This is a genomic window from Streptomyces sp. BE20 (genome assembly GCF_036322525.1).
In the GTDB taxonomy this organism is placed as follows: Bacteria; Actinomycetota; Actinomycetes; order Streptomycetales; family Streptomycetaceae; genus Kitasatospora.
Window position 1 is genome coordinate 1 of the sequence record NZ_JAQYWW010000939.1, and the last position, 57053, is coordinate 57053.

The window sequence follows — 57053 nt, forward strand, 5'->3', positions numbered from 1 at the left end:
GGAGGTGGGGGCGGCCGGTGCCGAGGTAGAGCATGGCGCCGGGGTCGAGGCGGACGCCGTCGACCTCGGTGTGGCCGGACATGGTGAGGACGGCGTACTCGAAGTCGGGTTCGAGGGGGAGGCGGTGGTGGGCGCCCCGGGCGAGGGTGAGGTCGGCGCCGACGAGGGGGGTGTGGGTGGTGCCGGGGGAGGTGGCGGTGTCGAGGGTGCCGAGGATGACGGTGGCGTCGAGGCCGGGGGCGGTGACGTGGGGGAGGTCGGGGTGGTGTTCGAAGGCGGGGTCGGTGTGGCGGTGGGTGTCGGGGAGGGCGACCCAGAGTTGGGCGCCGTGCAGGAGGCGGGCGTGCGGGCGGGGGGATTCCTCGGAGTGGGAGATGGCGCGGCCGGAGGTCATCAGGCCGAGTTCGCGGGGGCGGACGGTGGCCAGGCTGCCGAGGCTGTCGCGGTGCAGGACCTCGCCCTGGTGGAGCCAGCTGACGGTCTGCAGGCCCATGTGCGGGTGCGGCGGCACCTGCATGCCGGGCTCCTCCGCGATGTCGTCCGGCCCGTAGTGGTCGACGAAGCACCACGCACCGACCATCCGGCGCCCGAGGCTGGGCAGCAGCCGGCGCACCACGGTGCTGCCGCCGAGCGCGGTCTCGCGCGGGGCCAGCAGTTCGTGGACCGGGCCGCCGGGGGTGGACTCGCGCCCGCCCCGGACCGCGGGCGCGGGCGCGGACGATGGGGCGGCGGGGTCGCGGACGGGTTCAGCCATGGTGGGCCGTACTCCCTGGGTCGGGGCGCGGGAGGCGCCGGGGGTCGGACGGTGCCGAGGGCTCGGCGCTCGGTCAGTGCCGGGCGGCGGGCACGATGGGGGTGCCGGCGGAGACCGCGCGGGTGACGGGCGTCCGGTCGGCGATGTCGAGCAGCCGGGCACGCTGGGCGTCGTCGAGGTCGCCGACGAGGTCGATGCGCCGGGTGATGCGGACCGCCTTCTCGGGGCCCTTCTCGTAGCCGAGGTGCACGCGGACGGTCTTCAGCGGCCAGTCCTTGCGCTGGGCGTACATCCGCAGGGTGATCGCGGTGCAGGAGCCGAGGGCGGAGAGGAGCAGGCCGACGGGGGTGGTGGCGGTGTCGGCGCCGCCGGCCGACTCCGGTTCGTCGGCGGACAGGCGGTGGCGGCCGGAGCGGATGTCGACCCGGTAGTCGTCGCCGGTGCTGGTGGCCACGGCGGCGGCGGACCGGACGAACTCACCCGCGGTGGCGTCCGGGGTGCCGGCGGCCGGTGCGGCGGTCACAGGCCGAACCGCTCGTGCTGGGCGGACGGCACCAGGTCGGTGTACTCCGGGTGCTTGCCCAGCCAGCCGCGGATGAAGGGGCAGTACGGGAGCACGGCCAGCTCCCGGGCCCGGGCGTCGTCGAGGGCCGCGCGGGCGAGGGCACCGGCGAGGCCACGGCCGCCGAACCGCTCGTCGATCTCCGTGTGGATGAAGGCGATCTCGCCCTCGTAGCGGTGGTACTCGGCGAAGCCGGCGAGTTCGCCGTCGGCGGTGATTTCGTAGCGGGACTTCTCGGGGTTGTCGGCGACACTGGTGGTCGACATCGTTCCTCCTGGGCTCGCTCAGTGGTCGATGCATCTAATTTATCATTCAACTAATAGTGGATCAACACCCTTGGGTAGCGGCAACGGCAACGGCAACGGCCGGCCACCGCGGGGGTCCGGTGGCCGGCCGTCCGCCGGCGCGAGCCGGCGGTTCCGGGAGGCAGATCGGGATCTGCCGTCGTCGGGCGGTCGCCCGGTCAGGTGGGTCGCCCGGTCAGGTGGGTCGCCCGGTCAGGTGGATCGCCCGGTCAGGTGGATCGGGTGGGTCGGGTCAGCAGGACCCGGCCGGGCGGTCGCGGACCACCAGGTCGGTACGGCCCGCCGAGCCGTCCAGCCAGACCACCCGGGTGCCCTGGTCGGCGGCCGGCAGGTACTGGCCGCCCCGGTTGCAGGAGACCCGCTGCGGGGTGCCGCCGGTGATCGGGATCTGCCAGATCTTGGACAGCGCGGCGTTGGACCAGCCACCGGCCGGCCGGTCGCCGTCCCGGTACCCGAAGGTGACGGCGCGGTCGGAGGCGGTGATGGTGGGGCGCAGCTTCGCGTACGTCGAGTCGCCGGGGAGCAGCTCCGTCACGCCGGATCCGTCCGGCGCACCGGACCGGATCGAGCTGCGCCCGGTCCGGTCGGCGGGGGTCTCGACCCAGAGCACCCGCCCGCCCGCGAGCACGGTGGAGGAGACCGACGCCCCGCCGGCGGCGGGGTACCGGGCCACGACCTTGCCCTCGGCGACCGAGTACACGGTGGCCGCCGAGGAGCGGGTCTCACCGGTCGTCCAGTCCTCGCTCCAGCCGAGCAGGCCGTCCTTGAGACTGAGTGCGGTCACGTCGTGGTCGTCCGCCACGGGGAGTTCCACGGCGGGGGCCCCGTCGCGGTGGAGCTGGATCCACGTCCGGCCGGACCCGAAGTCGTTCACCCGGAAGGCGACGGTCCCGCCGGAGACCTGGACCTCGGAGATGTACTGGTTGGCGCCGCGGTGGACGCTGCGGAGCTCGCCGCCGTTCAGCGGGCGGGCGAAGACCTCCATCCCCCAACTGCCCTGCGCGTCGGCCCCCATGGAGGCCCAGGCGGCGGAGGTGCCGTCGGTGGCGGGCCAGCCGTGCGAACGGCCGTCGGCCGGGCTGATCCTGGTCGGCGTACCGCCGCCGGTGACGGCGCCGGTGAAGACCGAGAGGGAGCCCTTGCCGCCCTTCTCGGCGGTGGCCGCCACCCAGCGGCCCTTGGCCGCGGCGGGGGCGATGCTCACAGTGGAGGCGTCGCGGAGCAGCACCCGGCTGTCCAGGCCGATCCGCTGCTGCCAGCCGGCCCGGATCCCGTGTGCGTCGAAGGCGTTGGCCACGGTGCGGAGTTGGACCCGGCTGAGGCCGAGGGCCCGGCCGGCGGCGAGCACCGCGTTGCGGCCGTCCACGAAGTCGTCGACCGGGGTGAGGTACTCGGCGAGCGCGCGGTAGACCAGCCGGTCGGCGGTGAGCGGGTCGAGGGTGCGCCGGATGTCCCACAGCGCGCCGGAGAAGATGGTGGAGTTGAGGTGGACGCCGCCGCTGTCGAGGGACGGCGAGACGCCGAGGTAGTCGTCGACGGTGGTCCGGTGGTCGTCCATCCGGCGGTCCGCGCAGTCCTCGGGCGTGCCGGTCAGGCAGAGGCTCTCGCCGAGGAGCGCGGCGCGCGGGTCGTTCATCGCCGTCCCGCGCGTGGTCACCTCGATGGCGTTGCCGAAGTAGTCGGCGAGCGCCTCGTTCATCGCGCCGGACTGGCCGAGGTAGACGAGGTTCGCGGTGTTCCCGATGACGCCGTGGGTCATCTCGTGGCCGGCCACGTCGAGCGCCACGGAGAACGGGTGGCGCTTGTCGCTGGCAGCGCCGTAGAGCATCTTCGAGCCGTCCCAGTAGGCGTTCACCATGGGCTTGCCGCCGGAGGTCAGATTGACGACGGAGGTGATCGCGCCGCCCTTGCCGTCCAGGCCCTCCCGGCCGAGCCGGTCACGGTAGAAGTCGTACACCGCGCCCGCGTTGAGATGGGCGTCGGTGGCGCCGCTGGTGCCGGTGCCGGCCGGGAAGTCCGGCGTCGGGGAGACCGGCGGGAGGACGCCTGCGGGGATGCCTCCGTTGAAGTCGAACTCGTCGCGCGCGGCCGCGTCGTAGGTGGTGAGCGAGGCGGACCGGGTGACGTCGACGAGCTGGTAACTCCCGTCCGGGAGGCGGACGATGTTGACCTTGGCGGAGCGGCCGAGGACGTCCGGGGCGGTGCCGGTGGCGGCCTCGGGGGAGGTCGCCGGGGCGCCGGGCGTGCTCTCCGCCCGGGCGGCGGCGCCGCCCGCCGGGTACGGGGAGCGGGCGTCGTGGGCGAGGGCGATCACGCCGGCGGTGGCGTCCACGTAGACCTCGCGGGCCGGGCGGCCTGCGGCGTCCGGTCCGGCGCCGCGCACCGTGAAGTGCCGTGCCAGGCGGCCGGTGTCGCCGGGCAGGATCACCAGGCCGCGGTCCTCCGCGGTGGCTCCGGCCCGGGCGCCCGGGTCGTCGACCGAGGTGAGGGCCAGCTCGCGCAGCACCGCGTCCGGGACGGTGGCGGCGGTCGGCGCGGACAGGCCGGTGAAGTACTTCCCGCCGACCGACTCGACCCGCTGCCCGGCTCCGTCGCCGGTGAGGTGCACCAGGTACTGCCCGCCGAGCACCGGGACTCCCCCGTACCGCTGCTCGAACCTGACGGTGCGCCGGCCGTCGGAGGCCCGCTCGGTGCCGAGTTCGGCCAGCTGGGCGGGGTCCACGCGGTAGCGGTCCGGGTGGGCGGCGAGGTGGGCCAGTGCCGCGCCGGCCGGGTCGGCGCCGACGGCGGGCTCGGACAGGCCGGTGACGAGCTGGGGCGCGGCGGTGTCCCGACCGGCGACCAGGCCGGGCACGGGGTCGGGTTCGGCGGCCGGTCCGGCGAACGCCGGTGGGACGCCGAGCCCCAGGCCGAGCACGACGGCGGTGCCGACGCCGAGCACCTTGGGCATGCGGGAACGGTGGAGCACTACGGATCCTCCCCTGGACCACGATTCAGTGGAAACGGCCGGCGGGAGACGGGCCCGCACGCCGGCTCACGCCCGGCCGACAGGCTGCCGGGAGGGCGAAACGGGGCGGGCCGGCGCGATGCAGCACCAGGCGCATCGGATCTTCCAACCCCCGACGGCCCGCCGTGCACTGACCATAGGACATCGGGCGTCATATGTCGACGACTGACCTATCGGGGGTCGTTCGGGCCCGAGACGCGGCACGGCCCGGTGCGCGGTCGTGCCGCGCACCGGGCCGTGTTCCACAGGGGGCCGGAGGTTCGGCCGTACCGGCCGGGAGTCTCGGGACCGGCCGGTACGGCCGGATACCGCCGGGCCGGCCCCGGTCAGGATCGGTCAGAGGTGCTCAGGAGGGGCGGAGGAGTTGCGGAGAAGCTCAGGACCGGCCCGCGGCCGGCCACTGGGCGACCGGACGGAGACCCTCGATCACCGGGGTGACGGTGGTGCCGGCCGGCACGAAGGAGTCGAAGTCGATCCGCGGGTCGCCGACGTCGACCGTCACCAGCAGCAGGTACCGGTTCAACCGGGTGGTCACGTCCGCACCGAGGAGCTCGACCTTCTCGACGTTGCCGGAGTGGCTGATCGGCCGGTCCGGCAGAGCGGCCAGGTAGGGCGAGACCGCGTCCACGAAAGCCTGTCGCGCGCGGATCTCCTCCTCGATCTGCTCGGGGGTGACCTCGGCCCCGTCCTCCCCGGTCTCGATGCCGGTCGGGGGCGCGTCGATACGGAACACTGTGATCATCTTCTGGAACTCCGGATCCTCGGGGCGGCCGCCGCGCGGGAGCCGCCCCACCGGCGGCACCCCGATGCGTGGACGGACGGCTGGGACCGGGAGGCGTCGGACCTGCCGCCGCGGCCTGTCCGGCATGCTGACGCACCGCCCCGGATCCGGCGGGCACGGCGCGCCAGGCGGGCGGAGGAGTCGACCCCAAGGAACCACCGCGGTCCGCCCCGACGGCCCCCGCCCCGAGCCCCGGGCGTCCGGGGGACGGCGGACAGGGGACGGGGGACGGGGGACGGGGGAACCGGGAGCAGCCGGACGAAGCTGCCGGCGGGTTGCCCCGAGCCCCCTGCCCCGAGCCCCCTGCCCCGGCGCCAGGCCGGAACCGAGGCCGGCACCGGGACCGGAGGCGGAGCCACGCCCGGACGCCCACGTCACAAGGCGGACGGGGAGGAGGATCAGCGCTCGGCGAGGGCCTCGCGCAGGGTGGCCACGGCGAGCGCGATCGCCGCCTCGGCGGCGTGCGTCCCGCGCAGCGCGTCGAGCATCACGAAGTCGTGGATGATGCCCTGGAAGCGGACGGCGGTCACCGGCACGCCCGCCGCGCGCAGCTTGTTGGCGTAGGCCTCGCCCTCGTCGCGCAGGACGTCCGCCTCGCCGGTGACGACCAGGGCCGGCGGCAGGTCCGCGAGCTGTTCGAGGGTGGCGCGCAGCGGCGAGGCGGTGATCTCGGCGCGCTGGGCCTCGTCGGTCGTGTACTGGTCCCAGAACCACTGCATGCCGTCGCGCCGCAGGAAGTAGCCCTCGGCGAACTGGTGGTAGGAGGCGGTGTCGAAGGCCGCGTCGGTGACCGGGTAGAAGAGCACCTGGTGGACCAGCGGCAGCCCGCCGCGCTCCTTGGCGAGCAGGGTGAGGGCGGCGCTCATGTTGCCGCCGACCGAGTCGCCGGCGACGGCGATCCGGGTGGCGTCCAGGCCCTTGGCCGCGCCCTCGGTGACGACCCAGCGGGCGACGGTCCAGCTCTGTTCGAGGGCGACGGGGTAACGGTGCTCCGGGGCCCGGTCGTACTCCGGGAAGACCACGGCCGCGCCGGTGCCGACGGCCAGTTCGCGGACCAGCCGGTCGTGGGTGTGGGCGTTGCCGAAGACCCAGCCGGCGCCGTGGACGTAGAGGACGACGGGCAGTTCGCCCACCGCACCGGCCGGGCGGACGATCCGCGCCCGGACCTCGCCGGTCGGGCCGCCCGGTACGGTCACCCACTCGTCGTCCACGTCCGGGCGGGCGCTCCCGCCGGACTGGACCTCGTCGACGGCGGCCCGGCCCTCCTCGGGCGGCAGCTGGAAGAGGAACGGGGGCTTGGCGGTGTCCGCGGCGAACGCCGCGGCGGCGGGTTCCAGGACGGGGGTGACGGGGGCGGAATCGGTCATGGTGCGGCCTCTTCGGTGCGGGGGGATCGGTGCGCCGACCTCGGCGGGAGGCGGCACAACCGACCGTAGGCCAGGGGTCCCCGACCGGCTTCGCCCGGCGCGCACGGCGCTTGACGGTCCGTGCACACCGGCCCCGAACGGAGTCAGGAGCCGCGCCCCGCCCCGGAACAGCGGCCCGCCCGCCGGCCTCACCGACGGACCCGCCGCTCCCCCGGCGCCGCGGCCCGCTGTGCGTCACGGGCGTGCGTCACGCCCGCGGTGACACCGCCGCTCTCACGGTCGCACGAACGGGTGAGCTGCGTTGACACGGGGCCGAAACGGGTTCTCGGGGCACCTCAGGAATGCATGCTTCAGACGCCGTCGCCCGTACAGGGGCCCGGCCGGCGCGCGGGTCGCGCCGCAGGATGCGACGAGGGATCGGCACTGATGGCAACAGGCACTGTGAAGTGGTTCAACGGCGAGAAGGGCTTCGGTTTCATCGCGCAGGACGACGGCGGCCCGGACGTGTTCGTCCACTTCTCCGCGATCCAGACCACGGGCTTCAAGGAGCTGGCCGAGGGGGCCCGGGTCGAATACGACGTCACCCAGGGGCCCAAGGGGCCGCAGGCGGAGCAGGTCGTGCCGATCCCCTAGCGGGTCGCTCGGCATCCGGCCGCGAACGGCCGGTCGACGGCACCACCCGTCCGGGAGCTCCCCCGGACGCCCGCGCGGCCCTCACGCGATCCCGATCCCGATCCCGGCGACAGGGCGGGGGGATCGGTGTGAGGGCCGCCGTGGCACGGGCGGCACATCCCGCCCCTCCCGCCGCCCCTCCCGCCGGCCCTCCCGCCGGCCCGGCCGCGGCGAACGGCCGGCCGACGCGTGGGCCGCCCCCGCCGGCCCGGGCGGCCCGGCTCCGGACCTGACGGGCCGTCGGCGTAGGATCCGACGGTCCGATGATCATCGAATGTCCACGGAGGCGCCGGCCCATGGCGGAACAGCGCGTTGTCATCGTCACCGGCGGCGGGACCGGGATCGGCGCGGCCACCGCCCGGCTGCTGCGCGACGAGGGCCACCAGGTGGTGGTCTCCGGCCGGCGTGGCGAGCCGCTGGAGCGCGTCGCCCGGGAGACCGGCGCGCTCGCCCACGTGTCCGACACCACCGACCCGGACGGCGTCCGGGAGCTCGTGGCGGCGGCCGTCGCCGCCTTCGGGCGGCTCGACGGGCTGGTGCTCAACGCCGGGGTGGGCCGGCCCGGCTCGGTCGGCGACGTGACGCCGGAGGACTGGGAGCTGGTCATGCGGACCAACGTGACCGGCCCGTTCCTCCTCCTCCGGGCGGCGCTGCCGCACCTGCTGGAGTCGCGCGGGGCGGTGGTGGCGGTCGCCTCCGTCTCCGCCCTGCGCAACGGCGCCGCCAACGCCGCCTACGCGACCTCGAAGGCCGCGCTGCTACAGCTCTGCGGTTCGCTGGCCGTCGACTACGGCCGGCTGGGGCTGCGCGCCAACACCGTCTGCCCCAGCTGGGTCCGCACCGAGATGGCCGACCGCCCGATGGTACGCCTCGCGGAGCGGGCGGGGCTGACGGGCGGCGTCGACGAGGCGTACGAGGTGGCGACCCGGCTGAGCCCGGCGGGCCGGCCCGGCGAACCGGAGGAGGTCGCCGCGGCCGTCGGCTGGCTGCTGTCTCCGGCCGCGAGCTACGTGAACGGCGCGGTGCTCACGGTCGACGGCGGGGTCACCGCCCTCGATCCGGGCACCACCGCCTTCGGCTTCCGGGTCGAGCCGCGCCGGGACGCCTGACCCCGCCCGGGGCCGGCCGGGCCCTCCCGGCCCGGGCCACCTCCGCCGTCGCCGGGAGCGGCTCACCAGGGGGCGGCGCGGCGGGGAGCGGCTCACCAGGGGGCGGCTCGGCGGGGAGTGGCTCGGCGGCCGGGTCCACGACCTCACCCGGACGGTTCGCGCCGCAGGTCTCGCTGCGGGTTCCACCTCGGGATCCGCCGCAGCCTTCCTCGTGGGCCGCCGGTCCGGCCGCCGCTGCGCAGCCCCGGTGCCAGCAGCAGGGTCACGGCCAGCGACAGGGCCGCGGTCGCCGCCATGCCGGTGGCCGGGGAGGTCGACTCGGCCAGGGCTCCGGCGACGGCCGCCCCCACCCCCTGCATGGCGAGCATGCCCGAGGTGTGCAGCCCGAGTGCCTGCCCGGCGAGCCGCCCGGGGGTCAGCTCCATCAGCCGGTCCTGGAGCAGCAGGCCCGTCGCGTACCCGAACGTGGCGACCGTGACCAGCGCCACCGCGACCGGCAGGCCCGGTTCCAGGAGGAAGAACAGGTAGGGGGCGGCGAGCAGGACGCAGAGCGGCACGACCCAGCCCTCCCGCCGGCGGGCCGGCAGGAAGCGTCCGACGACCGCGTCCCCGGCCAGCATCCCGAGCGCGCCGCACGCGAAGAGCAGGCCGGACCCGTGCGGGCTGTACGGCACGTAGAGGGCCTCCGCCCCGACGATCAGACCGTTCGGCACCCAGAGCGCGAGGTACACGTACCGGCGCGGCACCGAGGACCAGAGGAGCACGTCGGTCCGCCAGGTCTCGGCCACCGACGGCCGTCCGGACGCCCGGGCCGGCCGCCGCCCCAGCCCGAACCGCGCCACCCCCGCGGACAGCAGATGGAGGGCGGCTGCCACGAGCAGGGTGCCGCGTGGGGAGAGGACCGTCACCAGGACGCCCCCGGCCGCGAATCCGCAGATCTGGAGGACGCCGGCCGACATGCCGAGGACGGACCTCCCGAGCAGGCGGCCGTCGCGCGCCAGGATGTCGTCGAGCAGCCCGTACCGCGCACCGCCGCCGACCGCGCCGGCCACGCCGAGCGCCAGCAGGACCGGGAACAGCGCCCAGAGCGGCATCCCGGGGACGGCCAGCGCGGCCGTGCCCGCACCCAGGAGGAGCGCCACCCCGGTCAGCGCGGCGCGCGGCGGCAGCCGGTCCGCCGCCGAGAGCACGGTGACCGCGCCGACCAGTTGCCCGAGGGCCGGACCGAACATGGCCAGCGAGGAGAGGAACGGGGAGCCCGTCCGCCGGAACACCAGCAGGCCCAGTGCCGGACCGCCCAGCGTCTGGGCCGCGGTCTGCCCGGCCGAGGCCAGCAGGAGCGGGGTGAACTCCCCCGCCCGGAAGAGCTCTCGGTAGGTACGCATGCCGGGGAGTCTCGTCGGCCCGGCGTGCGGGGCGTTAGGTTTTCGCAGGGAGGCGAAAACGCATGGGGTGGTGGCAGGTCGACGCGGACACGCTGGCGCAGAGCCGGTTCGTCGTCTCACCGCTCGCCGAGACCGTCGCCGCCCTCAAGACCCTGCGGCACGGCACCGCCGCGCACCCCGGCGAGCGCCGGTGGCTGGACGCCCACCTGCCCCGGTACCGGGAACGCTCGGCCGCCGACCCGGTCACCGCCGCCCTGGTCGGCGCGGCCCTCGGCCCCCGGTGGAACGCCACCTTCCTCACCCCGACGCCCGCCGCCGAGGGCGAGAGCGGGGGCGGGGACCGGGGCGGGGACCGGGGCGGGGACCGAGGCGGGGACCGAGGCGGGGACCGGGGCGAGGACCGGGGCGAGGACCGGGGCGAGGACCGGGGCGAGGACCGGGGCGAGGACCGGGGCGAGGACCGGGGCGAGGACCGGGGCGAGGCGGCCTTCGCACGGGAGCTGGAGCCGGTCCGGGCCACCCCGCCCGGCGTCGTCCGGGCCGACCTCGCCGAGGCCCTGGGCGGTCCGGTGCCGGAGCTGCTGCGCCGCGACGACCTGGCGGAGCGCGCCGCCGACCTGCTGGCGTGGGTGTGGACGGAGACGGTCCGGCCGTCCTGGCCGCACCGCAGGCGGATCATCGAGGCCGACGCCCTCGCCCGGACCGCCCGACACGGCACCCACGGGTGGGCCGCCGCCCTGGACGGGATGCGCCCCGGCCTGCGCTGGCTCGGCGGGAGCCGCCTGCAGGTCACCCCGTCCGACAGCCCTCCGCTGGAACTCGCCGGTGCGCAGCTGATGTTCGTCCCCGTCACCCCGAGCCGGAGCTGGGTCTGCTGGGACGTCCCGCCGGTCGACGGCCGGCGGGCCCGTCCGGGCCGGCGGTACGCGGTCGTCTACCCCTGCGCGGGCGTCCTCGCCGAGGAGGGGCGGCGCCCGGTGCCGCAGGCGCTGGCCGCACTCCTCGGCCCGGCCCGGGCCGGGCTCCTCACCCAGCTCGACGTACCCAGGACCACCACCCAGCTGGTGGCGCTCACCGGGCTCCCGCTGGGCTCGGTGGGCCGCCACCTCCGGATCCTGCGCGAGGCCGGCCTCGCGCACCGATGCCGGGTCGGCCGCTCGGTGCCGTACGTCCTCACCGCGGCGGGCCGGGTCCTGCTGGACGCCTGCCCGGCCGGGCCGGAACCTCCTGACGGGGGCCCGGGCCCCGGCCGGCCCCGCCCGGGGCGACGGGCCGGTCGGCTCAGGACTCCTCGGCGGCGCGCTGCGCCTGCTTCACCCGCTCGGCCAGTTCGTCCGCCGGGATCCGGCGGACCTGGACGTGGTGGCGCTCGGCGAGCCGGTCGACCGGCTCCGGCGAGGTCTCGACCACGTCGAGGACCAGCAGGCTGTGGCCGTTCTCCACCTGCTCGCTGAGGACGATCAGTCCGGCGCCGCCGTCGGTGTCCCGCCGGTTCTCGGCGGCGCTGCCGAGCGCCGTTCCGGCCGCCCAGCCCAGCAGCCCGCCGATCGGTCCGGCCAGCAGGCCGGCCAGGCCGCCGACCACACCCGCACCGACGGTCGACGCGCCCGCGCCGCGGACCTGGCTGACGGGGAAGTCGAGGGTGCCGTCCGCCAGCCGCTCCACGATCGCGGACTGGCGCAGGCCCGGCAGGTGCTCGGCGTCCTCGAAGGCGGCCCGGCAGGACTCCCGGTCGGTGAAGTCGAGCAACAGGACGTGGTGGTTCTCGCTCATGGCCTCGACGGCTCCTCTCACGGCGGGGTGGGGCCAGTCCAGCTTGGTCCAGCCCCGGGCGGCCCGCCCTGCGGTGGTCCACCGTCCGGGGCCGCCCGCGCTCAGTCCGCCGCGTAGGCGCGGCGGACGTTGCCCTTGCTGTCCGCCAACAGGTAGCCGCCGTTGCTGTACGCGTCGGAGAGGTAGACCCGGATGCTCGCCACACCGTCGCTCGACCAGGCGTCGATGATCAGGTAGCGGCTGGTCGGGTTCTTGACGTTGAGCGACTCGTCGGCCTTCTTCAGCAGCGCCGGAATGACGTCCCAGTCGTACTGGGCGAGGTCGACCGGCTTGTCCTTGCCCATCGATCCGCCGACCCGCCGGGTCGTCGCGCCGTCGCGGTAGTCGATCCAGTCGTAGCCGCGGCCGTCGGCGGTCGGCACCTGGGCGCTGGCGTAGTTGGGGTAGACGGTGAGCTGCTTGACCTTGGTGCTGCCGGACTGGGCCGTCACCGCGGCGACCACCGTACGGACGCCGTCGGGGGTCATCAGGTCCTTGGGGGCCGGGGTGTTCTTGGCCGTCTGCTTCGTGGTCGGCGCGGCGGGGGTGGTCGCCGCGGGCGGCGGGCCCACCGGGGCGGCCGAGCCCGTCGACGTCGGGGACGCGCCCGGGACGCCGGAGGCGCTGGGGGTGGTGTTCGACCCGCCGACGGTGTTGCCGTGCGGCCGGAGCGACCAGGCGAGGACTCCGGCCAGCGCGACGCCCACCACCGCGACGGTCACCGCGGCGCCGGTGCGGCGGCGGGCGGGCCGCTCCGGTGCGGTCGTCGAGAGGCCGGCCCGGGTGGTACCGCCGAGGTAGTGGGTGGACGTCGGGCCGGGGTGGCTGCCGGTGGTGGCGAAGTCCCTCCGGTGGAGCCCGCCGGTACCGAAGCCGTCGGTACCGAAGCCGTTTGTGCCCGAGCCGCCGGTACCGGAGCCGTTTGTGCCCGAGCCGTCGACCCCGAACCCGTTGACGGCGAATCCGGTGGCGTCCGTCCCCGCGACCGCGGGACCGGTGGGGAGGGGCCCGCCCGCCGAGGGGTGCGGGGTGTCCATGTGGGTCGGCGCCCAGCCGGCCGTGGGAGCGGACAGCACCGGTCCCGGACCGTGTCCGACCCCCAGGCCGGCCCCCTGTTCGGCGGCGGCGAAGGCCCGGTCGAGCTGGTCGGCGTCGGGCCGGAGTCCGGGGTCGCGAGCCAGCAGTCCGGCCAGGACCGGGCCGAGCGCGCCGGAGCGGGTGGCCGGGGGCAGCGGTTCGTCGAGGACGGCCGCGAGGGTGGCGAGCGTGGTGGCGCGCCGCAGCGGGTGGTGCCCCTCGACGGCGACGTAGAGCATCATGCCGAGCGACCAGAGGTCGGAGGAGGGGTTGCCCTCCTCACCGCGGATGCGTTCGGGGGCGATGTACTCGGGTGAGCCGATGAGCGCGCCGGTGGCGGTGAGGGCGGTGGAGTCCTGCACCGCGGCGATGCCGAAGTCGGTGAGCACGGGGGTGCCGTCCGGGCGGAGCAGGACGTTGCCGGGTTTGACGTCGCGGTGCTGGATGCCGGCGGCGTGGGCGGCGCGGAGTGCGGCGAGGACGCCCCGGCCGATGCGGGCCGCCTCGGGGACGCTGAGCGGACCCCGGCCGATCCGGTCGGCGAGGCTGCCGCCGCTGACCAGTTCCATGACCAGCCAGGGGTGGGGGTGGCCCGGGGTGTCCACGATGTGGTGGATCACGGCGACGTTGGGGTGCTGGAGGCGGGCGAGCGCGCGGGCCTCGCGCAGGACGCGTTCGCGCAGCTCAAGGGCGCCGGCCGGGTCCGCGGCAGCCATCGCCGGGTCGGGCGGCCGGACTTCCTTGAGCGCGACCTCGCGGTGCAGCATGGTGTCGCGGGCCCGCCAGACCAGGCCCATGCCCCCGCCACCGAGGCGTTCCAGCAGTTCGAAGCGGTCGTCGATGAGCCGTGTCTCCGGCCCCCCAGTGTTCATGGCGCACATGGTAGGGGCCCACGGCCCGACCGTGCCCACCACCCGGTCCCACCTGCTGTCCGACCTGCTCCGGACCGGCCGTCCGCCCCGCTGACGCACCGGCCCACCGACCGGCCGGCTCCCGGCCCGGGGCGCCGCGGGAGCGGCGGCGGTCGTCGTTGTTGCACCCGGGTGGGCGAGCCGCAACCGCCGTCCGGGTGGCACTGGCGCGACACGGTCCGCGCACGCCGGGCGGGCTCGTTCTCCCGGTATGCCTCTACACGTCGGGAAGACCGCCTGGGCCGCGCTCTCCCTGCTGGTCCTCTCCCTCCCGGCGGTGGCCGCCGGAACCGGTCACCACCCGGCGGCGGGACGGACCGACACCCCGCCACCGGGCGGCTCCGGCACCTGGGAGGTGGCCGCGAGCGCCGTCAACGTGCGCCGTGACCACTCGGTCAACGAGACCGTCCTGGGGCTGGCCCGGTGCGGCGACCGGGTCGAGATCGTCGACACCTGGATCTCACCGCTCGGCGCCCGCTGGAGCCGGGTGGTGGTCGGCCGCACCGGCCTGACCGGCTGGGTCCTCTGGTCCTTCCTCAGCCGCCCGCACCCGGCGGGGCCGCGCGTCGGCCACTGCCCGACGCCGCCCGCCGCTCCCCCGGGCCCGCGCTGAGCCCGCACGCACCCCGGCCCGCGCCCCCCGTGAGGCGTTCCCGACCGCCCGGGAACGGGCCGGCACCGGAGCAAGAGGCGGCGGTGCCTGGCCCGTTGATCGGGTAGCGTCACCGCGCGTGGAGGAGATCCGACCACTCGCCGGTCCCCCGGCCGCCCCTCCGGGGCGGGGTGACCCCGGTCGGGTCCGGGGATCGGCCCGCCGGTCGTCGACGGCCGTCCGGAAGCGGAGGCCGGTGGGCGGGGACCCGTCGGCACGGAAGGAGTCCCCGAGGACGGTCTGCGCGGTGGTCTGGCCGATCGGGCAGAGTTCGGTCGCCTGGTTGAACTGCACCGTCCGAGCGGTCCGACCCCGTGAACCGCGCCGGCCCGCACGAACCCGGAGATGACTGCACGTCACCACGGCCGGAAGATCGAACAATTCGGTGGGCAAACGGCCGTTCGATGCCGGATGATCGGCCTGGACACCGGCCCGCGGGGCCGGGGCGCGACCGCCGACCGGGCGGTGGCGGTGAGTGACCGACGGACGAAGGGGCGGTATGGAGGCGATCCGGGTGTTCACCCTGGTGGCGGCGACCATCACCACCGGACTGAGCGCCGGGCTGTTCTACGCCTACGCCTGCTCGGTGATGCCCGGGCTGCGCACGACCGACGACCTGACGTTCATCCAGGTGATGCAGCGGATCAACGTGGCGATCCTCAACGGCTGGTTCCTGCTGGGGTTCCTCGGCGCGCTGGTCTTCACCGCGCTCGCGGTGGCGCTGCACCTGCCGGCCGACGGGCACCGGGTGCTCCCGGCCACCCTGGGCGCACTGGTCTGCTACTCGGGATCGCTGGCCGTGACGAGGATCGTCAACATCCCCCTGAACAACGCACTGGCCGCCGCCGGGGACCCGGAGCGAATCGCGGATCCGGTGCGGGTCCGCGGGCGGTTCGAGGCGCGGTGGGTGCGGTGGAACACCGCGCGGGCGCTGCTCTGCACGGCGGCGCTGGGGTTCCTCTGCTGGGCCCTGGTCCTGCACTGCCACACCACGGCGAACTGAGACCGCCCCCGCTCCGGGGAGGTCGGTCGGCACAAGCCCGGCACGCCGGTGGCGCCGTCCCGCACCGGGGACGGCGCCACCGGCGTGTTCGTGTCAGCCGGCCAGCACGACGGTCGTCACCGCCGGCTGCGGCGGGGCGGAGTCCGATCCGCCGGCCGGCGCCACGGCCCCGGCGAGCCGGCGGTGCTCCTGCGGGGTCAGGCCGCGCACCCGCTTGAACGCGGTGCTGAGCGCGAACGCGTCGCTGTAGCCGACCCGGCGGGCCACCCAGGCGATCGTGTGCCCGGGGTCGCGCAGCAGGTCGGCGGCGGTCGCCAGGCGCCGGTTCGCCAGATAGGCCATCGGCGGCTCGCCGACCAGCGAGGTGAACCGGCGGGCCAGCCCGGCGCGGGAGACCCCGACCTCCGCCGCCAGCCCGGCGACCGTCCACGCCCGGGCGGGGTCGTCGTGCAGCAGGCGCAGCGCCGGTCCGACCACCTCGTCGTGCTCGGCCCGCAGCCAGGCGGGCGCGCCGCCGTCCGGGGAGGAGAGCCAGCCGCGCAGCGCGCCGACCACGAGCAGGTCCAGCAGCCGGTCCAGCATCACCTCCTGGCCGGGCTCGGCGCGGGTGACCTCGGCGGCCAGCAGGCGGACCAGGGTGTCCTCGGTGGTGTTCACCCCGGCGGGGCGGACCAGCAGGGTCGGCAGGTGGGCGAGCAGCCGGCGGCCGATCTCGTGCTCCTCCTGGTACGTCCCGGTGAGCAGGACCGAGGGCTGCTCGTCACCGGGCCGGGTCTCGCCCCAGGTCCGGAGGCCGAGGGCCATCTCGGTGGCGACGCTGACGCCGTCGCGCGAGCAGACCTGGCCGGGGCCGATCACGATCTCGGCCGCCTCCCCCGGGGCCGGCGGGGCGAGCACGGCGCCGGCGGTGGGGACACCGGCGGGGCCGGCGGGGCCGGCGGGGAGGCCGTCGGTGCCGCCGTCGGTGAGGCGGTACGCGTCGGGCCCGCGCAGCAGCGCGAGGTCACCGGGCCGGACCAGCACCGGATCCCCGCCGTCGGGCCGGATCCAGGCCGCGCCCTGCAGCACGGTGATCACCGACAGCGGCGCGCGGTCCTCGATCCGCAGGGACCACGGGGCGCTGAGGACGGAGCGCAGCAGGAACGCGCCACGGGCCTTGGGGCCGTCGAGCAGCCCGGTCAGGGTGTCCATGAGGATCAAGCCTAGACGGAGGGCGCGGGTTGATCACACGTCAGTCCGGTGGACCGGACCGGTCAGCGGGACGCGGGGCGGCGGTGCAGCAGGAGGGCGCGGGAGAGGGCGACGACGGCGGCCGTGCAGAGCAGGGTGCGGCCGATGTTCGCGGTGGTCCAGACGGAGTCGAACGCGGCGCGCGCGGCCGTGGTGTCCATGCCCCCGGCGGGGTCCCCGGCCTGCGCCAGCCGGTCGTTGAGCGGGACGTTGACCACCGCGGTGACCACCACGGCGGCGGTGTAGAGCAGGGTCGCGACGGCCGTCCAGAGCGCGGCGGCGGACTGTCCCGAGCGGCGCAGCAGCCAGGTGCCCACGGCCGGCACCACGAGGGCCCCGAGGAAGACCGCGCCGAACACCGGGTTGGTGATCGCGGTGTTGATGTTCTGCATCGCGGTGACGTAGGTGCGGTCGTCGCCGGCGGCGAGGCCGGGCATGACGGCGACGTCGAAGGCGAAGAGGAGGCCGGAGATCAGGCCCATGGCTGCGGTGGCGGCCACCAGCACCGGGCCGGTGGCGCGGGAGGCGCCGGTGGTCGGCGCAGCGGTGGCCGCGGCGGCGGCGTTCACACGGGTCGGGGCGGCGGCGGGCACGGGGACTCCTCGGGGGGTGTGGTGAGGACTACGGGTGGGGGTGCCATCAGGACTACGGGCGGGAGCGGCGGACCGGCGGGCGGCGGCCCGGGGATCGCGGTGGGATCCCCGGACCGGGCCGGGACCGGGCTGCGGGGGAACCGGGCGGGCCCGGGGCCGGCTCAGGTGTTCCAGACACCCGACGCGGCGGCGGCGCGCGCGTAGTCCACGAAGTCGCGCGGCGGGCGGCCGAGCGCCCGCTGGACCCCGTCCGCCAGGAAGGCGTTGCGGCCGTCCAGGATCATCGTGAACAGGTCCGCGAACTCGCCGGGCAGGCCGATCCCGGCCAGGACCTCGCGGAACTCGTCCGGGGTGACCGCCCTGTGGCGGATCTCCCGCCCGGACGCCGCGGAGAGTTCGGCGGCGACGTCGGCGAAGGAGAGCAGGCGCGGTCCGGTCAGCTCGTAGACCTGGCCGTGGTGGCCGTCCTCGGTGAGCGCCGCCACCGCCACGTCGGCGATGTCGTCCACGTCGACGAACGGCTCGTCCGCGACCCCGGCCGGCAGCGCCAGTTCGCCGGCCAGGACGGCCTCCAGGAGGAAGCTCTCGGAGAAGTTCTGGTTGAACCAGGCGCACCGGACGACGGACCAGCCGGTGCCGGCCCCGGCGACGGCCTCCTCGGCTGCCTGGGCGGCCTCCTCGCCGCGGCCGGACAGCAGGACCAGTCGCTCGACCCCTGCCTTGGCAGCCCGGCGGGAGAAGGCCCCGACCGTCTCGACCGCGCCGGGGAACGCGAGGTCCGGGTAGTAGGCCAGGTAGGCGGCGGTGACGCCGTCGAGTGCCGCGTCCCAGGTCGACTCGTCGCTCCAGTCGAACGGGACCGGAGCGGTGCGCGAGCCGATCCGGGCGGTGTGGCCGAGGGCCGTCAGGCGGTCGGCGACGCGTCGGCCGGTCTTGCCGGTGCCGCCGGTCACCAGCACCGTGGTGCCGGAGGTGGTGGGGGTGGTGGGGGTGATGGTCTGCGTGTTCTTGGTGTCTTCGCTCATGGCCATCAGTCAACTCCGCCCGGAAGCGGCGGAACATGGCCGCCGGTCTCAGTCGCATGTGCGCGCGTCTACGCCCCTCCCGCACCGTGCGCCCCGCCCGCACCGGCCTCCCGTGCCCCGGTGCCCCTGGCTCCTCCGTTCCCCAGGTGCCCCGGGACCGGCCGGCGTCCGGTCCCGGGACACCTGGGGGCGGTGTCAGCCGGCCGCCGGGCGGGTGGCGGTGACCACGGTGGCGTCGAGGTCGTCGTCGAACGCGAGGGCGGCGGTCAGACCGGCGGCGGTGACCACGTCGAGGGCGGTCGCCGCCTGGCGGTCGCTGGTCTCGAACAGCAGCGTGCCGCCCGGGGCCAGCCAGTGCGGGGCGTCCGCCGCCACCCGGCGCAGCACGTCGAGCCCGTCGGTGCCGCCGTCGAGCGCGGGCCGGGCCTCGTGCAACCGGGCCTCGGCCGGGAGGAGTTCGACGTCGGCGGTGGGCACGTACGGGACGTTGGCGAGCAGGACGTCCACCCGGCCGCGCAGGTCGGTCGGCAGCGCCTCGAAGAGATCGCCCTCGTACACCTCGGCCCCGGCCGCGGCGAGGTTGCGGCGGGCGCAGCGGACGGCCGCCGGATCGAGGTCGGCGGCGTGGAGGGTGACGGGGCGGCCCGCCGAGGCGGCCAGCGCCGCCCCGAGGGCGCCGCTGCCGCAGCAGAGGTCGACCACCAGCGCGTCCTCGCCGGTCAGTGCGGGGGCGGTCAGTGCGACGGCGGTGCGGACCAGGAACTCGCTGCGCCGCCGGGGCACGAACACGCCCGGGTCGACGGCGATCCGCAGACCCGCGAACTCGGCCCAGCCGACGACGTGTTCGAGCGGGCGGCCGGCGGCCCGGTCGCTGACCATCACGGCCAGTTCGGCGGCGGACCCGGCGGCGGCGAGCAGGATGCGCGCCTCGTCCTCGGCGAACACGCAGCCGGCGGCCCGGAGTCGGGCGGTCACGGACGAGCGCAGCGAGGCGGAGGAAACGACAGACAAGGAAACCCCTCGGAGAACAGGCGTGAGGACATCCGTCTCGGGGCTACCCGCGCATCCGTCGCCGTACGGCGACCTGCTCCACGTGGTACGGCCTGCGATGGTACTGCTAGGCGTACGACGCGGAGGCGTCGCGGTCACGGCCGGGGAGCACCCGTTCCGGCACAGCGGTCATGGGTCTCACCTCCCGTTCGAGCGCGTTCTTCTGCGGCGCCCGCCACCCTACCCCATGCGGGGGGCCGCCACGGCGGGACCGGATCCGCCGGGAGGACCGGCGGGGCATGCCCGGGAAGGGCACGAACCGTCGCGTGCCGCCCGGGCCGGATCCCCGGGGTGGCGCCGGCCTGTTCGCGCCCCGGTCCGGCACCTGCCGGTGCCTCCCGACGATTCCTGCTGGCTCCCGGTGCCGAGACCGGCCGGCGCTCCGGACCTCCTCGCACGGACCGCACGGAACCGGCCCTCTGGCGGTGGCCGCCCCGGGCTGGTACGCAGAGTCCATGACGATCCCTCGGCAACCCGAAGCCGTCCTGTGCGACGTCGACGGTGTGATCCGCTTCGTCGACCACGGCGAGGTGCGGCGTCTGGAAAAGGAGGCCGGGCTGTCACCCGGCACCACCGCCGCGGTGGCGTTCGCCGACGGCACGGCCCTGCGCCTGGTCCTCGGTGCGCTGACCCGGGACCAGTGGGCCACCGAGGTCGCCCACGGGCTGACGGCCACGGTGCCGGCCGCCCGGGCCCGGGCGCTGGCCGCCGCGCTCACCCGGGCGCCCGCCCGCGTGGACGCGACCGTGGTGGGGCTCCTGCGGAAGGCCCGGAAGCGGGTGCCGGTCCTCCTCGTCAGCAACGCCACGCTCTGGCTGGAGGAGGACCTCGCGGCGGCCGGGCTGGGCGACCTCGCCGAAGGCACCGTCAACAGCGCCCGGGTCGGGGTGGCGAAGCCCGACCCGGAGATCTTCCGCGTCGCGGCCCGCCGGGCCGGGGTCGCGCCGGACCGCTGCCTGTTCGTCGACGACGGCCCCGCGAACGTCGCGGCGGCCGCCCGGCTCGGCATGACGGCGGTGGACTTCCGGGAGCCGGACGATCTGCGGCGAGCCCTCGCACCGCTCCTGGACGAGTGACCGGACCACGCCGCCCACCCCGGACACCCGCCCCGGACGTCGACCGGCGGGTCGGCGGTGTGGAGCGGGCGGCAGGCGGCGGGTCGGCGGCCGGCGGGTCGGGATCAGACGCGTTCCTCGACCTCGACGATCCGGTCGATCCTCCGCTGCAGCGCGTCGGCCTGGGCGCGGGCCTCCCGGGCGGCGGCGTGCTCGCCGAGGAGGTCGAGCGCGACGGCCTTCTGACGGAGGTCCGCCACCTGCTGACGCATCGCCGGGAGATCGTAGGTGACGGCGGCCGAGGACATCCTGGCGGGCGCGCCCTCGGCGGGCGCCTCCTTCTCCGGCTGGACGGCGCAGACCGCCCCGCCGGACTGGCCGCCCAGGCCGAGTGCCCCGCCGAGCAGCGTGCCGAGGACCTGTCGGCAGACGGCGGCCTCCTGCGCGTTGTGCGGCCCCTCGGCGGCGGCGGGCCGGGCGACGACCAGTGGCGCGGCCACCAGCGGTGCGGCGAGGAGCAGGGCGGAACAGACCGCGCGGACGGCGGACTCGACGATCTTCATGACGACCCCTTCGGGTAGGCGATGGACGAGCCATTCCCTACCGGACGGGGAGGCCCGGCGGCCGGACGCTGCGCCGTTCGAGGGCGTGTCCGGAGCGTACGCGGGGCCGGGCGAGGGGAAGCAGACGGACGGACGCGGCGCACCGGGCCCCGGGCGGGGCGCCGACGGGGGCACGACCGGGGCACCGAACGGGCCGGACCGGACCGCCCCGGGGGTGGGCGGTCCGGTCCGGGCGGCGGGCGGCGGGTGCCGTGGAGCCGGCCCCCGGAAGCCAGCCCCGGGAGCCGCTCCGGGGGCGGTCAGTCCGACGCGCAGGAGGCACCCGGCGAGGCCAGGACCCGGGCGGCGCACCGGTGACCGCGGGCGGCGGCCTCACGCAGCCCGCCACCGGTGAGCCGGCCGTCGAGGAAGGCCGCCAGGAAGCCCGCCGCGAAGGCGTCGCCGGCCCCGGTGAGGTCGCGGACCTCGCCGACCGGCGGAACGGGCACCGTGAACGGCGCCTCCCCCGGCACGTCGATCGTGGTCGCCTCGGCACCGGACTTGGTGACCACCGTGGTGGCCGCCAGCCGGGCCCGGTCGGGGCCGGGGCGGCCGTCGACCAGCAGTCCGAGGTACGCGGACTCCTCCCGGTTGGCGAACAGCAGGGTGGGCGCGAGATCGGCGGCGAGCGCGAGGAAGCGCTCGCGGCCGAACCGGTCGAGCATCCCGGTCGAGGACGCGTCCAGCGAGCTGGTGCCGCCGGCCGCGCGCACCCTCCGGAGGGCCTCGACCGCCGTGCTCCCGACCGGCTCGCCGTCGAACGAGTAGGCGGGCACGTGCAGGTGCGTCAGACCGTCCAGCCAGGCGTCCGGAACGCCCTCCAGCAGGGTGGCCGCGCCTCGGTCGGGGAGCATGGTGCGCTCCCCCGCGTCGTCGATGAGCACCACGATGCTGCCCGTCCTGCCCCGGCGCGCCACCCGCACGTCGACGCCGTGGCCGGTCAGTTCGGCGACCAGCCCGTGCCCGGCCGGGTCGTCGCCGACGCAGCCGAGGAAGCGGGTCGGACACTGGCCGGCGGCGAAGGCCGCGACGTTGGCGGCGCTGCCGCCTCGCCGCCGGAACACCTGGGCGTCGGAGTCGGTGCCGTGTCTCAAGGGGCCGTCCACCCAGACGACGACGTCCTCCACGAGGTCACCGAGGACCCCGAGCACCGGTCAGGCCCCGTTCCGGGCGGCGGCCAGCGCGGTGGCGATCTCGCCGCCCAGCCGGACGTTGCCCCGGTACACCTCGACGTTCACCTCCAGGCTGCGGCCCTGGGTGTCGCGCTGGATGAAGTCGAGCAGGAACGGCGTGGAGGCGTTGCCGGTGACGCCCTGGCGCTCGGCCTCGGCCCAGGCGCGGGTGAGCAGCGCCTCCAGCTCCTGCGGCGGGAGCTGCCTGGCCGGGTCGACCGGGTTGGCGATCAGGACGGCCTGCGGCAGGCCGAGTCCGTCACGGGCGTCGATCACCCGGGCGGCCTCCTCGGGGGTGTCGACCCGGTAGGCGATCTCGTGGCCGGAGTCGGTGACGTAGAAGCCGGGGTACTGGCGCGTGCGGTAGCCGATGACCGGGATGTTGAGGGTCTCGAACCGCTCCAGGGTGGCCCGGATGTCGAGGATCGACTTGACCCCGGCGCTGATCACGGTGACCGGGGTGGCGGCCAGGGTGGTCAGGTCGGCGGACTCGTCGAAGCTCTCGGCCGCCCCGAAGTGGACGCCACCGAGGCCGCCGGTGGAGAAGACCCGGATGCCCGCGCGGTGGGCGAGGAAGGCGGTGGCGGCGACGGTGGTGCCGCCGTGCCGGCCGAGCGCGGCGACCACCGGCAGGTCGCGCAGGCTGGCCTTGTCCAGATCGTCGGTCCCGGAGAGTTCCGTGATCTGGTCGGTGGAGAGACCGACCGTCGGCACGCCGGCGTAGACGCCGATGGTCGCGGGGACGACGCCGGTGGCGCGCAGCCGCTCCTCCGCCTCCAGGGCGACCTCCAGGTTGCGGGGCCGGGGCAGCCCGTGCGTGAAGATGGTCGACTCCAGCGCGACGACGGGGGTCCCGGCGGCGACCGCCTCGGTGACCTCGTCGGAGATACGGATGGGCAGTCCGGTCATGGCAGAGGCTCTCTCTCGGGGGCCGTTGCCACCACGGTGTGGCAGCGGTGTCCTCAGCCTAGGGAGGGGTCACATCGGGATCCAGAATGAGTCCTGGGCCATCTCATAGACTCCGGGCTATGAGTCTCACGCTTCGCCAGCTGGAGGTCTTCCTCTCGGTGGCCGACACGCTGCACTTCGGCCGGGCCGCCGAACGCCTGCACATCTCGCAGCCGACGGTCAGCCAGGAGGTCGCCCGGCTGGAGCGGACCGTCGGCGTCCAGCTGTTCGACCGCAGCCGGCGGGCGGTCCGGCTCACCTCCGCCGGGGAGGTGATGGCCGCCGAGTCCGCCCGCCTCCTCGCCCAGGCCGACACCCTGCTCGCCCGGGTCCGGCTGCACGAGGAGACCCGGGCGGGTACGGCCCGGATCGTCGCCTCCCCCACCGTGGTCAACCGGCTGCTGCCCGCCGTGGTCAGCCGGGCCGAGCGCGAGCTGCCCGACCTGCTCCTGGCCGAACTGTCCGTGGACACCGGCCGGGTGTCCCCGACACTGGCCGCCGAACTCGCCGACATCGGCCTCGGCCGGTTCCTCGACGACGTGCCCGGCTACCGGCGCGAACGGATCGCCGACGAGCCGGTGCACATCGCGCTCAGCCGGGACCACCCGCTCGCCGGGCGCGCGTCCGTCCGGCTGGACGAGCTGGGCGACCTGCCGCTGCTGCTCTGGCCCCGCGAGCAGAACCCGCGCTACTACGACCACGTGCTCGCGCTCTGCGCCGAGCGCGGGGTCGAGCCGCCGGTGCTGGTCGGCCCGGCCCGGATCGTCGGCTCCCGGCTCTACCTGCTGGCGCAGAGCCGGGCGTTCTCGCTGTTCCCCGCCTCGATGACCGGCCACCTCACCGAGGACGTGGTCACCGTCCGGCTCACGGACCGGGCCACCCTGCCGCTGGAGCTCCAGTGGCGCCTGGACGACCGCCGGCCCGGACTCGCCGCGCTGCGCGAGCTGATCCGGGAGGAGGCGTCCGCGCTGGAGACCTGCTGACCGCGCGGACGCTCCCCCGCCGTCAGAACCTCAGGTACCAGCCCCTGATCGTGCCGGGGAAGTAGCCCCCGATGTCGGTCACCCGCAGCCGCCAGACACCGTTCGCGGTGTGCCCGGAGGCGTCGACCCCGTAGAGGGCGACGAGGTCCGTGGCGATGTCGTAGTTGCCCGCCGCGTGGAGCAGGAAGGCCGCGCCGTCCGGCGCCACCACCTCGACGTCGAGGTCGCTCCGCCACCAGTAGCCGATGTCCACGCCGACGTCGAGATCGCGCGGCGCCTTCCCGGGCACGCCGGTGACGGTGATCGGGGCCTCGACCGTGCCGATCCCGTCGAACTCCACCGGGGCCGGGGCGGCGAACCTCGGACCGCGCGGCCGGTTCGGCACCGTCCCGGTGTAGAGCAGCCGGTCGGGCGAACCCGGGCCCAGCTCGTAGAGCGAGTCGACGGTGGCCGCGCCGGTCAGCGCGGCGGTGAGCTGCGCGGGCGTGGCGGTGCGGTGCGTCGACAGGTACAGCGCGGCGGCGCCGGCCGCGTGCGGCGCGGCCATCGAGGTGCCGGACATGGTGACGCCGATCCCCTCGAAGTCGATCACGTACCACACCGAGGTGACGTCCACGCCTGGTGCGTAGAGGTCCACCAGCGGGCCGTAGTTGGAGAACGACGCCTGCGCGTCGGCCGAGTCGGTCGCCCCAACCGTGATCGCCGCGGGCACCCGGGCGGGCGAGTGCTCGTTCGCGTCGACGGCCTGGTTGCCCGCCGCGACGGTGTAGGTCAGCCCGGCGGCGATCGAGCGGGCGACGGCCGCGTCCAGCACCGGATCCGGGTCGCTGCCCAGGCTCATGTTGACGACGGCCGGACGGGCGGCGTTCCGCGTCACCCAGTCGATGCCTGCCACGACCTGCTCGGTGGTGCCCTCGCCGTTGTCGTCCAGGACGCGCACCGCGACGACCTTCGCCGCCTTGGCGACGCCGAACGTGGTGCTGGCCACCGTCCCCGCGACGTGGGTGCCGTGGCCGTGGCCGTCGTCCGCCACCGCGTCGCCGTCCACCGCGTCGTAGCCGTGGGAGGCGCGGCCCCCGAACTCCTCCGAGGTGATCCGCACCCCGGTGTCGACGACGTAGACCGTCACGCCCGCCCCGGCCGTGTCCGGGTACGTGTAGCGGTCGTCGTACGGGAGCCGCCGCTGGTCGACCCGGTCCAGGCCCCAGGCCTCCGGGGAGGTCTGCTCCCCGTCGACCCGGACCCGGCGGTTCGCCGAGACCAGCGCCACCGACGGGTCGGCGGCCAGCCGACGTGCCTGCCGCTCGGTCAGGTCCGCGGCGAAACCGTGCAGCGCCGCGTCGTAGGTGCGGCGGACGGTGCCCCCGTACGCCCGGGCCAGGGCGGCCGAGGCGTCCGCCACCGAGCCCGCGACGGCCGCCGAACGGTCGCCCCCGGGAGCCGACTTGAGCATGACGAGGTAGCTCCCGGGCAGGGCGTCCGGCGACCGGGCGCCCTGCACCACCCCCTCCGGCGCCGCCGCCGACGCGGGGAACACCCCTCCGGCACCGATCGCCAGCGCCGCGGCCGTTCCGAGAACCGCGAACACCCTGCGCAGTCGCCCTCCACCGTGCATGCCCGCCCGCCCCTCCGATGTCGAGTTCCCCGGACGACAAGCCTGACTGATCGTCAGGTCACGGGCAATCAGCTCGGGTTGCCGTTCGCCGACGACCCGACGCGGCAGGCCGGGCCCCGGCTCCCGGAGACTGACAGCACCTCGGGCCGTGCGCTATCTTCCGTACGGAATCGCCCCGTTCGGGGCAGGGCCGCCGACCTGTGGGGGCAGGCACCATGGAGAGCGCGTCGCGGAGCGCACCCGAATCCGGCAGAACCCCGGGGGCCCGGCCACCGGGACCCCCGCCCACCCCGTTCCCACGAGGCCCGTTCGCCGGGCTCGACCACACCGACCTGCGGGAACTCGGCCGCCTGGGCACCCGGCGGATCTACTCCCCGGGCGAGGCCCTGATGATCGAGGGCGAGCCGGGCGACCGGGTCGCCCTCCTGCTGACCGGTTGCGTCAAGGTCGTGGCCGCCACCGAGGACGGCAGCGAGGCCCTGCTCGCCGTCCGCCTCCCCGGCGAACTGCTCGGCGAGATGGCGGTGCTGGACGGCGATCCGCGTTCGGCCACGGTGCTCGCCGTCCGCACCAGTACCGCCCGCGAGATCGCGGGCCCGGCCTTCCTCGCCTTCCTGGCCGACCGGCCCGCGGCCGCCCTCGCCGTCCAGCGATCGCTCAGCCACAAGCTCCGCGCCGCCACCCGCTACCGGGTCGACGCCGGCTGCGGTACCGTCCTGGTCCGCCTCGCCCGCACCCTCACCACACTGCTCCGCTCCTACGGCACCCCGACCGATGACGGCCTGCGGATCGACATACCGCTCAGCCACGCCGACCTCGCCGCCCTGTCCCAGCTCTCCCCCGCCAGTGTGGAACGCTCCCTGCGCACCCTGCGCAACCAGGGCGCCGTCCGCACCAGCTACCGCCAACTCGTGGTCAAGGACCGGACGCTGCTCTCGAAGGCGGCCGGCCTCCCGCTCCCCCCGCACGGAGGTGACGGACGATGAGCGCCAGAGGAACACCGGCCCGGCAGCGCCGCATCTGCCTGGTGGTCGACATCGAGGCCTACAGCGGCCGGCTGTACCCGGTGCAGGGGGACATCCAGGACCGCCTCCACCGGGCACTGGACCACGCGTTCGTCCGAGCCCGGGTCGAACGCGGACGGTGCGAGGCGCAGGACCGGGGCGACGGCCAGTTGCTCCTGCTGCCCCCCGGAACGAACGAGGCGGTCGCGCTGCCGGGCCTGGTCCTCGGCCTGCGGGACGCGGTGCACACGCTCAACCGCTCCCCCGGCACCACCGGACGGCTGCGGATCAGGGTGGCGCTCGCCCAGGGCGGGGTGCAACGGGCCGCGCTCGGCTTCACGGCCCGCTCGGTCGAGACGGCCTGCCGGCTGCTGGACTGCGCGCAGGCCCGGGCCGCGCTGAAGGACACCCCGGAGGCCGACCTGGTCCTGGCCGTCACGGACGACCTGTACACCGACGTCTTCGAGGCGGGCGTGGGCGGGCTGGCCGCCGGGGAGTTCACCCGGACCACGGTGAGGATCAAGGACAAGCGCTTCGAGGCACACGCCTGGCTGGCCACGCCCCGGCGGGGCGAACTCGTCGCCCTGCCAGCTCCGCCGACACCCGGGACCCGGCGCCGCGCGGCGACCTCGGCGGTGCTCCAGGGCGCCCTCGACCTCCTCGCGGGCGCCGGACTCGGCGTCACCCCCTCGGTCCACCACGGCGGGGACGGCGGTCCGGGTCACGGACACGGCGGCGGGCAGGAGGCCGGCGGCAACGCGAGCCCGTCCGCACACCACGACGGCGACGACCCGTGGGAGGCTCCGGGCCACCGCGGCGACCCCGACGGCCACGGCGCCGGGCACGACGGAGGACACGGACACGGAGGCGCACACCCGAACGGGGACGGACACGGCCCGAACGGACCGGTGGACAACGCCGTCCACCACGACGACCCGTGGCACCCGAACGGCACCGGGGCGACGTACGGGGACTCGGACCCGCACGATCCGTGGGAGGCGCCGCACCCCCGGCACCAGGACTCCCACGAGTACGGCGCGTTTGGCGGGGACGGCCATCACCCCTACCACGGCGACGCCGTGGAACCGTCCCACGCGGGCGACCCGTTCGACCCGTTCGACCTGCACGAGGGACACGGCGTGCACGACACGACCCACGGCCACGACGTCCCGGAGCCACACCACGAGCACGGCGGGTACGACGCATACTACGGCTACGAAGGGCACGCCCCACCGGACGTCCACTTCGGCCAGGACGCCCACGGGGACGGCTGGCACGGACCGCACCGCTGAGGGCCCGCACCGGCCCTGGTGGCTCCCGGCGGCCCGGGGGTCAGCGACCGACCGGCCGCCCCGGGCCCGGGGGCGCGTCCCGGAGCCGGACGCCCTCCAGGACGACGCCCACCACACCGGCGACCGGCACCGCGCCCCAGACCCGGGAGTCGGTGCTGAGGCCGGGGTTGTCACCGAGGAGGATCAGCCGGCCGCCGGGCACGGCCGGGCCGGGGACGGCGTCGCGGACCTGGTCCGGAACCGGCTCGCCCGGCAGCGCGGCGAGCCGCTTGATCAGCAGCCGTCGCGGGCCGTCGCCGACCGGCGACGCGGTCGGGCGGCCGTCCCCGTCCGAGACGACCACGACGATCCGGCCGGTCCTGAGCCGGGCCAGGCCCCGTCGCACGACCAGCACCCGGCGGCCGGGGCGGAGTGCGGGGCTCATGCTCGGCCCGGACACCACGATCACCGAGAACACGGTGCGGGCCAGCGCGGCGAGCGCGGCCAGGACGAGGACGCCGGCGACGGCGGCGAGCAGCAGCGGCACGGTGGAACCTCCTGGTGCTACGGGGTCGTGACGGAACGGTGCCACCGGGGGCAGTAGGCGCCACGGGCCGGTACGGCCACGGGGCGGTACGGCTACGGGGCGGTACGGCTACGGGGCGGTACGGCCGAGCGGTGCCGGGGTCGGCGGTCCTGCGGGTGGCCCGACCGGTGTGTCCTGGTACCCGGCCGCCTGCAGCGCGAACAGTTCGGCGTACCGGCCACCGCGCGCCAACAGCCTTTCGTGGGTGCCCTGTTCCACCACCTGCCCGGCGCCGAGGACGACGATCCGGTCGGCGTCCCGGACGGCGCTGAGCCGGTGCGAGACGATCACGCTGGTCGCCCCGCGCCGCAGGCCGCGCAGGCTGTCGTGCACCTCCTTCTCCGCCTCGGCGTCAAGACCGGAGCTGGGTTCGTCGAGGATCATCAGGTCGGCGTCGCTCCGCATGAACGCCCTTGCCACCGCAAGGCGTTGCCATTCGCCACCGGAAAGCGCGTGCCCGCGGCCGGCTCCCGGCCCGTCGGCCGCGAAGATCCGGCTGAGCAGCGTGCCGTAGCCGGCGTCGAGCCGGGAGATCCGCTCGTGCACACCGACCGCGCGGGCCGCCGTCGTGATCCGGCCGGCGTCGCCGAGGTGGTCCAGGCGGCCGAGGCCGATGTTCTCGCCGGCGGTGAGGTCGTAGCGCACGTAGTCCTGGAAGACCACGCCGACCCGCTCGCGGTACGCGTCGGGGGTGAACTCCCTGATGTCGGTGCCGTTCCAGAGGATGCGGCCGCGGGTCGGGTCGTACAGCCGGCAGAGCAGCTTGACCAGCGTGCTCTTGCCCGCGCCGTTCAGGCCGACCAGGGCGGTGACCGAGCCCGCCGGGAGGAGGAGGTCGACGCCGCGCAGGGTCCAGGGGGCGTCCTCGTGGTAGCGGAACCAGACGTCCTGGAGCTCGATCGTCCCGGTGAGCCGATCCGGGGAGACCGGCCGTTCGGGCAGGGCGAGGTCGGGCTCGGCCGCGCCGAGCGCGCGGTAGTGGTCGAAGGTGATGGCCGCCTGGTAGGCGGCGGATCCGGTCGCGGCGAGCTGGGCGACCCCGCTCTGGATGCCACCGACGGCGGCGAGACACACCGAGACGTCCCCGAGCGACAGTTCACCGTTGCGGGCGGCGCGCACCGCCCAGACCAGGCCCAGCGCGTACACGCCCACGCCCAGCAGGGACGCGGGCAGCCGCTGGGCGAGGTTGCGCCGGTCGGTGCGCTCCTCCGCGCCGGAGACGGTGAGCAGTTCGGTGCGGGCCCGCTTCCGGAAGAAGTCCTGGAGGCCGAACAGGCGGACCTCCTTCACCGCGTCGACGTCGGCGATCAGGCTGCCGTAGAACATCTGCCGGCGGCTGTGCGCCATCGTGTCGCGCAGCACCGCCGCCCGCCGGCGGCCGGCGACCAGTTGGACGCGCACCAGTGGGAGCGTGAGCAGCAGGGTGACGCCGCCGAGCAGCGGGTTCACCGCGAACAGGGTGCCGAGGAAGCCGAGGACCGTCGCCAGCGCCTGGAGGCTGCTGAACGCCGAGCCGGTCAGCAGGTCCGGGGCGACGCCGCCGGCCTGCTGGGCGAGGCGCAGCTCGTTCTGGAACCGCGGGTCCTCGAAGGGGCGCAGCCCGGGCAGCCGGTTGACCGCCTCGAACAGTTCGTCCTGCACCCGCAGCCGGATGGCCCGGCTGCTGCGGGCCCGGGCGTACTCGCTGGCGGCCGGGGCGAGGGCCAGTCCGAGGCTCGCGGCGACCAGCAGGACGCAGGTGCCGACCGGTACGCCGGAGCCAACGCCGGGCGCCCCGGGCGGGGCCGTCAGCGCGTCGAACAGGTCGCTGACCAGCAGTGCGGTGGCGGCCGGGAGCAGTCCGGCCACCAGGCCGCAGAGCAGGGAGACCAGCAGCGCACCGGGCCCGGACCGCCAGGCGAGCGCGGTCGCGGCGGCGGCCGAGCGCAGGGCCTGGCGGCCTTCGCCGGGCGGACGCGGCGCCGGGGCCGTGCCCGCCGTCGGGGGCGGGACCGCACCCGCCGCTCCGGCGGTGCCGGTGGCTCCGGCGGTGCCCGCCGTCGGGGTCGCCGTCACCGAACGGCGGGCTGGACGTCGAGTTCTCCGGGCAGCAGGCGGTTGGTGATCCGCCCGTCGGCGCCGACCTCGACGTAGCTGGGCCAGCGGACGACGCCGAAGGACTCGGCCACGGAGCCCTCGACCACCCCGGCGGGTTCGACCACGACCTTGGCGACCGGCGCGAGCATGGCGGCCAGTTCCTCGGCGACCGCGCCGGCGCCCTTGACGACGGCCACGACCCGGTCGCGCCCCCCGGGGTGGTCGGTGACGGCCTTGACGAAGTCCGGGGCCTGTTCGAGGCAGGGCCCGCAGCTCGCGGAGAAGAATCCGACGACGGCGCGGCCCCCGGAGAAGTCCGCGCGGGACACCGGTCCGTCCTGCCGGGAGACGGCCCGGAATTCCGGTACGGGAGTTCCGTCCGGAATTCGGTTCTCCGGGATGGAAACGCCCTTGACGATGTCACCGTGGGAACCGTGACCGGAGTTTCCGGTCACCTTTCTGGCGAGTGCCAGGGTAAGCAGCAGATTGAATACGGAAAGACAGCCGATCACGACGGTGAATACCGTTGACATGGCAGTGGGCCTCGTTCCGGACACTGGGGAAGGACGAATTCGAGGGGCGTTCGGGGAGCTTTCGAGGGGCCGGCGGAACGGTGTCGCCGGGGCGCTTCCGCCGGGGCCGGGTGCTCGGCGCGCAGCCGCCCGGGCGGGTGCTCAGCGCGCGGGAGAGAAGAGCTCGACCAGGGTGTCGGTGGCGATGGCCAGCGCGCTCGCGCCGACGGCGACCAGCAGGACCAGGGCGACGGCCGCCGGCTCCAGACCCCCCGGGTCCGGCGCGGTGCTCGCCACCAGACCGGCTGCGGCGACGCCGGCGAGGAGCAGATTGCGCACCACGTGCGCCCGCCCCACGGGCACGCCGGCCGCACCGAAGCAGGGGCAGGAGACGTCGATCCGGCGCCACAGCACCGAGACCAGGACCCCCGCGAACAGCGCGAGCAGTCCGCCCGCAGCCGCGAACGCCCAGGTGGCGACCGGTCCGGGCAGCCAGACCAGCAGGGCGACGGCCGCCTCGACGAGCGGGACGGCGATCACGACCGGGCGGTTCAGCCGGCGCGGGACGACCGCCATCGCGCGCAGCGCCGAGGCGAAGTCCCCGGGCGCGCGCAGCTTGGCCAGCGCGGAGACGGCGAAGACGAGCGCGACGACACAGCGGCCGCCGAGCAGCAGGCAGGCGTGCATGGTTCCTCCCCCGTGCCGGCACCCCGGGCGAGCGGGCATGCCGGCGGACTCTGTCGGCCGGGACTCCCGGCCGGGCACCGGGCGGGCCACGGAGGCCCGCCCGGTCAGACCCGGACGGTCAGCAACCGCCCCGGATGGCGTACGTCTCACAGGTGGGGGCGGAAGCGCAGTTCCAGGAACAGCACGTCTTCACGTAGAGCGTCTCCCCGACACAGGTGTAGAACGTACCCGCCGGGCACGCGCAGGCCGCTTCCGCGGTCTCCGTCCGGAGACCGCGCGAGAACGCCCGGTCGACCAGGTTGAGCATCGCCTGAACCATTGTTCCTCCACACTGGGCAGATGGATACGAGTGGCTGTGCACTTACTGACGAGATCTCGTGCGGGGAAACGTAACTGAAATATTCGGATCTTGTCTAGACCAAATTGGACAGTGATCGACAGGTGAGAACGGAAGCGGAAAGTCCGATTCCTTGGGTCGTGTCACCGGCCCTCCGGGAATGGCCCTCGCGCACTCGTCGGCCGCGCGGGCCGCCGGGGCCGGAGGCCGAGGCACGCCCGGAGGTCTGCGCGGCTGGTGCGCCGGTGGGGGTTCAGCGACAGTTTTCGGCGGGTGGGTCGCAGAGTCCGACACCTTCGACGCCCTGGAGGTCGGCGATCCGCCGCCTGAGATCGGCGAGGGCGGTGGTGGGTGCCCGGGAGTCGAGGATGGCGACGAGGCGCGCTCCGGGCGTTTCGCCGTTCCGGATCACGTCCTGGCAGGCGGCTCGGTGTCGGTGGTCCCGGACTCGGGCGCGACGTCATCGACTTCTACACAGCCGCCCCGGACAGGGCCGTTCGCCCGGAAGCCGGGTTCGCCACCGACGATGCGGCGGCCCCCACGCGTTCGGGAGCACCTCGAAGAGACACGGTCCGGCTACGCCCCGCACCGACGGCCGGTCCGGCACTCAGGCCGCAGGGCCGCCCCGGGCGTCCGGGACGGACAGGACGGACGGCGGGAGCGGGTGGAGCGACGGGTGGCCGTCGGCCGGCAACAGATGGCCCGCGGCGCCGACCTTGATGCCGGTCCGCTCCTCCGCGGTCAGCTCGCGGCGGATCCGGGCCGGGACGCCGGCGACCGGCGAGCCGGGCGGCACTCGCATGCCCGGCGGGCCGAGGGCGCCGTCCTCGGCTTCGGCCTCGGCCGGCGAACCGGCGCCGATCCGGGCGCCGTTCAGTGGGACGAACACCCCCGGTCGACGGCGGGCAGGACGCCTCTTGGACGGCGTCGACCACCTCGGCGGTCAACGGCCCCGGCGTTGCTCGCCCCTCCTCGCGGCGGCTGCCCGGCGGGGGCGGAACGGCACGCCCGCCGCCCGGCCGGTCCGGTGGTCCGGTGTCCGGCGGGACGGCGGGACGGCGGGACGGCGGCGGTCAGCCGGTCGGGGCGGCGGTTGCGGCGGCCGGCTGACGGCCGCAGAAGGCGGTCGCCAGCAGCTTCTGCGAGGTCTTCCACCCCTGGCCGGTGTTGCGGTAGCCGTTGGTCGAGACCGCCACCAGCCGGCGGCCGTCCAGGGTGCCGTAGAGGGCGCTGTTGTGCCCGCGGCCGGTACTGCCGTTGTTTCCCCAGACCTCGCCGCAGGGCGTGGTCAGCCGTCCGATCCCCAGGCCGTACTGGGCGTCGCCGCTCAGCGGGGCGACCGTCAGCATCTCGGCGAGCAGCGGTGCGGGGAGCAGCCGCCCGCCGAGCAGGGCCCGGAGGAAGGTGCCGAGGTCCGCGGTGGTCGAGATGCCGACGCCCGCCGCGTCCATCTCGCTCGGCTCCATCTCGGTGACGTCCACCGGGCCGCCGGGCAGATCGAGGTAGGTGTGCGCGTGCGGGCCGCGGATCCCCGTCGCGTGGGCCGGCATCGACGTCCCGCTCAGCCCCAGCCGGTCGATGATCCGGCGCTCCACCTCCCGGCGCCAGTCGTGGCCGGTGACCCGCTCGACGATCATGCCGGCCAGCAGGTAGTTGGTGTTCGCGTAGCGCCAGCCCGTGCCGGGCGCGAAGTACGGCGGGTGGCTGTTGGCCACCGCGAGGAGTTGCTGCGGCGTCCAGCTCCGCCAGCGCCCCTCGCGGAGCCAGGTCGCGTTGTCGACGTCGACGGCCGGGTCCGCGGTGTAGTCGAACAGCCCGCTGGTGTGGTTGAGCAGCTGGCGCACGGTAATGGAGCCGCCGCCCGGGACGGCGCCCGGCAGCAGGCTCTCCACGCTGTCGTCCAGCCCGAACCGCCCCTCGCCGACCAGTTGGAGGACGACAGTCGCCACGAAGGTCTTGGTCACACTGGCGATCCGGAACCGGCCGCTGGCCGAGGGCTCGGCGCCGGTCGAGAAGTCGCCCACGCCCTCCGCGCCCTTCCACACCGTGCGCCCGTACTCGGTCACCCGGGCGAGGGAGCTGGACGCCCCGCCGACCTCGATCACGCCCTCCAGTGCCTCGTTCAGCGCCCGGGCGTCCACGCCGCCCCGGTGCGGGCCGCGGCCGGCCGCCTCCGGGCCGGTCCCCGGCTGCTCCTCGCCGACGGCCGTCGCTCCGCCCGGCCCGGTGCCGAAGGCACCGGCCGTCGGGGCGGTCACGCCCACCAGGCCCACCCCCGCCAGCGCGAGCGCGACGATCCGCACGCCCCTCGCCGTCCGCGACCCGCCCCGGCGCTCCGCTACCCTCATGAGTCCTCCTGTGTCCGTGCCGACGGCTTTCGCAACACCCGAAAAGTGTGAGGGGTTGACACTGTGTCAGCCGCGCACGAACCGGTCGTCCACCCACAGGGGCACAGCGGCTCCCCCTGCGGAGGGATGCCCCTCCGGCGTGTCGGCCCTCCTCAAGTCGGAGGCCGACCGTGCCGAACTCCGCTACAGGAATCCGACGTGAGGAGAACTCACGTACGTCGACGAGTCGTCCCGGCGGGGCCTTGACGGCGTCACCAGCCGTCGTCCCCCGCATCGTGCACCGCCGCCGGGTCGGGCTCGTGGCCGTTCTGGCCGGAGTAGTAGTCGGACGGGGACTCGTAGGCGGTGTGGTCGGCCGCCTCGATCACGTCGTCGGGGTGCAGGCGGCCGTCGTCCCAGGTCTGCTCGGGGTCGGTCACGGCGGTGTTCCCTTCTCTCCACCGGCCCGGACACCGTCCGGACCGGTTCCCGACCGGGTCGGACCCCCGGTCGGACGTCGGACCCGGCCGGACGTCAGGCGGGCGGCCCGGGCGGTGCGGCGAAGTAGATCGCCTCGCACAGCTCGCGCGCGATCCGCGCGTACCGGCCGGCGTCGCGCAGCGGGCCGTCCTCCAGCCGGCGCCAGTACCCGGCCGCCCGCGCCGCCGCCCGGCGCAGGTCCTCCGGCCCGGCCCCGGCCTCCAGCCCGAGCTGGGCGGCCGGGGTGCGCCCGGTGGCCAGGGCGATCAGCGCGTCGACGGCGTCCGGGGCGAGTTCGAGCCGCCGGGAGGCGACGGCGGCCAGCGCCCGGGCCAACTCGTGTCGGCGCAGCACCGGATGCTGCCGGAGCTCGCCGATCCTGGTGCGCGCCCGGCGGACCAGGTCGGCGGGCAGGCCGTCGCCCGCACCGAGCGCGGCCTCGACCGCGCCGAGGGCGGCGGCGGCGCGCAGGACGTCGGCGGCGTCGACGAACTGCCGTCGCAGGTGGTCGACGACGGCACCGATGCCGGAGGTCCTCCGGAACTCCTCCAGCAGGACGGCGGCGCCGACGTGACCGCCCGTCGCCCTGGCCCGGTCGGCGGTCCGGAGCGCGACGTCGATGCCGTAGACGCCGAGCAGGCCGTGGAGCCGTTCGCGATCGGGCCGGGTGAGCGGGGCGTCGTCCCAGCCCAGGAAGCGGCTGCCGGTGTACAGGGCCCGGCGGAGTTCGGCCGCGGGGGTCTCGGCGAGCCGGCGGACCAGGGCGGCGTCCGACTCGGTGAAGTCGTCGCCGAGGGCGGTCTGCGCGAGCAGGCCGACCACCGGGAGCACGGAGTCCACCAGCCCGGCGAGCCGTTCGGCGTTGCGGTCGGCGACCTGCCGGGCCCGGGGCCAGGGGTCGCCGTGGCCGTCGCCGAGCAGGTCGATCCGGCTGAGCACGCCCACGGCGTTGAGCGCGGTCATCCGGCTGTCGGCCTGCGCGCGCAGGGCGCCGAGCGCCTCCGCGTCCCCGGCGCCCGGGTGCGGCATGACGTAGATCACGGCGTCGGCGCGGGCGAGCGCGGCCAGCGCGGGCGCGTCGAGACCGCTGAGCGAGTCGAGACCGGGGGTGTCGACCAGCACGCAGTCCCCGGCCGGCCGGAGTCCGGCGGCCTCGACCACCACCTCGGCGATCTCCCCGGTCGGCGTCCCGAGGCCGCGGGGATCGCGCGGCAGGCCGCCGGCCAGCCAGTGGGAGGTCCCGTCGAGCCGCCGGACCTGGACGCGGTTGAGCGGGCCGGGCCGGAACCAGGCCACCACGGTGGTGCACTCGGTCGCGGCCGAGGCGGCGAGCCGGCGCCCGAGCAGGGCGTTCACCAGGGTGGACTTGCCCGCGTTCATCCGGCCGCCGACGGCGATCCGCAGGGTCCGCTCGTCGAGGCGCTCCCGTACGGCGCGCACCGCCCCGACGGCCGGACCCGGCGGCAGCCCGGCCGCCAGGTCCGCGCAGAACTCGCCCACGAGGGGGGCGAGTTCCACGGGCCTCGGTCCGCCCGTCGACGCGGGCCCGGGCGGGGGGACTCCGGTCACCGCGCCTCCGCCGGGAGGAGGTCGCCGACCGGCGGTACGGTCCCTCGCTGCACGCGGGCCAGCACCCTGGCCAGCCGTTGGGCGGGCCGGCGGAGCCGTCCGAGCTCCTCCTTCTCGATCCGCGCGCACTCCTCGTACCGCTTGAGCTTGGCCGTGGCGCTCTCGACGCCCTTGAGCCAGGACACCATGCTGTTCACCGCGTGCGCGTCCGTGCGGGTCTCCTTGATCAGACGCCGGGAGTCGGCGAGTTCGGACTCCACCACCTGCACCCGGTGGGTGAGCAGGCCCGAGAGGCACCAGAGCACCGGGACGAGGACTCCGGCCGGCCTGGACCCGCAGGAGACCGCCACCGACAGGTCGAGGATCCGTTCCTCACCGGCGATCAGGTCCGCCAGCGGGGCCGTCGCCTCCCTGGCCAGGGCCCACGCGGCAGGGTCGGTGACCAGGTCGGCCTTGGTGAAGGCGAGCACGATCGGGAGCGGCGCCGACTGCGGCTGCACCGCCCGCTGGAGCAGGACGACGGTGCGACGGAGCTCCTCGTGGCTGCCGACGTCGTCCGCGAGGCGCCGGGCGTCAGCGAAGACGATCAGCCCGTCGGCCCGGGTGAGCCGGGCCAGCAGTCCGGTGGTCTCGGGATCGTCCGCGGCGGTGCTGGTGAGCGAACCGCCGCGGTAGTCGGTCCAGTCGAAGGCCGCAACGTCACGGCGGCCGTGGGTGAGCAGGAAACGGTGGTCCGTGCGGCGGGAGGAGATCGGCGGGTAGACGCCGCGGCGCACCGCCCGGCCCGTCCGGAGCAGATCGTGCCCGTCCTCCTCGCTGACGTCGCGCAGGGTGAACCCTTTGTACCCGGTGGCGAGTTGGGCGTACATGGAGGAGAGGTAGGTGGTCTTGCCCGCGTTGCTGTGACCAAGGGCGACCAGCCGCAGGTTCATCAGGTCCACGAGATCAGCTCCGTCCCGGGCCCGGGGAGCCGGACGCCCCGTCGGCGCCGGACGCGCCGGGGTCGCTGGGCGCGCCCAGCGACCGGGCCAGGGCGGCGCCCTCGTCCCGCAGGACGGCGAGCGAGGCGATCCGCCGCCGGGTGCGGTCCCGGGCGGCGGCGAGGTCAGCCGCGGAGGCGGCCAGGTTGCGGCGGTGGTCGGCGAGCTGCTTCTCCAGCCGGACCCGCTCGTCGGCGATGGCCTGGTCGAGGACGGCACCGAGCCGGTCGGTGAGTTCGTCGACGTGGCTGGTGATCTGTGCGGGGATCTCGGTGCTCAGCTCGGTGAGCACCCGGTTGAGGTGGCGGGTGGCGTCGCCGCGCACCCGGCCGAGTTCGGTGCGCTGGCGGCGCCGGCGGGTGAGCACGGCCAGCATCGCGTAGCTGGCGACGGCCGGGACGAGGATGCCGCCGGTCAGCAGACTGAGCACGGTGCCGAAGGTGGCGGCGGTGCCGAGCGAGGGCGCGACGCTCTCGATCACCCCGAGCGGACCGCCCTCGCGGTGCTTGGAGTGCACCATCTCCGGCAGCAGGCCGGCTCGTTCGGACCGGAGGACGACCGCGGAGCCGTCCGAGCCGTCCACGGGCACGAGCTCGGCGCCGGGGGCCTCCTCCTCCGGACCGGAGCCTGCGGCGGTGTCCAGGACGGCCGCGCACTCCTGCCGGACCTTCTCCTCCAGCACCGCCAGGCCCCTCCGGGCGGCGTTGTCGAGCTGCAACCAGACCGCCTCCACCTGGGCCTCCAGGTCGGCCGGGAACTCCTGGGCGAGCGTCCCCGGTTCGGAGGTCGCGATCTGCCCCTCGGCGTACTGCCGGACGTCGTTGACGCTCCGCCGGAAGCCGAGCTGGAGGGCGTTCTTGAGATCGCGGGCACCGGTCGACAGGACCCGCCGCCACTGGGCGCTCTCCGGCTGGAGCAGCCGCAGCGCCTCCTCCGCGCCCTGGACCTCGGCGGCCAGCGTCGGGTCCTGCCGGAGCGAGCGGAGGCGCTGTTCCTGCTCGGCCAGCGGACCGGCGATCGCGGTGAGGGCGACGTGGACCAGGTTGGCGAGCCGCAGTTCGGCGGCCCGGGCGGCGACCCGACGGCGCAGCAGCTCCTCCAACGGCTCGAAGCCGCTCTCCGAGAGCAGTTCGGCGGCCTCCTGGAGCGAGCCCGAGTCGGCGGCCTCGGCGGCGTCCCGCCGGGCCCGGTTGCTGACCGGGAACCAGGAGGCCCCGGAGTGCCGGGGTGCGTGCCGGGCGATCAGCTCGTGGTTGCGGGCGAGGACGGCCTGCCACGCGTCGTGGCTGTCGGTCTTGGTGAGGACGAACACCGTCTCGACGGTGCGCTCCGTCGCACGGGCCAGGAACTCCAGCTCGGAGCTCGTGAGTTCGCCGGATCCGTCGACCACGAAGACCAGTGCGTCGGCCCACTCAAGGGCGGCGAGGGCGAGTTCGGCGTGACCACTGACCAGCCCGCCGACACCGGGAGTGTCGACCAGTTCGAGGCCGGCGGCGAGCATCGGGACGGGCAGCTCCACCTCCACGTGGTGGACGTCGAGGCGGTGCGGCCGGCCCGTGAGCGGGTCCACCGCAGCGTACTCGGCGATCCGCTCCAGCGGGATCGGCTCGGGGCTCGGCCGCCCGTCCGGCTCCCCCGCCGGGGCCGGGTTCCCGAGCGGGTCGGTGCCGTCGGAGGGCCCGGCCCCGGCCCCGGTGGTCGACCCCGCCGCGGGCAGGAGGTACGCCTCGGCGCGCGGGCGCTCGCCGTGACGGACGACGACGTGCACACCGGTGGCGACGTCGGCGTCGACCGGGAGGAGGTCCCAGACGCCGACCAGACTGTTGATCGTGGAGCTCTTTCCGCGCTTCTTCTCCCCGACCACGACCAGCGAGGCGGCGCCGTCGGCGGCCCGGGCGGCCTCCTCCCGGACCCGTCGGGCGGCGTGCTCGGCGGTCGAACCGGCACCGCCCGCTCCGGCGTCGTCGGCGGGTTCCGCGGGTTCGGCGGCGGCCGCCCGGGAGGCACGTTCGAGGAGGTCCGCGGTGCGGCCGGCGAAGTCCAGCACGCGGGCGCGGGAGGGGCTTTCGGCCCGGGGCGTGGTCATGAGGGTTCTCCCCTGGTGGAGTCGGTCCGGTCACCGGGGTCGGCCGGCGGGTTCGCGCGCCGGTCGGCGGGCCCGGGGGAACCGCCGGGCGGCGGGTCGGACGGCCGGCGGGGCGGGGCAGGCGGCGGGTCGGCCGGCGGGTCGGGCAACGCAACGGACGGCGGGACGGTCGGCGGAGCGGGCACCGAGCCTGACGACGGGGCCCCGGAGGCATCCGGCCCGGGAGCCGGACCCGACGGCGCGGCGGGCGGCTCCGGGTCGTCGAACCCGCCGAACCTGCCGGAGTAGTCGGCATCCTGGGGCGTGACGGAGCGGGTCTGCCCGAACAGGGGGCGCTCGACGCTGGGGCCGGGAGAGACGTAGTCGTCCCCGCTCGCCCTTCCCGTGTACGGCCTCCCGTCGTCGTGGGCCTCCCCCTCCGGGGCGCCGTGCGGCGCGCCGTGCTGCGGCACCCCGGCGTACGGGTCACGGGGTGCCGTGTCCGGGTACGGGTCGGCAGGGCGCCCGCCGTTCCTCCTCCGCGGGGCCAGCGCGGAGTCCACCTTGCGGCCGACCTCGGTCAGGAACCGACCGGCCTGGCCCAGGAGCTGACCGAGGACCGACTGCCCGGGCGGTGCCGCCGGGTCCGAGCCCTTTCCCGGGCGCGGGCCGCCGTGTCCGGCGCCTCCCGCCCCGTGGACGGCCCCGCGCCACCCCCCGCCGTACCCGTCGTACCCGCCGTATCCGTCGTATCCGTCGTACGCCGGATCCACGGCTCCCGGGCCCGACGGGTGCGGCGCCCCGGGCCCGAAGGTTCCCGGCTTCGACCGACCCGGCTTCGACGGGCCGGTGCCGGACGGCGCCGGGTCCGCGGGATCCCCCGCGGACCGGTTCGGCGTGAACCGCACGGCCGTCGGCGGCGCCGGCGGCGGGCGGAACAGCAGCTGGTAGGCCCGGCCGTCCCGGCTGGTCAGATGGGTGAGCCGAGCGAGGTCGGCGTCGGCGCGACGGCGCCAGCCCGTGACCAGGAGGCACGGATCGGGCACGGACGCCGCCGCCGACCACAGCGCCCCCGCCTCCGACTCGGGCAGCAGGTGGGCCCCGTCCGCGCGGGCGGGGAGCCATCGGCCCGTCGACGGCAGCCCGCCGACCGTCCCGGGGGCCCGGTCGGGCCACGGGGCGGCACCCGGCGCGGTCGCCCGCGGCTCGGCCTCCCGCCGGTCGGCCGCCTCCCAGGTCGGCGCCGTCCAGTCGCGGTACACCCGGCCGCCCCAGGGAACCAGGTGGTCCTCCAGCTCGGCGAGTTCGGGGAGTCGTCCGGGCGCCGGCGCCTCGCTGTACCAGCCGACGAAGCCGTAGAGCGGGCGGTCGAACCTGTCCCGGACCATGGTGTCGCTGATCAGTCCGAACTCGCAGGCCGCGCCGAGCAGCACGCCGTGCTCGTCGCGGTGGAGCACGAAGCGCGGCCCGTCCTCCAGGCGGTCCCCGCCCGCCACCGCGGTGCGGACGGCTTCGGCGAGCGGGCCCTGCCGGTCGACGCCGGCGGGCAGGGCCCGCCACCACTGGTCGATCCGCAGGGTGCGGCCGTAGACGACGGCGGACCAGCCGCCGGGCGGCGTGGCGGACACATCGGTTCCGGCGGGCCGGGGGTCGGCCGCCGGTGGGGCGTCGGAGGTGTGGTCGGGCGTCGGCCCGTACGGGGGAGTCGTCATGGTGTCAGTCCGTCAGCAATCGGCCGTCGCGGTAGATGGCGATCCCTCGCAGTTCCTGGTCCAGCTCGGCGCACCGGTGCTGGGCCCGTTGGAGGTCGGCCGAGGTCGCCCGGCTGTCGGCCACGAGCCGCTCGATCTGCTGCCGGGCGGAACTCTTCCGGTCTCCCTTGAAGATGCCGCCGAACAGCCCCTGGCTGAGTGCGGCGAGTTCGCCGCGGGAGGAGTCGAGGCCGGCGGAGAGCCTCGCCATCTCGTGCTCGTTCCGGGCGATGCCCTCGCTGAGGTAGTGGCGAAGGCTGAAGACGATCGGCAGGTGGAGGTTCTTGGGGCTGATCCGGGTCGCGTCGACGATGCTCCGACCGCCCTCGCCGAAGGTGCCCAGCTGGATCGGGCAGAGCGCCACCGTGACGCCCTCGGCCTCCTCCCCGGCGAGGGCGGGGACGAGGTTCCCGAGGTTCCTCGCCACCACCTGGAGCGCCTCGGCGGCGCTCATCCCCGTACGCGCGACCAACAGGTCGACCTTGGTGAGCAGCACGACCACACCGGGGGGAGGCTGGCGGGCACGGAAGCGGTTGCTGAAGACCCTGGAGATCGCGATGCTGCACCGGGGGATCTCCATCAGGTCTCCGACCCGTTCGAGGCTGCCCGGGGCCCCGGCCTTGACCCACTCGGCCACGTGCTCGGAGTCCAGCGCGACAATGATGGTGTCGGTGGCCTCCAGCCGCTCCGCCAACCGCGAGACGTCCGGCGCCGAGCCGCGGGGGGCGACCAAGGAGTCGCCCCGGAAGTCCACGAAGTCGACCTGCATGAGGTCGCGCATGCCACGGCGGAACACGAACTCGTAGGTGACGGGCAGGTCGTCCGGGGTGGGTTTCGGCATCTCGCCGGTGCGGCGGAGCTTGGCCCAGTGCTCGGCGAGGTCGAGGTCCCGGTCGGGGTCGGTGGCGTAGAGGTAGTAGCCCTTCACGCCGGACGAGAGCCGGTTGTACATGCCGTGCAGGTAGGCGGTCTTGCCGGAGCCACTGGCTCCGATCATGGTCACGGAGATGCTGGGAACGTCCATGGACGCGGTCCTCTGTTCGCGAGGTCGAGGGTCTCGGAGCTGCCGGTGGTGGTGGCGGCGCTGGCGGTGGTGGTGGCGCTGCCGGTGGTGGTGCCTGGGAGGGATCGGATCGGGAGTCGGGGCGGAGTCCCACGGTGGCGGGGGCCGGACCGTGGCTCAGAACGAGAGGATGTCCTCCAGCAGCTCACCCAACCGGTCGGCCGGCTCCACCAGTGGTTGCAGGAGGGAGAGTTCGGAGGCGGCGAGGGCCCGGTCACGGTCCCGGAGAGCCGCCCAGGACGGCACGTCGTCCCACCAGCTGCTGACCCGGTCCCACAGCGTGTCGCGCTGATCGGCCAGTTGGGCGGAGGCCATCAGGCTGTCGATCGAGGCGGACAGTCGCATCGCCCGCCCGATGATGCCGAACCGGAGCGTCCAGAGCACCGGCAGCGCCACGTTCTCCGGCTCCGGGCCGCAGACCAGCGGGATGAACGCCCCCTGGATGTGGCGGGTTTCGGCGACCGCCTCGATCAGCGGCCGGAACGGTCCGACGAACCGGTCCTCCGCGTCGTCGGCTCCGAGGTCGACCAGGTCGGCCTTGGTGAGGGCGATCACCAGCGGTGTCAGCGTCTCCTCCCGGTCGGCGAGCGCCTGGTGGACCCGGACCGTCAGCCGCCGGACGGCTTCGGCCGCCTCCGGGTCGGTGTCCAGCCGGAGGGCGTCGACGAAGAGCACGATGCCGTCGGCGGCGACCAGGTCGTCGTGCAGGTCGGCCGCCTGCGGGCTGTCGCCGCGGTGCTCCGTGAGCGCTCCCCCGCGGTGGTCCTTCCAGCGGAACGGGAAGACGTCGGCCCCGTCGTGGCGCAGGACGAAGTCGTAGGCGCGGGGCCGGTCGCTGGCCCGGGGGTAGCGGCCGCTCAGGATGTCCCGTGCGCCGGACGTCAGCACGCGGTGGGCGGTCGTGTCGGCGGTGCTCAGCGTCATGCCCTCGACGCCGTCGCACATGGCCGCGTACATCAGGGAGAGGTAGCTGGTCTTCCCGGCCGCACTGTGGCCGAGCATCACGATGTCCATGCGGTTCCTCGCGGCTCCTCGGGAGGCGGGGCGGGTCCGGGCGGAGTGCCCGACGGGCGGGACACGGAGACGGGGGTGCGGTGTCCGGTCCCGGCCCGGGGGGTCGTTCCGGGCCAGGGGGTCGTTCCGGGCCGGGGGGTCGCTCCGGGGCGGATCGGTCCCGATCTGGGTCAGAGGGGCCGGCGCCCGTCCAGACGGGGGTCGTCCTCGTCCGGATAGTGGGTGACGGCCCAGCGCTTGGCACTCTGGCCGGCGTCTGCGCCGTCGTGGGCACCGCCGGCGCCGTCCGCCGGTCCGGGCGAAGCCGGCGGGTCGGTGAGCGCACCGAGCGCGACCACGGCCTTGGGATCGGCGGCCAGTTCGGGCAGCCGGCCCAGACGGGCGGCGATCAGGTCGGCGACCACCGGAGTCCGGCCGGCCGCGCCGCACAGGACGACGGCGGCGAGATCCTCCGGGGACACTCCGGCCAGGGCCAGCGCCCGTTCCAGCAGGTCGACGGAGGCGGTGAGCGCCGGAGTGACGGCCGCCCGGTACTCGCCGCCCTGGACGACGAACGGGTCGCGGTAGCCGGGCACCGCGAGGTAGACCGTCCCGGTGCTCGACAGGGACTCCTTGGCGAGGGTCAACTCCCTTGCTAGCTGGAAACGCTGGTGGGCGGTGGCAGCGTCGGACGCGTCGGCGGAAGCGGAAGCGGAAGCCGGATCGGGCCAGAGCCGGTACCAGGGGGCCGGGTCCACGTCCAACGCGCGGTCACGGAGCAGTTCGAAGAGGGCCTGGTCGAGGTCCCGGCCGCCGAAGTCCGGGTTGCCGGCGACCGCGACGGCCTTGAACTCGCCCCCCTCCCGGCGGAGTACGGCGATGTCGACCGTCCCGCCACCGAGGTCGTAGACGGCGATCGGGCGGTCCTCGTACGGCGCGGAGCCGTCGGCGTGCCCGGCGTCCGCAGCAAGGGCCGCCGCGGCGGCGTGGAAGCGGGCCGCCGCCACCGGCTCGGCCAGCAGCTCCGGGTCGTCGATACCGGCCCGGACGGCCGCCTCGACGAGCCGGCCCAGATCGGCCGGCGACCAGTCCGCAGGGTGGGTGAGCACGGTGCGCACCGGAGCGCCGCCCCCGTTCTGCGTACGGGCCTCCGCCGCCGCGCGGGCCAGTACGGCGGCCGCGAGGTCGACCGTGACCACCTCACAGCCGTCCAGCAGGACGGCCCGCTGGCGGAGCAGCGCCCTCTTGGGGCCGAGCTCCGCCCGTTCCGGCCGCTGGGCGGCGAGTTGGACGGCGGCGCGGCCGGTGAGCAGCACCCCGGCGTCGTCCAGGCAGACCAGCGAGGGCAGGTAGCGGCTGTTCTCGATCTCGACCGCCACCACCGGACCGGCCTGCGCCACGCGAACCGCCGCAGTGGTGAAGCAGGTACCGAAATCTATGGCCAACGACCAGTCAGACACGTTTCCTCACAAGGCAGTTGCGGCACGCGAGTGCGCGGCGGAGCGCAGCCGGGGCAGCGGCCCCAGGTGTCCCGCGCAGGATGTTAGGCCCCCACGGGCGACTCTGAAGCGGGTCGGGACATTTTGTAACAATGGCATGCACATTGCCGCTTCGGCGCCGAGGCGTCGGCGGCACGGCACGGGGCCGGCACTTCGGCCCCCGGGTCCGGGGCGCCGGCCCCCAGTCTCCGCGCACCCGGCGGCCGAAACACCGTCAGGTGACCGAATGGGGACGGGGCACCCGGCGGCCGGCCCTGCCGGCCGACGTGCGAGAGTCGGAACCACTGCGCGGCGGAACCCCGTGCGGCGACCGAATCGGCACGACCTGCCCGCACAACCTGCCCGGCCCCGACGAGGAAGGCCCCCTTGAGCAGCCGCGACGCCGCCCCCGACACTGCCCCTGTCCCCGCCCTCGCCCCCGTTCGCGCCCCCGTTCGCGTGCCCGAGGAGTTCGCCGCCGCCTACGGCGCACACGGGGTCGCCGAGCGCGCCTGGATCGAGGAACTCCCCTCCCTCGCAGCCGAGTTCCTGGACCGCTGGACCCTGCGACCGGACGGCCCGCCCGCCCACGGCATGGCCTCGCTGGTCCTTCCCGTCCTGCGGGCCGACGGCTTCCCCGCGGTCCTGCGGCTGCAACAGGTCCGCGAGGAGACGGCCGGCGTCGCCGCCGGGCTGCGCGCCTGGCGGGGCGAGGGCGCCGTCCTGCTGCTCGACGACGACCCCGCCACCGGCACCCAACTGCTCGAACGACTCGACGCGGCCCGGCCGCTCGGCGTGGTGGCCGACGACGACACCGCGCTGTCGGTCCTCGCCGGCCTGATGGCCCGGCTGACGGCCGTCCCCGCCCCGGCCGGGCTCCGCCGCCTCGGAGACCTCGCCGCCGCCATGGTCGACGAGACACCCCGGGCCGTCGCTTCCCTACGGGACCCCGACGAGCGACGCCTCCTCCGCACCTGCGCCTCGACGGTGGCCGCACTGCTCGACGAGCCCGGTGATCGGCTGCTGCACTGGGACCTCCACGACGGCAACGTGCTCGCCGGCGAGCGCCAACCGTGGATCGCCATCGATCCCGAACCCCTCTCGGGCGACCCGGGATTCGACCTGCTCCCGGCCATCGACCAACGGTGGGACGCCGCGCACCGGGGTTCCGCCACCGAACGGACCGTTCTCCGGCGGTTCGACCTGCTGACCGGCACGCTCGGCCTGGACCGTTCGCGAGCCGCCGGCTGGACGCTCGGCCGCGTGCTGCAGAACGCCCTCTGGGACGTCGAGGACGGCCGGACCGCCCTGGAACCGTCCCAGGTCGCCGTCGCCACCACACTGATCCGGCACCGCCTCGGTCAGGGCGTGGAACCGTGAACCGGCCTGCGTCCCTCCGCACGGAGACGGCGGTTCCGAGCCCGGACAGCACCTGGCGCCACCCCCGGTCGACGCCTGGCCTGGTCCCGCGGGACCGACGGGCGCGGGGGGTGCCTTGAACGAGCCGGACCGGCCGCCGGTGGAACACCGGCCGCCGCCTGACCGGGTCGGCCGGCGAGCCACCGCCTGGGCGTCCGGCCTGGGCTACGCCGCCGTGCTCGCCGGGTCCTCAAGCCCTGGCGGCCGTGCTGTTCCTGCCGTGGCGTCCGTCGTCACGTCCCGAGGTCCTGGTGCCGCTCGCCGCGACCGCGCTGCTCGGTGCCGCCTGGTTCGCCGCCTCCTGGCTGGCGCCGCCGGCCGAACGTCCCGCGCCCGGCGAACGGTAGCCGCACCGCCTACGGACCTTCTCCCGGCCCTCCTCCCGACGCTCCTCCCGGCTCTCCTGCCGACCCGCGCTGTCGGTCGGCGCGAGCACGGGCCGAGGGGCGCGCGACGCGGCCCCTGCCATCGGCCGGGCGACCGACGGGCGGAACCGCACAGGTGAAGGTCAGGTTGCATTCGCGTGAACCGCCTCAACCACCCGCTCCGCACAACTGTCCGTCTCCTCGCCCGGATCCGCTCGGCCGTCGAGCGCCTCGACGCCCGCGCCGACGCCGCCCTGCGGGCCTGGGCCCGCCCGCTCACGGCCCGCACCGCCGAGCTGCTGCGCCGCATGGCCGCCGCCAACTGCAGTGACGCGCTCAGCCGCCACCTCCCCTGTCGCGCCCGCGAACGGGCCGCCCGCGACGCCGCCGCGGGCCACGACGGCCGGCCCGGCTCGTAGACCCGGCCCGAAGGACCGGCCGGACGGACCGGCCCGGGGCGCCGGCGTCAGGCGCGGCAGAGGCCGGTGGCCCAGTCGACGGTGGCGGCGGCCTGGGAGTGGCGCCACTCGGGGGCGAGCAGGTCGCGGTCGAGCTGCGCGGCGGCGGTGCGGTCCTCGACGACGTAGCCGAAGTCCTGGAGCCAGGCCGGGTAGAGGTTCTTCGATCCGATGTAGAAGGCCGAGTCGTCGACCGCGACCAGCTTGTGGTGCAGCGCGTACGGGTGTCCGTCGGCCCAGGTGGCGGTGGGGGCGGCCCGGAAGGTGGCGAGCTGGAGGTTGCCGCAGAGCGCTGCGGTGGCCTCGGCACGGTCGCCGGTCAGGGTGGCGAGGCGGGCCCGGAGCACGTCGCCGATCTCGGCCAGGGACTTGATCTGCGAGTAGCCGCCGCTGCCGACGGCGCCACGGTTGGCCGGGTCGCTGACCACGATCCGCACCTTGACCCCGGCGGCGAGCTTCGCGGCCAGCAGGTCGTAGAGGCGGGTGTCGTAGCGGGGCAGCGGCGGGCAGGTGCCGTTCATGTCCTGCTGGGAGATCTCGATGTGCCGCCGGGCACTGCCGACGAGGGCCCGCAGGGCGTTCTCCTCGGGGTTGACCGTCTCGTAGTCGCGGTCGGCGTTGGTGTTGTCGTGCAGGGTGAGCGGGCTGCACTTGGCGTCGGCGGCCCCGACCACCGGGCCGGGCCGGTAGCCGGACGCCGGGTCGGCGGCCTCGATGCCGACGCCGAGCCCGCCGACGGCGATCACCGGGACGGTCCCGGTGGCGGGGGCGGCCGGGTTGAGGTCGCGCTCGATCGACGGGCGGCAGGCCCCGCCGTCCGAGGAGGCGAACCAGGCGTTGCCGAAGAGGCCGGTCCGGCCGCAGGTCCACTCCCACAGGGTGTCCAGGTAGCGGGCGGCCGAGGTGGCGGCGGGGCCGCTGAGCGCCAGGTCGACGTCCGAGACGGGGTGGGCGGTGTCGAGGTAGTCGTTCTTCCAGCCGTTGATGCCGCCGGCGATGACGGTCCGTCCGTCGACGACCAGGAGCTTGGAATGGTTCCAGGAGAACGCGGTGCGCGAGGTGGTCATCGAGGCGATGTTCAGACTGACCGAGCCGGCCGCCGGGCCGAGCCCGGCAACCAGCTCGTCGCGGTAGCGGGAGGGCAGGACGTTGGCGTTGTAGAGCGGCGCGGCGCCGACCAGGATGCGCACGACGGGGCGGTGACCGGCGGCCACCGCGGCCTTGAGTCCGGCGACGAGGGCGTCCTCGAAGCCGCCGTCGGGGAACGGCGCGAGGGTGGAGACGTCCACGGTCCGGGTCGCGGCGGCGACGTCGGCGGTCATCTTCGCCAGCAGCGCGCGGGTGCCGGGCCGGTCGGCGCAGGTGGCGTCGCCCCAGCAGCCGGGTGTCTGGAGCAGCCAGCCAGCCGGCTCCGCCCCCGCACCCATACCGGCACCGGCACCGGCCAGGCTGTTGCCCTCGGTGCGCTGCCAGACGGTGCCCTCCAACCCGGGCGACACCTCCCGCAGGACGCGCTCCACGGCGTCGAGGTGCGCGGTGCCCGTGTCACCGTCGGCCCGGGTGGTGGGGGCGGGTACGGCCGCACGGGCGGACGTGGGCGGGACGACGGCCAGCAGGCTGGTGGCCGCGGCGGCGGCGAGGGCGGCGCGCAGGACGCGGCCGGGGCGGCGGGAGGAGGGTCGGAGCACGTGACGTTCCTTCAGGACGTGACGGGTGGCTCATGGTTCACCCGTGGGACGACCTGAGATTACCGAGAAGTAATATCCCGTCCAATTTGTGCATGCCAATGAGCCACCGGGCTTGATTCGCACCCGCCGTCCGACCCCCGCCACATGGCCGCCGTGTGCCGGGGCGGCGACGCCGGGCCGCGCGCCCGGCCTCGGACACGCCGGAAGGCCCGGCCCCGACGGCTCGTTCGAGCGTCGGGGCCGGGCCTTCCGGGAGGCTCACGCACGGGGCGCCGGGGCGGCGCCCCGGCAGCGACCGCGAGGTCAGCGGTCGGCGGCTGCCGCCCGCCGGTCCGTCGCGAGCGCCTCGGCGGCGGCGATGTTCGGCTGCGGGTGGGTGAGCAGGTGCGCACCGGCGGCGAGGGCGCCGCCGACCAGCGGCGCGAGGATGAACAGCCACAGCTGGGACAGCGCCGCGCCGCCCGCGAACAGCGCCGGACCGAAGCTGCGCGCCGGGTTGACGGACGTCCCGGTGAGCGGAATCCCGACCAGGTGCACCACCACGAGCGCCATGCCGATCGGCAGGCCGTCGAATCCGGTGGCGGCCAGGCGGTGGGTGACCGCCAGAACGACGAAGACCAGGAGGAAGGTCAGCAGCACCTCGGCCAGGAACGCGCCCCCGAGGTTGATGTGCACGGCGGAGCGGTCGCCCCAGCCGTTGGTGCCGAGCTTCTCGTGGGTCTGGAGGCCGGGTATCTGCTTGGCGAGCACCAGCACCAGGGCCGCGCCGGCGATCCCGCCGAGGAACTGCGCGACCCAGTACGACGCGGCGGTACGCCCGTCGATCCGGCGGGCCAGCAGGAACCCGAGGGTCACCGCCGGGTTGACGTGACACCCGGAGATCGGGCCGAACGTGTACGCCAGGGCGAGCAGCACGAAGCCGAACGCCAGCGCGATCCCGACCGATCCGATCGCGTCCCCGGCCACCACGGCGGCGCCCACCGCCAGCAGCACCAACAGCAGAGTTCCGAGAAACTCGCCGACCACCGCACGCCTGTCCATCTGGCCTCCCGACCGCATCACTCCGAACGGCACCGCACCGCCCGAACCCGGCTCACCCTCGGCAGCCGAACGGGGCAACGCATCTCGATCGAACGCCTGCGCGCCGAGATCCTGAAACACCGGACGGACTAACTGCTCCAGTCGGGTGAACCGGACATATCGCCACACTATAGGCCATCCGGCCTGCGACCTCACCTCGACAGCGGGCGCGCACCCACCCCGCCACCACCCGTCGCGAACACCGACCCGGCCCGCGACCGGAGCTGACGGTCCCTGGACGAACGAACCCGACCTGACGGTCCCCGCCCGGCAGCCCCGCGCCACCCCACCCGGGCTCCCACTCCCACCCGCCTCCCGTCCCGAGGCCCGGGCGGCGCGGCGCGAGGACCCGCCGCGCCGTCGGCCCGTACGGTCTGCGCATGTCCTTCGGTCTGCTGTCGGCGCTGCTCGCCGCCCTGCTCACCGGTTCGGCCACCGTGCTCCAGGCGGTCGGCGCACGCCGCGCCGCAGCCGGCCGGCGGCCGGGCGGGGCCGCCGCGCTCGCCGGAGCCTTCCGCCAGTGGCCGTTCCTGGTCGGAGTCGGGATGGACATGCTGGGGTTCGGCGCCGAGCTGATCGCCCTCGAACGGCTGCCGCTCTACGAGGTCGAGGCCGTCCTGGCCTCGGCCCTCGCCGTCACCGCCGTCGGCTCGGCCCGCGTCCTGCGGGTGCGGCTGCGGCGCAGCGAGTGGGCCGGGGTGGCGGCGGTCTGTGTCGGGCTCTGCGTCCTCGCCCTCACCGCCGGGCGGGACGGACCCGGCCGGGGCAGCCCGGCGCTACGGCTGGGCGTCCTGCTCGCCTCGGTCCTGCTGATCGGCGTGGGCTGGCTGGTGGTGCGGTTCGCCGGAGGCCGCAGCGCGCCGTTCCTCGGGCTGGTCGCCGGCCTCCAGTTCGGCGTCGTCGGCGTCGCGGTGCGGGTCCTGCCGGACGCCCGACCGCCCGACCTCCTCGTCGAGCCCTCCGCCTACGCGATCGCCCTCGCCGGGCTGGGCGGCTTCAGCGCGCTGACCTGGGCCATGCAGACCGGTTCGGTGACGGCCGCGACGGCGGCCATGGTGCTCGGCGAGACCCTCGGTCCGGCCGTCATCGGCGTGTTGCTGCTCGGCGACCACACCCGCCACGACGCGATGCCGCTCGCCGTCGCGGGCTTCCTGGCGGCGGTGGCCGGTGCGCTGACCCTGGCCCGGTTCGGGGACGCCGAGCAGCCGTCCCCGGCCTCCGCGCGCTGATCGGGCCCTTCGACACCGCGCCGGCCGCTGCCCGGGCGGCCGGCCGGTCCGGGTCGTGATTGGCCTTGCGGGACCACCGCCCGGGGATCACCCACCCGGGGAACGGCCGCCCGACCGACGGACCGGCGCGTGCGGGCCACCGGCGGTCCGGCCGGTGGGCGGTCGTCACCCACCGGCCGGGCCGCACGTGCGGCGGGGATCGGTCAGTCCGTCTGGCCCGCGAGCACCTCGTTGACGAGGGTGCGCGCCTCCTCCTGGACCCGGGCCAGGTGGTCAGGCCCCTGGAAGGACTCGGCGTAGATCTTGTAGACGTCCTCGGTGCCCGACGGGCGGGCGGCGAACCAGGCGTTCTCGGTGCACACCTTGATGCCGCCGATGGCCGCGCCGTTGCCCGGGGCCTCGGTGAGCACGGCGGTGACCGGCTCGCCCGCCAGGTCGCCGGCCCGGACCTGGTCGGCCGACAGCCGGGACAGCAGCGCCTTCTGCTCGCGGTCCGCCGGGGCGTCGACCCGGGCGTAGGCGGGGGCACCGAACCGCTCGGTCAGGTCGCGGTAGTACTCGCTGGGCGTGCGGCCGGTCACGGCGGTGATCTCGGCGGCCAGCAGGGCGAGCAGGATGCCGTCCTTGTCGGTGGTCCAGACCCCGCCGTCGCGGCGCAGGAACGACGCGCCGGCCGACTCCTCGCCGCCGAAGGCGATCGAGCCCTCCAGCAGGCCGTCGACGAACCACTTGAAACCGACCGGCACCTCGACGAGCTGCCGCTTCAGGTCGCCCGCGACGCGGTCGAGCATCGACGAGGAGACCAGCGTCTTGCCCACCGCCGCGTCGGCGGGCCAGTCGGCGCGGTGTCGGTAGAGGTAGTCGACGGCGACCGCGAGGTAGTGGTTGGGGTTCATCAGGCCGCCGTCGGGGGTGACGATCCCGTGCCGGTCGGCGTCCGCGTCGTTTCCGGTCGCGATGTCGTACTCGTCACGGCGGGCGATCAGCGAGGCCATCGCGGCGGGCGAGGAGCAGTCCATCCGGATCTTGCCGTCCCAGTCCAGCGTCATGAAGCGCCAGGTCGGGTCGGTCACCGGGTTGACCACGGTCAGGTCGAGGCGGTGCGTCTCGGCGATCCGCCCCCAGTAGGCGACGGACGCGCCACCGAGCGGGTCGGCACCGATCCGCAGGCCGGCGGCCCGCACCGCGTCCAGGTCCAGGACGGAGACCAGGTCCTCGGTGTAGGCGGTGACGTAGTCGTGCCGACCGGTGGTCGGCGCGGCCAGGGCCCGCGCGTACGGGACCCGCTTGACGCCCCGCAGGCCCTCGCGGATCAGGGCGTTGGCGCGGTCCTGGATCCAGCCGGTCGCCTCGGACGGGGCCGGGCCTCCGCTCGGCGGGTTGTACTTGAACCCGCCGTCGCGCGGCGGGTTGTGCGACGGGGTGACCACGATGCCGTCGGCCAGCGCCCGGGGGCTGCGCCGGTTGTGGGTCAGGATCGCGTGCGAGACGGCGGGGGTCGGGGTGTAGCCGTCTGCGCTGTCCAGCAGGACGGTGACGCCGTTGGCGGCCAGCACCTCGACGGCGGTGGCCGTGGCCGGCTCGGACAGGGCGTGCGAGTCGGCGCCGAGGAACAGCGGGCCGGTGACGCCCCGCGCGGCCCGGTACTCGCAGATCGCCTGGGTGGTGGCGGCGATGTGGTCCTCGTTGAACGCCGCGTCCAGCGAGGAGCCGCGGTGGCCCGAGGTGCCGAACGCCACCCGCTGGCCCGGCTCCTCCGGGTCCGGGTGCAGCGTGTAATACGCCGTCACCAACCGCGCCACGTCCACCAGGTCGCCCGGCTGCGCCGGCTGCCCGGCCCGTACGTGTGCCATTGTCTTCTCCCACCAGATTTCTCGCCGTGCGCCGGCCAGCGGCCCGGCGCTTCCGTGCCCCGTGCTCACCGATCGTAGCCAGTGGACGACCGCCGGCCGTACCCGGGCGGGGCCGCCCGGCGAGGCGGGTCGGGTGGGACCGGCGGACGCGCTGCACCGGGCGGACGCGTCGTCGGACCGCTCCGGGGCCCGGGCCGGACACCGGTACCGGCCGTGCGGCCCCCGGCACGGCGGTGGCGGGCGGGATCTCAGGCGGGGAGCCGCTGGCGGTGCGCTTCGAGGACGGGGGCGACGGTGGTCGCCAGGAACTCGGTCACCGTGTACTCCACGAGGCCCTCCACCACGAAGGGGTCGGTCCGGGTGACCGCCTCGATCGCGGCCCGGTCGTCGCCGGTGGCGAGGATGACGCCGCCGTCGCGGGGGACCTTGCGGCCGGAGGCCAGGAAGGTGCCGTCGGCGTAGTGCCGGCCGAGCCATTCCACGTGGGCGGGGAGGGCCGCGTCGATGCGGTCGAGGGACGCGGTGTAGGTCAGCTCCAGAACGAACATGCGGCCAAGGCTAGCCGGGCGCAGGTGAGCGCCGTTCCACCGGGCACCGCTCCCCGACGGAACGTCACGCACCGTCGGCGCAGGGCCGTTCGGCCGGATTCGCCGGCCGTGCCATGACGATGCCCCGGGCCGTGGGGCCCGGGGCATCCCGAGGGTGGGCGAGGATGGATTCGAACCACCACAGCCGAAGCGGGGGCTTTACAGGCCCTTGGGCTCTCCCAGGCCCAGCTCGCCCTCGGTTTCTCTCTCGTCGCTCTCGTCTCTCTCGTCGATCGCGATGTCTCTACTCTCCCCCGGCCCCGCCAGGCCCGACAACCGGTTTTCCGGCCACGGCCGTTCCGTGCCGGACACCGCCCCGGAGGGGCTTTCCGGCTGGTCAGCCGGGTGGCGGTGGCGACATGTACGTGTCCGGATCAATGCGTTCGCCCCCCTCATGTGGTGTAGACCACTCCGGAGCCGACCACGGCCGCCGGGGGCGCGCCCGAACACCGGCCCCGTTCGCCGCCCTTGAGGGACCGATGACACGTGTACGCGCCGACGGCAATGCGATACAACACTGACAATATGACGATTGATCGGAGAAATCTGAAATGAGCAAGTCATCCCTGCCCCGCCGCGGTCTGCTCGTCGGCGCGGCGGCGACGGTGATCGGCTGGAACACCGTCGGCCGCTCCTGGGCCGTCGCCGCCGGGGACTCCGCTCCGGCCGGAACGCCCGCCACCGGGGCCGGTGCGAGCGGTGCGCCCGGCGTCGCGGCCGGCTCCGCCCTGGCCACACTGCCGCGTCTGGACGGGACCGTGGTGGCCGATGCCGGCACGCTGGCGCGGTTCGGCGGGGACTTCGGGCACCTGGTGACCGCCGCGCCGCGCGCCGTCCTGCACCCCGGCTCGGTGCGGGACGTCGCCGAGGTGGTCGCCTTCGCCCACCGGCACCGGATCCCGGTGGCGATGAACGGCCAGAGCGGCACCGGCGCCACGGCGGAGCTGGAGTCGCACTCCAGCTACGGGCAGGCGTCCGCCCGCGGCGGCATCGCGATCGACGCCCGCGGCCTGGACCGGATCGTCCGGATCACCCCCGGCCGGGCCGTGGTGGAGGCCGGCGTCACCTGGGCCCGACTGACCGAGGCCGCACTGTCCCAGGGCTGGACGCCCCCCTGTCTGACGGACTACCTGCACCTCTCCGTGGGCGGCACCCTGAGCGTCGGCGGGATCGGCGGCGGCGTCCAGCGGTTCGGGCTCCAGGTGGACACGGTCGAGTCGGTCGACGTGGTCACCGGCACCGGCCGCCTGGTCACCGCCTCCCGCACGTCCGAGCGCGAGCTGTTCGAGGCGGTCCTCGCCGGCGGCGGCCAGGCGGGCATCATCGTCCGCGCCACCCTGCGCCTGGTCCGGGCGCGCGAGCGGGCGCTCGTCTTCAACCTGTTCTACGACGACCTGTCCGCCTACCTCGCGGACCAGGAAAGGCTGATGGCCGAGCGCCGCTTCGACCTCCAGGTCGGCGAGGTCGTGCGGAACGCGGCCGGCACCGGCTGGCGCTACAAGGCGGAACTCGTCGCCCACTACGACGGCGCCGCCGTACCGGACCGGGCGGCCCTGCTGCGCGGCCTGCGCTGCGTCGCGGCCGAGACGACGGTGGTCGACCAGACGGCGCGCGAGTACGCGTTCCGGGTGGACGGCTTCGCCGGGTACCTGAAGGCCGCCGGCCTCTGGGCGCAGCCCAAGCCCTGGCTGAGCCTCTTCCTGCCCGCCTCGACGACCGCGACGTTCATGCGCGAGGCCACCGCGCTGCTCACCCCGGACGACCTGGGCTCCGGGCTGCTGCTCTTCTACCCGTACCGAAAGGACGTGCTCACCCGCCCGATGGCCGTGATGCCGGACGAGCCGGTCGGCTTCCACTTCGACCTGCTCTCCTTCCCGGCCCCGGGCGCCGACCACGCCGCCGCGCTGCGGCGCAACCGCCGCCTGTACGACCGGGCGGTGGCGCTGGGCGGCACGCGGTACCTCATCGGCGCGATCCCGGACATGACCCGGTCCGACTGGCGGCGCCACTACGGCACCCGGTGGGGGCGCGCGGTGGCCGCCAAGCGCCGCTTCGACCCGGCGGGCATCCTCACCCCGGGCCAGGGCATCCACGCCTGACCGGCCGCGGGCCCCGTCCCGCCCCGCCCTTCGGCGGGACGGACCGGGGACGCCGCGCTCACACCAGGCGGTGCATGCCCACGGAGTACGGTGCGGTCTCCACGAAGCCGTACTTGGCGTAGAGACGGTGGGCGTCGCCGTCGGCGATGAGCGAGACGTAGGCGCCCTTGGGCGCGCGGTCCTCCAGCTCGGCGGTGAGCCGGGCCATGATCCGTGCGCCCAGGCCCCGGCCCTGGTGGGCGGGGAGCACGCAGACGTCGGCGATCTGGAACACCGATCCGCCGTCGCCGATGATCCGGCCCATGCCGACCGGCTCGCCGTCGAGGCGCACCGTCACGCCGAACCAGGTGTTCGGCAGCCCGGCGGCCACCGCCTCGGCCGGGCGGTCGCTCATGCCGGAGGCGGTGCGCAGGTGCCGGAAGGTCGCGACGTCCGGCACGCCCGGCCGCACCTCGTAAGGGTTGGAATCGACATTCATGGATTACATGATAGTCAGGCCGACGCCCCCCGACCACGGGCGGACCCCGACGGGGGAAGGCTGCCCGGTGTCGATGAACGCGGACCTGCCCCTACCCACCGGGACATCGTCCAGCCGTAGGGCCTCGGCGACGAAGTGCACGATCACGGCCCCGGAGCCGCGACAGCTGTCTATCCGTTCCGGTCGGCGCGTGGGAGCGTCGCGGCCGTGAGGAGCAGGTACAGGAGGGCGAGCAGGGCCAGCCCGGTGGCGGTCGCGTACAGCGCGGCGGCGCCCGAGTGGACGGTCAGGCCACCCGACAGGGTGCCCGCGCCGATCCCCGCGTAGATGGCGGACGAGTTCAGTGCGACGACCAGCGGCGCCTCCTGCGGCGCAGCGGCGATCAGCCGGTGCTGCTGCGGCGGCGTCTGGCACCAACTGCTCGATCCCCAGGCCAGTGCGAGCAGCCCCACCAGCACCGGCGCGCGCGTGCCGCTCGCCGCCAGCAGGCCGAGCCCGCCCAGCGCGACCGCCATCACGAGGTAGCCGGCCGTCAGCACCCCCACCCCGCCCAGCCGGTCGGTGGCGAGCCCGGCCCCCAGGTTGCCGAGCACCGCGCCGACCCCGTACAGGCCCAGCGCCCACGCGGCGTCGCGGGCCGTCAGCCCCACCGCCGCCAGCGCCGGCACGCTGTACGCGTACACCGTGTACGCCGCCGCCATGCCCAACGCCGTCAGCGGCAGGATCGCCCGCACCGCCGGCCGGCGCAGCACCGCCAGGCGCTCGCGCAGCGCCACCGCCGGACCGCCGGGCAGCGCCGGCAGCAGGAGGGCAACGGCCCCGGCGGCGGCCAGGGCCAGACCGGCCACCGCCGCCAGCGCCCACCGCCACCCCGTCCACTGACCGGCCAGCCCGCCCAGCGGCACCCCGAGCGCGGTCGCCGCCGTCAGCCCGCCCACCACCACGGCC

The 57053-nt window shown here is 75.4% G+C and carries 49 protein-coding genes, 1 tRNA gene and 1 pseudogene (1 of these 51 running past the window's edge); 14 read left to right on the top strand and 37 right to left on the bottom strand.

Going from position 1 to position 57053, the window contains the following annotated elements; genetic code table 11:
* The 6 genes from PUR61_RS22040 to PUR61_RS22065 all read right to left on the bottom strand — a co-directional run.
* On the bottom strand, positions 1–754 hold a 754-nt coding region (locus PUR61_RS22040), incomplete at its 3' end, for a pirin family protein (RefSeq protein WP_329880995.1).
* Positions 755–827: 73 nt separating this feature from the next.
* On the bottom strand, positions 828–1277 hold the full coding sequence (locus PUR61_RS22045) for an OsmC family protein (protein ID WP_329880996.1): 450 nt from the start codon (positions 1275–1277) through the stop codon (positions 828–830).
* On the bottom strand, positions 1274–1582 hold the full coding sequence (locus tag PUR61_RS22050; RefSeq protein ID WP_329880997.1) for a GNAT family N-acetyltransferase: 309 nt from the start codon (positions 1580–1582) through the stop codon (positions 1274–1276). The genes PUR61_RS22045 and PUR61_RS22050 overlap by 4 nt, the downstream gene beginning before the upstream one ends.
* Before the next feature lie 271 nt (positions 1583–1853).
* Positions 1854–4571, bottom strand: coding sequence for a M4 family metallopeptidase (locus tag PUR61_RS22055; RefSeq protein ID WP_329880998.1), 2718 nt, complete (start codon positions 4569–4571; stop codon positions 1854–1856).
* A gap of 433 nt (positions 4572–5004) precedes the next feature.
* Positions 5005–5370 carry a hypothetical protein gene (locus PUR61_RS22060; RefSeq protein WP_329881000.1) on the bottom strand — a complete coding sequence of 122 codons (366 nt, stop codon included), beginning with the start codon at positions 5368–5370 and terminating at the stop codon, positions 5005–5007.
* Between the two features lie 437 nt (positions 5371–5807).
* Positions 5808–6776, bottom strand: coding sequence for an alpha/beta hydrolase (locus PUR61_RS22065; protein WP_329881001.1), 969 nt, complete (start codon positions 6774–6776; stop codon positions 5808–5810).
* A gap of 426 nt (positions 6777–7202) precedes the next feature.
* Here PUR61_RS22065 and PUR61_RS22070 point away from each other — a divergent pair, with 426 nt between their 5' ends.
* Together PUR61_RS22070 and PUR61_RS22075 are read left to right on the top strand one after the other, a co-directional pair.
* Positions 7203–7409, top strand: a complete 207-nt coding sequence (locus PUR61_RS22070; protein WP_329881002.1) for a cold-shock protein — start codon at positions 7203–7205, stop codon at positions 7407–7409.
* Positions 7410–7744: 335 nt separating this feature from the next.
* Positions 7745–8557: an SDR family NAD(P)-dependent oxidoreductase gene (locus PUR61_RS22075; protein WP_329881003.1), complete on the top strand. Its 813-nt coding sequence runs from the start codon at positions 7745–7747 to the stop codon at positions 8555–8557.
* Positions 8558–8700: 143 nt separating this feature from the next.
* Here the strand turns inward: PUR61_RS22075 and PUR61_RS22080 are convergent, their stop codons facing one another.
* Entirely contained in the window at positions 8701–9942 is a 1242-nt protein-coding gene (locus tag PUR61_RS22080) for an MFS transporter (protein ID WP_329881005.1), read from the bottom strand.
* A 62-nt stretch (positions 9943–10004) separates the two neighbouring features.
* Between PUR61_RS22080 and PUR61_RS22085 the strand changes: the two genes are divergently transcribed.
* A complete protein-coding gene (locus PUR61_RS22085) occupies positions 10005–11396 on the top strand; it encodes a winged helix-turn-helix domain-containing protein (protein WP_329881007.1) in 1392 nt (463 codons plus the stop codon).
* A 420-nt stretch (positions 11397–11816) separates the two neighbouring features.
* Here the strand turns inward: PUR61_RS22085 and PUR61_RS22090 are convergent, their stop codons facing one another.
* On the bottom strand, positions 11817–13703 hold the full coding sequence (locus PUR61_RS22090) for a serine/threonine-protein kinase (RefSeq protein WP_329881008.1): 1887 nt from the start codon (positions 13701–13703) through the stop codon (positions 11817–11819).
* 250 nt (positions 13704–13953) lie between these two features.
* Here PUR61_RS22090 and PUR61_RS22095 point away from each other — a divergent pair, with 250 nt between their 5' ends.
* Positions 13954–14355 carry an SH3 domain-containing protein gene (locus PUR61_RS22095; protein WP_329881010.1) on the top strand — a complete coding sequence of 134 codons (402 nt, stop codon included), beginning with the start codon at positions 13954–13956 and terminating at the stop codon, positions 14353–14355.
* A gap of 538 nt (positions 14356–14893) precedes the next feature.
* Entirely contained in the window at positions 14894–15397 is a 504-nt protein-coding gene (locus PUR61_RS22100; RefSeq protein WP_329881011.1) for an anthrone oxygenase family protein, read from the top strand.
* Positions 15398–15490: 93 nt separating this feature from the next.
* On the opposite strand, the gene PUR61_RS22105 is transcribed toward PUR61_RS22100, so the two are convergent.
* The 4 genes from PUR61_RS22105 to PUR61_RS22120 all read right to left on the bottom strand — a co-directional run bounded on the left by PUR61_RS22105 (position 15491) and on the right by PUR61_RS22120 (position 19256).
* Entirely contained in the window at positions 15491–16588 is a 1098-nt protein-coding gene (locus PUR61_RS22105) for an AraC family transcriptional regulator (protein ID WP_329881012.1), read from the bottom strand.
* 62 nt (positions 16589–16650) lie between these two features.
* The gene (locus PUR61_RS22110; protein ID WP_329881013.1) at positions 16651–17220 is read right to left on the bottom strand and encodes an anthrone oxygenase family protein; all 570 of its coding nucleotides are present in this window, start codon (positions 17218–17220) and stop codon (positions 16651–16653) included.
* Between the two features lie 161 nt (positions 17221–17381).
* Positions 17382–18245 (bottom strand): NmrA family transcriptional regulator, encoded by an 864-nt coding sequence (locus PUR61_RS22115; protein WP_329881014.1) that lies wholly within the window; start codon positions 18243–18245, stop codon positions 17382–17384.
* A 195-nt stretch (positions 18246–18440) separates the two neighbouring features.
* Positions 18441–19256, bottom strand: a complete 816-nt coding sequence (locus tag PUR61_RS22120; protein WP_329881015.1) for a putative protein N(5)-glutamine methyltransferase — start codon at positions 19254–19256, stop codon at positions 18441–18443.
* Between the two features lie 494 nt (positions 19257–19750).
* Between PUR61_RS22120 and PUR61_RS22125 the strand changes: the two genes are divergently transcribed.
* Positions 19751–20371 carry an HAD-IA family hydrolase gene (locus tag PUR61_RS22125; protein WP_329881017.1) on the top strand — a complete coding sequence of 207 codons (621 nt, stop codon included), beginning with the start codon at positions 19751–19753 and terminating at the stop codon, positions 20369–20371.
* A gap of 104 nt (positions 20372–20475) precedes the next feature.
* On the opposite strand, the gene PUR61_RS22130 is transcribed toward PUR61_RS22125, so the two are convergent.
* From PUR61_RS22130 to PUR61_RS22140, 3 genes are all read right to left on the bottom strand, one after another.
* Positions 20476–20913, bottom strand: a complete 438-nt coding sequence (locus PUR61_RS22130; protein WP_329881019.1) for a hypothetical protein — start codon at positions 20911–20913, stop codon at positions 20476–20478.
* 299 nt (positions 20914–21212) lie between these two features.
* The gene (locus tag PUR61_RS22135; RefSeq protein WP_329881020.1) at positions 21213–22103 is read right to left on the bottom strand and encodes a carbohydrate kinase family protein; all 891 of its coding nucleotides are present in this window, start codon (positions 22101–22103) and stop codon (positions 21213–21215) included.
* 3 nt (positions 22104–22106) lie between these two features.
* The gene (locus PUR61_RS22140; RefSeq protein ID WP_329881021.1) at positions 22107–23033 is read right to left on the bottom strand and encodes a pseudouridine-5'-phosphate glycosidase; all 927 of its coding nucleotides are present in this window, start codon (positions 23031–23033) and stop codon (positions 22107–22109) included.
* Positions 23034–23152: 119 nt separating this feature from the next.
* Here PUR61_RS22140 and PUR61_RS22145 point away from each other — a divergent pair, with 119 nt between their 5' ends.
* Entirely contained in the window at positions 23153–24055 is a 903-nt protein-coding gene (locus tag PUR61_RS22145; protein ID WP_329881022.1) for a LysR substrate-binding domain-containing protein, read from the top strand.
* Positions 24056–24077: 22 nt separating this feature from the next.
* Here PUR61_RS22145 and PUR61_RS22150 read toward each other — a convergent pair whose 3' ends face one another.
* Positions 24078–25670, bottom strand: coding sequence for a S8 family serine peptidase (locus PUR61_RS22150; RefSeq protein WP_329881023.1), 1593 nt, complete (start codon positions 25668–25670; stop codon positions 24078–24080).
* A 215-nt stretch (positions 25671–25885) separates the two neighbouring features.
* On the opposite strand from PUR61_RS22150, the gene PUR61_RS22155 reads away from it, so the two are divergent.
* The gene (locus PUR61_RS22155; RefSeq protein WP_329881024.1) at positions 25886–26656 is read left to right on the top strand and encodes a Crp/Fnr family transcriptional regulator; all 771 of its coding nucleotides are present in this window, start codon (positions 25886–25888) and stop codon (positions 26654–26656) included.
* Positions 26653–27966, top strand: coding sequence for a hypothetical protein (locus PUR61_RS22160; RefSeq protein ID WP_329881025.1), 1314 nt, complete (start codon positions 26653–26655; stop codon positions 27964–27966). The genes PUR61_RS22155 and PUR61_RS22160 overlap by 4 nt, the downstream gene beginning before the upstream one ends.
* Positions 27967–28006: 40 nt before the next feature.
* On the opposite strand, the gene PUR61_RS22165 is transcribed toward PUR61_RS22160, so the two are convergent.
* The 14 genes and pseudogenes from PUR61_RS22165 to PUR61_RS22230 form a co-directional block, all read right to left on the bottom strand.
* The gene (locus PUR61_RS22165) at positions 28007–28492 is read right to left on the bottom strand and encodes a S26 family signal peptidase (RefSeq protein WP_329881026.1); all 486 of its coding nucleotides are present in this window, start codon (positions 28490–28492) and stop codon (positions 28007–28009) included.
* Positions 28493–28600: 108 nt separating this feature from the next.
* Positions 28601–30586, bottom strand: coding sequence for an ABC transporter ATP-binding protein (locus PUR61_RS22170; RefSeq protein WP_329881027.1), 1986 nt, complete (start codon positions 30584–30586; stop codon positions 28601–28603).
* The gene (locus tag PUR61_RS22175; RefSeq protein WP_329881028.1) at positions 30583–31140 is read right to left on the bottom strand and encodes a TlpA family protein disulfide reductase; all 558 of its coding nucleotides are present in this window, start codon (positions 31138–31140) and stop codon (positions 30583–30585) included. Before PUR61_RS22175 ends, PUR61_RS22170 begins: the two co-directional genes overlap by 4 nt.
* Before the next feature lie 141 nt (positions 31141–31281).
* Positions 31282–31806: a MauE/DoxX family redox-associated membrane protein gene (locus PUR61_RS22180; RefSeq protein ID WP_329881029.1), complete on the bottom strand. Its 525-nt coding sequence runs from the start codon at positions 31804–31806 to the stop codon at positions 31282–31284.
* 944 nt (positions 31807–32750) lie between these two features.
* Positions 32751–33020: pseudogene (locus tag PUR61_RS22185) on the bottom strand (hypothetical protein); the annotation flags it as partial.
* Positions 33021–33216: 196 nt separating this feature from the next.
* Positions 33217–34491 carry a serine hydrolase domain-containing protein gene (locus tag PUR61_RS22190; RefSeq protein WP_329881030.1) on the bottom strand — a complete coding sequence of 425 codons (1275 nt, stop codon included), beginning with the start codon at positions 34489–34491 and terminating at the stop codon, positions 33217–33219.
* 251 nt (positions 34492–34742) lie between these two features.
* Positions 34743–34910 carry a hypothetical protein gene (locus tag PUR61_RS22195; RefSeq protein WP_329881031.1) on the bottom strand — a complete coding sequence of 56 codons (168 nt, stop codon included), beginning with the start codon at positions 34908–34910 and terminating at the stop codon, positions 34743–34745.
* Between the two features lie 94 nt (positions 34911–35004).
* A complete protein-coding gene (locus PUR61_RS22200; RefSeq protein ID WP_329881032.1) occupies positions 35005–36468 on the bottom strand; it encodes a GTPase in 1464 nt (487 codons plus the stop codon).
* A gap of 47 nt (positions 36469–36515) precedes the next feature.
* Positions 36516–37451 carry a TRAFAC clade GTPase domain-containing protein gene (locus PUR61_RS22205; protein ID WP_329881321.1) on the bottom strand — a complete coding sequence of 312 codons (936 nt, stop codon included), beginning with the start codon at positions 37449–37451 and terminating at the stop codon, positions 36516–36518.
* Positions 37452–37464: 13 nt separating this feature from the next.
* Positions 37465–39585, bottom strand: a complete 2121-nt coding sequence (locus PUR61_RS22210) for a dynamin family protein (protein ID WP_329881033.1) — start codon at positions 39583–39585, stop codon at positions 37465–37467.
* Positions 39582–41276 carry a hypothetical protein gene (locus PUR61_RS22215; protein WP_329881035.1) on the bottom strand — a complete coding sequence of 565 codons (1695 nt, stop codon included), beginning with the start codon at positions 41274–41276 and terminating at the stop codon, positions 39582–39584. The genes PUR61_RS22210 and PUR61_RS22215 overlap by 4 nt, the downstream gene beginning before the upstream one ends.
* Before the next feature lie 4 nt (positions 41277–41280).
* Positions 41281–42339 carry a TRAFAC clade GTPase domain-containing protein gene (locus PUR61_RS22220; RefSeq protein ID WP_329881036.1) on the bottom strand — a complete coding sequence of 353 codons (1059 nt, stop codon included), beginning with the start codon at positions 42337–42339 and terminating at the stop codon, positions 41281–41283.
* Positions 42340–42495: 156 nt separating this feature from the next.
* Positions 42496–43392, bottom strand: a complete 897-nt coding sequence (locus PUR61_RS22225) for a TRAFAC clade GTPase domain-containing protein (RefSeq protein ID WP_329881037.1) — start codon at positions 43390–43392, stop codon at positions 42496–42498.
* A gap of 170 nt (positions 43393–43562) precedes the next feature.
* Positions 43563–44816 carry an Hsp70 family protein gene (locus PUR61_RS22230; RefSeq protein WP_329881038.1) on the bottom strand — a complete coding sequence of 418 codons (1254 nt, stop codon included), beginning with the start codon at positions 44814–44816 and terminating at the stop codon, positions 43563–43565.
* 492 nt (positions 44817–45308) lie between these two features.
* Here PUR61_RS22230 and PUR61_RS22235 point away from each other — a divergent pair, with 492 nt between their 5' ends.
* From PUR61_RS22235 to PUR61_RS22245, 3 genes are all read left to right on the top strand, one after another.
* A complete protein-coding gene (locus PUR61_RS22235) occupies positions 45309–46229 on the top strand; it encodes an aminoglycoside phosphotransferase family protein (protein ID WP_329881322.1) in 921 nt (306 codons plus the stop codon).
* 245 nt (positions 46230–46474) lie between these two features.
* Entirely contained in the window at positions 46475–46615 is a 141-nt protein-coding gene (locus PUR61_RS22240) for a hypothetical protein (RefSeq protein WP_329881039.1), read from the top strand.
* A 176-nt stretch (positions 46616–46791) separates the two neighbouring features.
* Positions 46792–47052 (top strand): hypothetical protein, encoded by a 261-nt coding sequence (locus tag PUR61_RS22245; protein WP_329881041.1) that lies wholly within the window; start codon positions 46792–46794, stop codon positions 47050–47052.
* A 47-nt stretch (positions 47053–47099) separates the two neighbouring features.
* Here the strand turns inward: PUR61_RS22245 and PUR61_RS22250 are convergent, their stop codons facing one another.
* Positions 47100–48779 carry a phospholipase gene (locus PUR61_RS22250; RefSeq protein WP_329881043.1) on the bottom strand — a complete coding sequence of 560 codons (1680 nt, stop codon included), beginning with the start codon at positions 48777–48779 and terminating at the stop codon, positions 47100–47102.
* A gap of 303 nt (positions 48780–49082) precedes the next feature.
* Positions 49083–49820: an MIP family channel protein gene (locus PUR61_RS22255; RefSeq protein WP_329881044.1), complete on the bottom strand. Its 738-nt coding sequence runs from the start codon at positions 49818–49820 to the stop codon at positions 49083–49085.
* A gap of 419 nt (positions 49821–50239) precedes the next feature.
* Here PUR61_RS22255 and PUR61_RS22260 point away from each other — a divergent pair, with 419 nt between their 5' ends.
* Positions 50240–51088 carry a hypothetical protein gene (locus PUR61_RS22260; protein WP_329881045.1) on the top strand — a complete coding sequence of 283 codons (849 nt, stop codon included), beginning with the start codon at positions 50240–50242 and terminating at the stop codon, positions 51086–51088.
* Positions 51089–51291: 203 nt separating this feature from the next.
* Here the strand turns inward: PUR61_RS22260 and pgm are convergent, their stop codons facing one another.
* The 3 genes from pgm to PUR61_RS22275 form a co-directional block, all read right to left on the bottom strand.
* On the bottom strand, positions 51292–52941 hold the full coding sequence (gene pgm, locus PUR61_RS22265; protein ID WP_329881046.1) for a phosphoglucomutase (alpha-D-glucose-1,6-bisphosphate-dependent): 1650 nt from the start codon (positions 52939–52941) through the stop codon (positions 51292–51294).
* Between the two features lie 248 nt (positions 52942–53189).
* The gene (locus PUR61_RS22270) at positions 53190–53489 is read right to left on the bottom strand and encodes a YciI family protein (protein ID WP_329881047.1); all 300 of its coding nucleotides are present in this window, start codon (positions 53487–53489) and stop codon (positions 53190–53192) included.
* A gap of 155 nt (positions 53490–53644) precedes the next feature.
* Positions 53645–53724: transfer RNA gene (locus PUR61_RS22275), tRNA-Tyr, on the bottom strand.
* A 355-nt stretch (positions 53725–54079) separates the two neighbouring features.
* Here PUR61_RS22275 and PUR61_RS22280 point away from each other — a divergent pair.
* Positions 54080–55627 carry an FAD-binding protein gene (locus PUR61_RS22280; RefSeq protein WP_329881048.1) on the top strand — a complete coding sequence of 516 codons (1548 nt, stop codon included), beginning with the start codon at positions 54080–54082 and terminating at the stop codon, positions 55625–55627.
* A 58-nt stretch (positions 55628–55685) separates the two neighbouring features.
* On the opposite strand, the gene PUR61_RS22285 is transcribed toward PUR61_RS22280, so the two are convergent.
* Entirely contained in the window at positions 55686–56105 is a 420-nt protein-coding gene (locus PUR61_RS22285) for a GNAT family N-acetyltransferase (RefSeq protein ID WP_329881049.1), read from the bottom strand.
* 170 nt (positions 56106–56275) lie between these two features.
* On the bottom strand, positions 56276–57053 hold the 3' portion of the coding sequence (locus tag PUR61_RS22290) for an MFS transporter (protein WP_329881051.1). Its footprint extends 437 nt past the window's final position; 778 of the gene's 1215 nt are visible here — the last part of the coding sequence; the start codon falls outside the window, past its right edge — the gene reads right to left on this strand; its stop codon occupies positions 56276–56278.

Coding starts and splice junctions, on each gene's coding strand:
- PUR61_RS22050 (WP_329880997.1), bottom strand. CDS start 1,582: ATGTCGACCACCAGTGTCGCCGACAACCCCGAGAAGTCCCGCTACGAA.
- PUR61_RS22055 (WP_329880998.1), bottom strand. CDS start 4,571: ATGCCCAAGGTGCTCGGCGTCGGCACCGCCGTCGTGCTCGGCCTGGGG.
- PUR61_RS22060 (WP_329881000.1), bottom strand. CDS start 5,370: ATGATCACAGTGTTCCGTATCGACGCGCCCCCGACCGGCATCGAGACC.
- PUR61_RS22065 (WP_329881001.1), bottom strand. CDS start 6,776: ATGACCGATTCCGCCCCCGTCACCCCCGTCCTGGAACCCGCCGCCGCG.
- PUR61_RS22070 (WP_329881002.1), top strand. CDS start 7,203: ATGGCAACAGGCACTGTGAAGTGGTTCAACGGCGAGAAGGGCTTCGGT.
- PUR61_RS22075 (WP_329881003.1), top strand. CDS start 7,745: ATGGCGGAACAGCGCGTTGTCATCGTCACCGGCGGCGGGACCGGGATC.
- PUR61_RS22080 (WP_329881005.1), bottom strand. CDS start 9,942: ATGCGTACCTACCGAGAGCTCTTCCGGGCGGGGGAGTTCACCCCGCTC.
- PUR61_RS22085 (WP_329881007.1), top strand. CDS start 10,005: ATGGGGTGGTGGCAGGTCGACGCGGACACGCTGGCGCAGAGCCGGTTC.
- PUR61_RS22090 (WP_329881008.1), bottom strand. CDS start 13,703: ATGAACACTGGGGGGCCGGAGACACGGCTCATCGACGACCGCTTCGAA.
- PUR61_RS22095 (WP_329881010.1), top strand. CDS start 13,954: ATGCCTCTACACGTCGGGAAGACCGCCTGGGCCGCGCTCTCCCTGCTG.
- PUR61_RS22100 (WP_329881011.1), top strand. CDS start 14,894: ATGGAGGCGATCCGGGTGTTCACCCTGGTGGCGGCGACCATCACCACC.
- PUR61_RS22105 (WP_329881012.1), bottom strand. CDS start 16,588: ATGGACACCCTGACCGGGCTGCTCGACGGCCCCAAGGCCCGTGGCGCG.
- PUR61_RS22115 (WP_329881014.1), bottom strand. CDS start 18,245: ATGAGCGAAGACACCAAGAACACGCAGACCATCACCCCCACCACCCCC.
- PUR61_RS22125 (WP_329881017.1), top strand. CDS start 19,751: ATGACGATCCCTCGGCAACCCGAAGCCGTCCTGTGCGACGTCGACGGT.
- PUR61_RS22130 (WP_329881019.1), bottom strand. CDS start 20,913: ATGAAGATCGTCGAGTCCGCCGTCCGCGCGGTCTGTTCCGCCCTGCTC.
- PUR61_RS22140 (WP_329881021.1), bottom strand. CDS start 23,033: ATGACCGGACTGCCCATCCGTATCTCCGACGAGGTCACCGAGGCGGTC.
- PUR61_RS22145 (WP_329881022.1), top strand. CDS start 23,153: ATGAGTCTCACGCTTCGCCAGCTGGAGGTCTTCCTCTCGGTGGCCGAC.
- PUR61_RS22150 (WP_329881023.1), bottom strand. CDS start 25,670: ATGCACGGTGGAGGGCGACTGCGCAGGGTGTTCGCGGTTCTCGGAACG.
- PUR61_RS22155 (WP_329881024.1), top strand. CDS start 25,886: ATGGAGAGCGCGTCGCGGAGCGCACCCGAATCCGGCAGAACCCCGGGG.
- PUR61_RS22160 (WP_329881025.1), top strand. CDS start 26,653: ATGAGCGCCAGAGGAACACCGGCCCGGCAGCGCCGCATCTGCCTGGTG.
- PUR61_RS22175 (WP_329881028.1), bottom strand. CDS start 31,140: ATGTCAACGGTATTCACCGTCGTGATCGGCTGTCTTTCCGTATTCAAT.
- PUR61_RS22180 (WP_329881029.1), bottom strand. CDS start 31,806: ATGCACGCCTGCCTGCTGCTCGGCGGCCGCTGTGTCGTCGCGCTCGTC.
- PUR61_RS22190 (WP_329881030.1), bottom strand. CDS start 34,491: ATGAGGGTAGCGGAGCGCCGGGGCGGGTCGCGGACGGCGAGGGGCGTG.
- PUR61_RS22205 (WP_329881321.1), bottom strand. CDS start 37,451: ATGAACCTGCGGCTGGTCGCCCTTGGTCACAGCAACGCGGGCAAGACC.
- PUR61_RS22210 (WP_329881033.1), bottom strand. CDS start 39,585: ATGACCACGCCCCGGGCCGAAAGCCCCTCCCGCGCCCGCGTGCTGGAC.
- PUR61_RS22215 (WP_329881035.1), bottom strand. CDS start 41,276: ATGACGACTCCCCCGTACGGGCCGACGCCCGACCACACCTCCGACGCC.
- PUR61_RS22220 (WP_329881036.1), bottom strand. CDS start 42,339: ATGGACGTTCCCAGCATCTCCGTGACCATGATCGGAGCCAGTGGCTCC.
- PUR61_RS22225 (WP_329881037.1), bottom strand. CDS start 43,392: ATGGACATCGTGATGCTCGGCCACAGTGCGGCCGGGAAGACCAGCTAC.
- PUR61_RS22255 (WP_329881044.1), bottom strand. CDS start 49,820: ATGGACAGGCGTGCGGTGGTCGGCGAGTTTCTCGGAACTCTGCTGTTG.
- PUR61_RS22260 (WP_329881045.1), top strand. CDS start 50,240: ATGTCCTTCGGTCTGCTGTCGGCGCTGCTCGCCGCCCTGCTCACCGGT.
- pgm (WP_329881046.1), bottom strand. CDS start 52,941: ATGGCACACGTACGGGCCGGGCAGCCGGCGCAGCCGGGCGACCTGGTG.
- PUR61_RS22270 (WP_329881047.1), bottom strand. CDS start 53,489: ATGTTCGTTCTGGAGCTGACCTACACCGCGTCCCTCGACCGCATCGAC.
- PUR61_RS22280 (WP_329881048.1), top strand. CDS start 54,080: ATGAGCAAGTCATCCCTGCCCCGCCGCGGTCTGCTCGTCGGCGCGGCG.
- PUR61_RS22285 (WP_329881049.1), bottom strand. CDS start 56,105: ATGAATGTCGATTCCAACCCTTACGAGGTGCGGCCGGGCGTGCCGGAC.